Annotated in this window: 56 protein-coding genes (2 of these 56 running past the window's edge); 20 read left to right on the top strand and 36 right to left on the bottom strand. The window is 58.2% G+C overall.

Annotated features, from left to right (window positions below):
- On the top strand, positions 1-183 hold the final stretch of the coding sequence (locus I5192_RS15395; RefSeq protein ID WP_170408534.1) for a phospholipid-binding protein MlaC. The gene continues 426 nt to the left of window position 1, outside the view; 183 of the gene's 609 nt are visible here — the last part of the coding sequence; its start codon lies beyond the left edge, outside the window; the stop codon is at positions 181-183.
- A gap of 59 nt (positions 184-242) precedes the next feature.
- Here the strand turns inward: I5192_RS15395 and I5192_RS15400 are convergent, their stop codons facing one another.
- From I5192_RS15400 to I5192_RS15420, 5 genes are all read right to left on the bottom strand, one after another.
- Positions 243-1,052 carry a methyltransferase domain-containing protein gene (locus I5192_RS15400; protein WP_223117221.1) on the bottom strand — a complete coding sequence of 270 codons (810 nt, stop codon included), beginning with the start codon at positions 1,050-1,052 and terminating at the stop codon, positions 243-245.
- Between the two features lie 108 nt (positions 1,053-1,160).
- Positions 1,161-2,258, bottom strand: a complete 1,098-nt coding sequence (locus tag I5192_RS15405) for an ABC transporter ATP-binding protein (RefSeq protein WP_170408536.1) — start codon at positions 2,256-2,258, stop codon at positions 1,161-1,163.
- A gap of 5 nt (positions 2,259-2,263) precedes the next feature.
- Entirely contained in the window at positions 2,264-3,163 is a 900-nt protein-coding gene (locus I5192_RS15410; protein WP_170426095.1) for a carbohydrate ABC transporter permease, read from the bottom strand.
- Positions 3,156-4,028 carry a carbohydrate ABC transporter permease gene (locus tag I5192_RS15415; RefSeq protein WP_039543053.1) on the bottom strand — a complete coding sequence of 291 codons (873 nt, stop codon included), beginning with the start codon at positions 4,026-4,028 and terminating at the stop codon, positions 3,156-3,158. The genes I5192_RS15410 and I5192_RS15415 overlap by 8 nt, the downstream gene beginning before the upstream one ends.
- Positions 4,029-4,085: 57 nt before the next feature.
- Positions 4,086-5,330 (bottom strand): ABC transporter substrate-binding protein, encoded by a 1,245-nt coding sequence (locus I5192_RS15420; protein ID WP_170514081.1) that lies wholly within the window; start codon positions 5,328-5,330, stop codon positions 4,086-4,088.
- A 217-nt stretch (positions 5,331-5,547) separates the two neighbouring features.
- On the opposite strand from I5192_RS15420, the gene I5192_RS15425 reads away from it, so the two are divergent.
- Together I5192_RS15425 and I5192_RS15430 are read left to right on the top strand one after the other, a co-directional pair.
- A complete protein-coding gene (locus tag I5192_RS15425; protein ID WP_170408540.1) occupies positions 5,548-6,285 on the top strand; it encodes a response regulator transcription factor in 738 nt (245 codons plus the stop codon).
- Positions 6,282-7,724 (top strand): HAMP domain-containing sensor histidine kinase, encoded by a 1,443-nt coding sequence (locus I5192_RS15430; RefSeq protein ID WP_223117222.1) that lies wholly within the window; start codon positions 6,282-6,284, stop codon positions 7,722-7,724. Before I5192_RS15425 ends, I5192_RS15430 begins: the two co-directional genes overlap by 4 nt.
- Here the strand turns inward: I5192_RS15430 and fliP are convergent, their stop codons facing one another.
- The 4 genes from fliP to fliF are packed head-to-tail and all read right to left on the bottom strand — an operon-like array spanning position 7,725 to position 10,915.
- Positions 7,725-8,453 carry a flagellar type III secretion system pore protein FliP gene (gene fliP, locus I5192_RS15435; protein ID WP_223117223.1) on the bottom strand — a complete coding sequence of 243 codons (729 nt, stop codon included), beginning with the start codon at positions 8,451-8,453 and terminating at the stop codon, positions 7,725-7,727. It abuts the gene before it with no gap.
- Positions 8,450-8,737, bottom strand: a complete 288-nt coding sequence (locus I5192_RS15440) for a FliM/FliN family flagellar motor C-terminal domain-containing protein (RefSeq protein WP_170394848.1) — start codon at positions 8,735-8,737, stop codon at positions 8,450-8,452. The genes fliP and I5192_RS15440 overlap by 4 nt, the downstream gene beginning before the upstream one ends.
- Positions 8,730-9,326, bottom strand: a complete 597-nt coding sequence (locus I5192_RS15445) for an ABC transporter ATP-binding protein (RefSeq protein ID WP_170802617.1) — start codon at positions 9,324-9,326, stop codon at positions 8,730-8,732. Before I5192_RS15445 ends, I5192_RS15440 begins: the two co-directional genes overlap by 8 nt.
- Positions 9,326-10,915 carry a flagellar basal-body MS-ring/collar protein FliF gene (gene fliF / locus I5192_RS15450; protein WP_223117224.1) on the bottom strand — a complete coding sequence of 530 codons (1,590 nt, stop codon included), beginning with the start codon at positions 10,913-10,915 and terminating at the stop codon, positions 9,326-9,328. Before fliF ends, I5192_RS15445 begins: the two co-directional genes overlap by 1 nt.
- Positions 10,916-11,034: 119 nt before the next feature.
- Between fliF and fliL the strand changes: the two genes are divergently transcribed.
- Genes fliL through I5192_RS15475 form a run of 5 tightly spaced genes read left to right on the top strand, consistent with a single transcriptional unit; the run spans position 11,035 to position 15,704 of the window.
- Positions 11,035-11,532, top strand: a complete 498-nt coding sequence (gene fliL / locus I5192_RS15455; protein ID WP_170408545.1) for a flagellar basal body-associated protein FliL — start codon at positions 11,035-11,037, stop codon at positions 11,530-11,532.
- Positions 11,533-11,541: 9 nt separating this feature from the next.
- A complete protein-coding gene (locus I5192_RS15460; RefSeq protein ID WP_223117225.1) occupies positions 11,542-12,054 on the top strand; it encodes a DUF6468 domain-containing protein in 513 nt (170 codons plus the stop codon).
- The gene (locus tag I5192_RS15465) at positions 12,051-12,644 is read left to right on the top strand and encodes a MotE family protein (protein ID WP_170408547.1); all 594 of its coding nucleotides are present in this window, start codon (positions 12,051-12,053) and stop codon (positions 12,642-12,644) included. The genes I5192_RS15460 and I5192_RS15465 overlap by 4 nt, the downstream gene beginning before the upstream one ends.
- Before the next feature lie 46 nt (positions 12,645-12,690).
- Positions 12,691-13,560, top strand: coding sequence for a flagellar motor stator protein MotA (motA, locus tag I5192_RS15470; RefSeq protein WP_170408548.1), 870 nt, complete (start codon positions 12,691-12,693; stop codon positions 13,558-13,560).
- Positions 13,557-15,704, top strand: coding sequence for a hypothetical protein (locus I5192_RS15475; RefSeq protein WP_223117226.1), 2,148 nt, complete (start codon positions 13,557-13,559; stop codon positions 15,702-15,704). Before motA ends, I5192_RS15475 begins: the two co-directional genes overlap by 4 nt.
- Before the next feature lie 681 nt (positions 15,705-16,385).
- Here I5192_RS15475 and betB read toward each other — a convergent pair.
- Positions 16,386-17,840 (bottom strand): betaine-aldehyde dehydrogenase, encoded by a 1,455-nt coding sequence (betB, locus tag I5192_RS15480; RefSeq protein ID WP_223117227.1) that lies wholly within the window; start codon positions 17,838-17,840, stop codon positions 16,386-16,388.
- Between the two features lie 203 nt (positions 17,841-18,043).
- Between betB and I5192_RS15485 the strand changes: the two genes are divergently transcribed.
- A complete protein-coding gene (locus tag I5192_RS15485; RefSeq protein ID WP_370644326.1) occupies positions 18,044-18,361 on the top strand; it encodes a hypothetical protein in 318 nt (105 codons plus the stop codon).
- A 6-nt stretch (positions 18,362-18,367) separates the two neighbouring features.
- Here the strand turns inward: I5192_RS15485 and I5192_RS15490 are convergent, their stop codons facing one another.
- On the bottom strand, positions 18,368-18,868 hold the full coding sequence (locus I5192_RS15490; protein WP_170636577.1) for a potassium channel family protein: 501 nt from the start codon (positions 18,866-18,868) through the stop codon (positions 18,368-18,370).
- A gap of 64 nt (positions 18,869-18,932) precedes the next feature.
- Positions 18,933-19,838 carry a rhodanese-related sulfurtransferase gene (locus tag I5192_RS15495; RefSeq protein WP_170426068.1) on the bottom strand — a complete coding sequence of 302 codons (906 nt, stop codon included), beginning with the start codon at positions 19,836-19,838 and terminating at the stop codon, positions 18,933-18,935.
- A gap of 96 nt (positions 19,839-19,934) precedes the next feature.
- Here I5192_RS15495 and pncA point away from each other — a divergent pair, with 96 nt between their 5' ends.
- Positions 19,935-20,528 carry a bifunctional nicotinamidase/pyrazinamidase gene (gene pncA / locus I5192_RS15500; protein WP_170408552.1) on the top strand — a complete coding sequence of 198 codons (594 nt, stop codon included), beginning with the start codon at positions 19,935-19,937 and terminating at the stop codon, positions 20,526-20,528.
- A gap of 3 nt (positions 20,529-20,531) precedes the next feature.
- Here pncA and I5192_RS15505 read toward each other — a convergent pair whose 3' ends face one another.
- Positions 20,532-21,062, bottom strand: coding sequence for a hypothetical protein (locus I5192_RS15505; protein WP_170737168.1), 531 nt, complete (start codon positions 21,060-21,062; stop codon positions 20,532-20,534).
- Positions 21,063-21,226: 164 nt separating this feature from the next.
- Here I5192_RS15505 and pncB point away from each other — a divergent pair, with 164 nt between their 5' ends.
- Positions 21,227-22,519, top strand: a complete 1,293-nt coding sequence (gene pncB, locus I5192_RS15510) for a nicotinate phosphoribosyltransferase (RefSeq protein ID WP_170394888.1) — start codon at positions 21,227-21,229, stop codon at positions 22,517-22,519.
- Here the strand turns inward: pncB and I5192_RS15515 are convergent.
- The 5 genes from I5192_RS15515 to I5192_RS15535 all read right to left on the bottom strand — a co-directional run bounded on the left by I5192_RS15515 (position 22,516) and on the right by I5192_RS15535 (position 29,000).
- Complete coding sequence (locus tag I5192_RS15515) at positions 22,516-23,967, bottom strand: aldehyde dehydrogenase family protein (protein WP_170394891.1); 1,452 nt, start codon at positions 23,965-23,967, stop codon at positions 22,516-22,518. The genes pncB and I5192_RS15515 overlap by 4 nt on opposite strands.
- Before the next feature lie 35 nt (positions 23,968-24,002).
- Positions 24,003-25,601, bottom strand: a complete 1,599-nt coding sequence (locus I5192_RS15520; protein ID WP_223117228.1) for an ABC transporter ATP-binding protein — start codon at positions 25,599-25,601, stop codon at positions 24,003-24,005.
- On the bottom strand, positions 25,598-26,413 hold the full coding sequence (locus I5192_RS15525) for an ABC transporter permease (protein WP_223117229.1): 816 nt from the start codon (positions 26,411-26,413) through the stop codon (positions 25,598-25,600). The genes I5192_RS15520 and I5192_RS15525 overlap by 4 nt, the downstream gene beginning before the upstream one ends.
- Entirely contained in the window at positions 26,410-27,357 is a 948-nt protein-coding gene (locus I5192_RS15530; protein ID WP_223117230.1) for an ABC transporter permease, read from the bottom strand. Before I5192_RS15530 ends, I5192_RS15525 begins: the two co-directional genes overlap by 4 nt.
- Before the next feature lie 155 nt (positions 27,358-27,512).
- Positions 27,513-29,000, bottom strand: coding sequence for an ABC transporter substrate-binding protein (locus tag I5192_RS15535; protein WP_170408558.1), 1,488 nt, complete (start codon positions 28,998-29,000; stop codon positions 27,513-27,515).
- Between the two features lie 171 nt (positions 29,001-29,171).
- Here I5192_RS15535 and panB point away from each other — a divergent pair, with 171 nt between their 5' ends.
- The 3 genes from panB (at position 29,172) to glpK (ending at position 32,408) form a co-directional block, all read left to right on the top strand.
- On the top strand, positions 29,172-30,011 hold the full coding sequence (gene panB / locus I5192_RS15540) for a 3-methyl-2-oxobutanoate hydroxymethyltransferase (protein WP_223117231.1): 840 nt from the start codon (positions 29,172-29,174) through the stop codon (positions 30,009-30,011).
- Positions 30,008-30,859: a pantoate--beta-alanine ligase gene (panC, locus tag I5192_RS15545; protein WP_223117232.1), complete on the top strand. Its 852-nt coding sequence runs from the start codon at positions 30,008-30,010 to the stop codon at positions 30,857-30,859. Before panB ends, panC begins: the two co-directional genes overlap by 4 nt.
- Positions 30,860-30,929: 70 nt before the next feature.
- A complete protein-coding gene (gene glpK, locus I5192_RS15550; protein ID WP_170626739.1) occupies positions 30,930-32,408 on the top strand; it encodes a glycerol kinase GlpK in 1,479 nt (492 codons plus the stop codon).
- Here glpK and smpB read toward each other — a convergent pair.
- The 10 genes from smpB to I5192_RS15600 all read right to left on the bottom strand — a co-directional run bounded on the left by smpB (position 32,405) and on the right by I5192_RS15600 (position 40,554).
- Positions 32,405-32,887, bottom strand: coding sequence for an SsrA-binding protein SmpB (smpB, locus tag I5192_RS15555; RefSeq protein ID WP_170394914.1), 483 nt, complete (start codon positions 32,885-32,887; stop codon positions 32,405-32,407). The genes glpK and smpB overlap by 4 nt on opposite strands.
- A 44-nt stretch (positions 32,888-32,931) precedes the next feature.
- Positions 32,932-33,474 carry an isopentenyl-diphosphate Delta-isomerase gene (idi, locus tag I5192_RS15560; RefSeq protein ID WP_170394917.1) on the bottom strand — a complete coding sequence of 181 codons (543 nt, stop codon included), beginning with the start codon at positions 33,472-33,474 and terminating at the stop codon, positions 32,932-32,934.
- A 144-nt stretch (positions 33,475-33,618) separates the two neighbouring features.
- A complete protein-coding gene (locus I5192_RS15565; protein WP_170394920.1) occupies positions 33,619-34,032 on the bottom strand; it encodes a cytochrome c family protein in 414 nt (137 codons plus the stop codon).
- 112 nt (positions 34,033-34,144) lie between these two features.
- The gene (locus I5192_RS15570) at positions 34,145-35,158 is read right to left on the bottom strand and encodes a P1 family peptidase (protein WP_223117233.1); all 1,014 of its coding nucleotides are present in this window, start codon (positions 35,156-35,158) and stop codon (positions 34,145-34,147) included.
- Positions 35,159-35,240: 82 nt separating this feature from the next.
- Complete coding sequence (locus I5192_RS15575; protein WP_170608920.1) at positions 35,241-35,987, bottom strand: SDR family oxidoreductase; 747 nt, start codon at positions 35,985-35,987, stop codon at positions 35,241-35,243.
- 60 nt (positions 35,988-36,047) lie between these two features.
- Entirely contained in the window at positions 36,048-36,467 is a 420-nt protein-coding gene (gene arfB / locus I5192_RS15580) for an alternative ribosome rescue aminoacyl-tRNA hydrolase ArfB (protein ID WP_170394928.1), read from the bottom strand.
- Between the two features lie 263 nt (positions 36,468-36,730).
- Positions 36,731-37,378, bottom strand: a complete 648-nt coding sequence (locus I5192_RS15585; protein WP_170394930.1) for a queuosine precursor transporter — start codon at positions 37,376-37,378, stop codon at positions 36,731-36,733.
- Positions 37,379-37,469: 91 nt separating this feature from the next.
- The gene (locus tag I5192_RS15590) at positions 37,470-38,354 is read right to left on the bottom strand and encodes an esterase-like activity of phytase family protein (protein ID WP_170394933.1); all 885 of its coding nucleotides are present in this window, start codon (positions 38,352-38,354) and stop codon (positions 37,470-37,472) included.
- Positions 38,327-39,190: a penicillin-insensitive murein endopeptidase gene (gene mepA, locus I5192_RS15595; protein WP_170394937.1), complete on the bottom strand. Its 864-nt coding sequence runs from the start codon at positions 39,188-39,190 to the stop codon at positions 38,327-38,329. Before mepA ends, I5192_RS15590 begins: the two co-directional genes overlap by 28 nt.
- A complete protein-coding gene (locus tag I5192_RS15600) occupies positions 39,187-40,554 on the bottom strand; it encodes an MFS transporter (RefSeq protein ID WP_170394940.1) in 1,368 nt (455 codons plus the stop codon). The genes mepA and I5192_RS15600 overlap by 4 nt, the downstream gene beginning before the upstream one ends.
- A 133-nt stretch (positions 40,555-40,687) precedes the next feature.
- On the opposite strand from I5192_RS15600, the gene I5192_RS15605 reads away from it, so the two are divergent.
- The 3 genes from I5192_RS15605 (at position 40,688) to yaaA (ending at position 43,897) form a co-directional block, all read left to right on the top strand.
- On the top strand, positions 40,688-40,975 hold the full coding sequence (locus I5192_RS15605; protein WP_170394943.1) for a YggT family protein: 288 nt from the start codon (positions 40,688-40,690) through the stop codon (positions 40,973-40,975).
- Between the two features lie 78 nt (positions 40,976-41,053).
- On the top strand, positions 41,054-43,093 hold the full coding sequence (recQ, locus tag I5192_RS15610) for a DNA helicase RecQ (protein WP_223117234.1): 2,040 nt from the start codon (positions 41,054-41,056) through the stop codon (positions 43,091-43,093).
- A 33-nt stretch (positions 43,094-43,126) separates the two neighbouring features.
- On the top strand, positions 43,127-43,897 hold the full coding sequence (gene yaaA / locus I5192_RS15615; protein WP_223117235.1) for a peroxide stress protein YaaA: 771 nt from the start codon (positions 43,127-43,129) through the stop codon (positions 43,895-43,897).
- Here yaaA and I5192_RS15620 read toward each other — a convergent pair.
- From I5192_RS15620 to I5192_RS15645, 6 genes are all read right to left on the bottom strand, one after another.
- On the bottom strand, positions 43,888-44,349 hold the full coding sequence (locus tag I5192_RS15620) for a VOC family protein (RefSeq protein ID WP_170394950.1): 462 nt from the start codon (positions 44,347-44,349) through the stop codon (positions 43,888-43,890). The genes yaaA and I5192_RS15620 overlap by 10 nt on opposite strands.
- A gap of 9 nt (positions 44,350-44,358) precedes the next feature.
- Positions 44,359-46,572: a response regulator gene (locus I5192_RS15625; protein ID WP_223117236.1), complete on the bottom strand. Its 2,214-nt coding sequence runs from the start codon at positions 46,570-46,572 to the stop codon at positions 44,359-44,361.
- Positions 46,573-46,639: 67 nt separating this feature from the next.
- Positions 46,640-48,682: a hypothetical protein gene (locus I5192_RS15630; RefSeq protein ID WP_223117237.1), complete on the bottom strand. Its 2,043-nt coding sequence runs from the start codon at positions 48,680-48,682 to the stop codon at positions 46,640-46,642.
- Entirely contained in the window at positions 48,679-51,441 is a 2,763-nt protein-coding gene (locus I5192_RS15635) for a DUF4159 domain-containing protein (protein ID WP_223117238.1), read from the bottom strand. The genes I5192_RS15630 and I5192_RS15635 overlap by 4 nt, the downstream gene beginning before the upstream one ends.
- Positions 51,438-52,313: a DUF58 domain-containing protein gene (locus I5192_RS15640; RefSeq protein ID WP_170515220.1), complete on the bottom strand. Its 876-nt coding sequence runs from the start codon at positions 52,311-52,313 to the stop codon at positions 51,438-51,440. The genes I5192_RS15635 and I5192_RS15640 overlap by 4 nt, the downstream gene beginning before the upstream one ends.
- Positions 52,310-53,317: a MoxR family ATPase gene (locus tag I5192_RS15645; RefSeq protein ID WP_170394959.1), complete on the bottom strand. Its 1,008-nt coding sequence runs from the start codon at positions 53,315-53,317 to the stop codon at positions 52,310-52,312. The genes I5192_RS15640 and I5192_RS15645 overlap by 4 nt, the downstream gene beginning before the upstream one ends.
- 64 nt (positions 53,318-53,381) lie before the next feature.
- Here I5192_RS15645 and I5192_RS15650 point away from each other — a divergent pair, with 64 nt between their 5' ends.
- Positions 53,382-53,960 carry a DUF1285 domain-containing protein gene (locus tag I5192_RS15650; RefSeq protein WP_255611964.1) on the top strand — a complete coding sequence of 193 codons (579 nt, stop codon included), beginning with the start codon at positions 53,382-53,384 and terminating at the stop codon, positions 53,958-53,960.
- On the opposite strand, the gene I5192_RS15655 is transcribed toward I5192_RS15650, so the two are convergent.
- Positions 53,885-54,892, bottom strand: a complete 1,008-nt coding sequence (locus I5192_RS15655) for a DMT family transporter (protein ID WP_255611966.1) — start codon at positions 54,890-54,892, stop codon at positions 53,885-53,887. The genes I5192_RS15650 and I5192_RS15655 overlap by 76 nt on opposite strands.
- A 179-nt stretch (positions 54,893-55,071) precedes the next feature.
- On the opposite strand from I5192_RS15655, the gene I5192_RS15660 reads away from it, so the two are divergent.
- Both I5192_RS15660 and I5192_RS15665 read left to right on the top strand, forming a co-directional pair.
- Positions 55,072-55,827, top strand: coding sequence for a hydroxypyruvate isomerase family protein (locus I5192_RS15660; protein ID WP_223117239.1), 756 nt, complete (start codon positions 55,072-55,074; stop codon positions 55,825-55,827).
- A 73-nt stretch (positions 55,828-55,900) separates the two neighbouring features.
- Positions 55,901-56,131: a DUF2798 domain-containing protein gene (locus tag I5192_RS15665; RefSeq protein ID WP_170408576.1), complete on the top strand. Its 231-nt coding sequence runs from the start codon at positions 55,901-55,903 to the stop codon at positions 56,129-56,131.
- A gap of 45 nt (positions 56,132-56,176) precedes the next feature.
- Here the strand turns inward: I5192_RS15665 and polA are convergent, their stop codons facing one another.
- On the bottom strand, positions 56,177-57,050 hold the 3' portion of the coding sequence (gene polA / locus I5192_RS15670; protein WP_223117240.1) for a DNA polymerase I. The gene runs 1,928 nt beyond the window's last position; the window shows 874 of its 2,802 coding nt (coding positions 1,929-2,802); its start codon lies beyond the right edge, outside the window; the stop codon is at positions 56,177-56,179.

Below are 57,050 nucleotides of genomic sequence, written 5' to 3' on the forward strand. Positions count from 1 at the left end.
GGCTCATCCCCGTTCGAAGTGACATTCCTGGTGTCCGACAAATCGGGCCGTGGCAAGTTCTACAACATGTTCATCGAAGGTGTGAATTTGTTGCTGACCGAGCGCACAGAGATTGGCGCAATGCTGGATGCGCGCGGCGGCGACCTGAATCGCCTGATCAAGGATCTGAAAAAGACTGGCTGATCAGAGGTATTACCTTACGCCGGCCACCGCTCGACCCGTTCGCGCGGTGGCTTTTTTGTTCAGGTTGCAGGCTTGCGCGCGATCTGGCTGACATAAGACATGTAGCCAAAAAACGTGTTTGCAGACACACGCGCCCGGGCCTCGGATTTCAGCGCCTGTGCCGTTTCAGGCGCCAACAACCCGGTCTCAGCCATTCGATCCGCACCACGGTCGATAACGGTCAGAAAGTAAGTCGCCTCTCCTTCGGCTACATAACCGTGTCCCCGGCGACGGCCCAGCTCAAAACCTGCCTGAGAGAGTACACCGCCAATCTGGCGCATGATCCAAAGGTTTGTGACGTTCTGATTGATCATGAACCGAATGAGTTGATCCAGAGGATCAAAATCGGCAATCTGCGCTGTGGCGGTATCGTAGTCCCCATCGCAGATCGCGAATATCCCGCCCGGTTTCAGTATCCGAAAGGCCTCGGAAACCACATCGTCGGGGCCGGGTACATGGCACAACAGTGTATGCGCCAGAACAAGGTCTGCTGAGCTATCTTCAAGCCTGGTTGCCTTTGCATCGCCGGTTTCAAAAACAAGATTGCTCTCGCTGGCGAAGCTGTTTCTCGCACGTTCGACCATAACCGGTGAGGGCTCAATGCCGAGCGCGCGCTCCACCCCGCCGACAGAAAGCAGCTCTTGCGTGATGTGCCCGGTGCCTGAACCCAGCTCAACCGCGAACCCGCCCTCAGGGACAATCAAATCACTTAGATAGCTATCCCTGATCTCTTTCTGCGCCGGCTCCAGACACCGCGCTTCCATAGCTTCGGCGATACGCTCTTGGACCGAGATATCCTGCCCGGCCAGATCGGAATACGGATCGGACATAGCGCGCCTCCCTTCGCTACGTCCCAAGATAGCATATTTCAAATTAACCGGCCAAAACCGACCGTGATTGCTATGGCCCACCCCGGGTTGGTGCGGGCCAACGGCAACTTAATTCAGCCGTTCACCCGTTTCCTTGGCAAAGTAGGACACCTTGCTCATGTCGAACGCCAAGTTCAGCAATTGACCGGCCTGCGCGCTGGTTTCAGCATGCAGCCGCGCCGTGACCTGCTTGCCACCCAATTCCGACACCACATAGGTATCTGCCCCTGCGGGTTCGACCATATCGACCATGCAGGCGGCTTCCTGCACGCCTGCGCCAGCGCGGAACCCCGCCTCGGCGATATCTTCAGGGCGTAGACCAAGGATGACATCCTGCGGCAGAGACAAGTCGCGTGCATCGTTCAGAACCAGCGTTTCACCGGATTCGCGTGCAATAGAGATTTGCGTTCCCGAGCCATTGTTCGATGCCTGTGCCGGGATCAGGTTCATCGCAGGTGAGCCCATGAAATCCGCCACAAACAGGTTGGCCGGGTTGTTGTAGATCTCGGCCGGAGTACCGATCTGCTGCACGACCCCGCCTTTCAGGACCACGATCTTGGTGGCCAGCGTCATCGCTTCGATCTGGTCGTGGGTGACATAAACAATGGAGGCGTCCAGTGTCTGGTGCAGCTTCTTGATCTCGGTCCGCATCTCGACCCGCAGCTTGGCGTCAAGGTTCGACAGCGGTTCATCGAACAGGAACAGCTTGGGGTCGCGCACCAACGCCCGGCCCATCGCGACCCGCTGACGCTGACCACCCGACAGTTGGCTGGGGCGGCGGTTCAGCAATGGCTCGATCTGCAGCAAGGAGGCGACGTCTTTCAGCTTAGCTTCCTGCGTGGCCTGATCGACGCCGCGCACTTTCATGCCGAAGGTGATGTTCTTGGCCACCGACATGGTCGGGTACAAAGCGTAAGACTGGAACACCATCGCGATGTCGCGATCCTTGGGGCTGACATGGGTCATGTCGTTGCCGCCGATGGACAATGTGCCACCGGTGATCTCTTCCAGTCCCGCAATGCAGTTCAGCAGCGTAGACTTACCGCAGCCCGAGGGGCCGACAAGCACCAGGAAATCGCCCGGTTCAATCGAGATGTTGATGTCTTTCAGAATCTCGGTCGCGCCGTAATTCTTGTAGAGTTTGTTGATATCAAGGATGGGAGCCATGGGTCTTATCCCTTCACTGAGCCAGCGGTCAGGCCGCGGATGAAATACTTACCGGCAACGACATAGACGAGCAGCGTTGGCAGCCCCGCGATGATCGCGGCAGCCATGTCGACGTTGTATTCTTTGACGCCGGTGGTGGAGTTTACGATGTTGTTGAGCGCAACAGTCACGGGCTGTGTCCCCGCCTGGCTGAACGACACGCCAAACAGGAAGTCGTTCCAGATCTGCGTGAACTGCCAGATCACAGTCACCACGATGATGGGCAGCGACAGCGGCAGGAAGATCGACCAGAAAATCCGCATGAACCCAGCCCCATCAACCCGCGCCGCCTTGGTCAGCTCGGCCGGAATGGTGACATAGTAGTTGCGGAAGAACAGCGTGGTGAAGCCCAGCCCGTAGATCACATGGACAAAGATCAGGCCCGGAATGGTTCCGGCAATCCCCATCATACCCAGCAGACGTGCCATTGGCAGCAGAACAACTTGGAACGGGATGAAGCAACCGAACAGCATCAGCGAGAAGATGATATTGGCCCCTTTGAACCGCCATTGCGCCACGACATAGCCGTTCAGCGCACCCAGCAGGGTCGACAAAAATACCGCAGGCACCGCGATCAGAACCGAGTTCCAGAAATAGGGTCGCAAACCTTCACACTGGATACCGGTACAAGCGCCGGACCATGCGGTTTTCCAAGCGTCAAAGCTGACCTCTCGCGGCAGCGAAATCAGGCTGCCGGTGCGGATCTCCTCAAGGCTTTTCAATGATGTCGTCAACATCACGAAGAGCGGCATCAGATAATACAGTGCAAACAGGCCAAGCAGGACATAAAGCAACCAACGCAGGGCAATCTTGCCCGTAGTGCTTTGGGTGCGGGTTTGTGTTTGGGGCATCGACAGATCAGTCATTTTTCGCCCTCAGCTCTGAGTAAAGATAGGGAACCACGATGGCAAAGACGACCAGCATCATGATCATCGCGGACGAGGCTGCTTGACCAATATCGCCGCGCGAAAACGCCATGGCGTACATGTAAGTAGCGGGCAGATCGGTTGCGTAGCCCGGACCGCCACCAGTCAGGGCGATGACAAGGTCGAAGCTTTTGATTGCGAGGTGCGCCAGCACGATGAAAGCAGACAGGAAAATCGGGGCCATCGAAGGGATGATGATCGCCGTATAGATGCGCCACGTGGGGATACCATCGACCTGTGCGGCCTTGATGATCTCGCCATCGACCGAACGCAAACCGGCCAAAAACAACGCCATGACGAAGCCGGAACTCTGCCAGATCGCGGCGATCACGATAGTGTAGATCGCATAGTCAGGGTTCACCAGCCAGTCGAATTCGAAATTCGGAAAGCCCCAGCCCTGCACCATGGATTCGATGCCCAGGCCCGGGTTCAAAATCCACTTCCACGCCGTACCTGTCACAATCATCGACAACGCCATCGGGTACAAGTAGATCGTCCGGATCGCGCCTTCGACGCGGATCTTCTGATCCAGCAGGATGGCCAGCAACAGGCCCAGTACCATCGCGATCACGATGAACAGCGCACCAAAGATATAAAGGTTGTTGATCGCCGTATCCCAGCGGGGAGAGTCGAACAGGCGTTCATACTGAATGAAGCCTTTGATCTCGTATTTCGGCAGTAGTTTCGATCGGGTTAGCGACACCCATGCGGTCCATCCGATAAATCCGTAGACAAAGATCAATACGGCGATGAACGACGGTGCCAGCACCACCTTGGGCAGGTGGTTTTCCAGCCATTCGGACATTTTAGCCTCCGGGGAAAGATGCTCTGCCCCTCACTATAGGGGGCAGAGCGTATTGGATCAGTAGCTGTTTGCTACCGCGTCCGCCAGTTGCTGAACCGCGTCAGCCGAGGACATATCCGAGTTGAAATGTGCAGTTACAACATCCGTAATCGCACCGGCCTGCGACCCGCGCAGCGCCATGCCATGGGCATAAGACGGCAGCAGCGAACCGCCTGCCGAGGTCGAACCCATATCTTCGGCCGAGATTTGCGCGCAGATGTCGAACGCATCCAGCGCCACATCAGTCCGCGCAGGGATCGAGCCCTTGTTCAGGTTGAACACTTCCTGGAATTTCGGCGCGACTATCAGCTTGGCCAGCAATTCCTGACCAGCGCGGTTGTCGTCACCTTCCACTTCGAACATGGCGAAGCTGTCGACGTTGTACAGATATCCGTCGCCGGGGGTCGAGGCACACAGGAAGTCTTCGCCGGGCTTCTTGCCAGCCGCCAGGAATTCGCCCTTGGCCCAGTCACCCATGATTTGGAAGGCTGCTTCGCCATTCATCACCATGGCGGTGGCAAGGTTCCAGTCGCGGCCTGAGAAGTTTTCGTCCACATAACCGCGCAGGGTGCGCATCTGATCAAAGACCTGAACCATGGTGTCCGAGGTCAGCGCCTCGGGGTCGAGATCGACAAAGGCTTTCTGATAGAACTCGGGGCCACCCAGACCCAGCGCAACCGCTTCGAACACTGTGGCGTCTTGCCACGCCTGGCCACCATGGGCCAACGGGATCACTCCGGCAGCCTGCAGTTTTTCGGCAGCGGCGTTGAACTCTTCCCAAGTTGTGGGCATTTCAATGTCGTTGGCGGCCAGAACGTCAGCATTGGCCCAGATCCAGTCGATGCGGTGCACGTTCACAGGTGCTGCGCACCACGTACCTTCGCACATCATGTGGCCCGCAATCGATGCTGGCAGCACATCGGCCCAGCCTTCGGCTTCTGCCACGGATGAAATGTCTGCCAAAACGCCCTCTTCATACCATTCCTGAATGGCAGGTCCTTTCAGCTGAACAGCAGTCGGCGCGTTACCCGCAAGAACCCGGGCCCGCAGCGCAGTCATGGCCGCATCGCCGCCGCCACCTGCGACCGGCATATCGGTCCATGTGCCGCCGTTCGAGGCGAACTCTTCCTGCAGAACCGCGACCGATTTCGCCTCACCACCGGATGTCCACCAGTGCAGAACTTCGGCCTTTGGTTCAGCCACAACAGCCGACCCGGCCACTACGGCCAAGGTCGACACGGTGGCAAATGCAAAACGCTTCATTTTTTGTTCTCCTCCCTGAGAATTCGGTGCCACCCCAAGGGCGGCCATAGGTGATATAGCGCTAACGGATTGCCGCATGGCAACGCAGAATGCGATGCAATATCCTGACAAGGTGGAAATTTTCACCGCTTTTGTTACCCCGTGTTACGTTGGTCTTGAATCCGTTTCCATTCGTTACAATTGGCGGCGATGGAGAACCCTGAGGAGGAGAAACAGAGTGGGCATTCCCCGGCTCCTGGTGGTGGACGACGATTCGGAGATGCGGTCGATGATGACCCAGTTCTTTCAGCAGAACGGGTATATTGCTCTGCCTGCCAGTTCCGAAAGTGAAATACGCACGCATCTAACCTCGGGGCGGATCGACCTGATCCTGTTGGACGTGATGCTGGGCGATGAAAACGGCGTCGAGATCTGTGCCCGGTTGCGGGCCGAACAGGATGTACCGATCATTCTGGTATCGGCCCTGTCGGCGGATCATCAGCGCATGGCAGGATATGAGGTTGGAGCAGACGATTACATCGCCAAACCATTCAACCCGCAACTGTTGCTGGCCCGCGTCCGTGCGGTGATGCAACGCGCCCGACGCACGCCTTCGCTGGCATACCGCCGCCGCACGCGCACCTTTCACTTTGACGGCTGGGTCTTTGACGGCAAACGGGACGAGGTGCATTCGCCCGAAGGCTATCTGGTTTCCCTGTCCCAACGGGAGACCGCCCTGCTGAAGGTTTTGCTGGCGAACCCGCATATTCCGCTGACCCGTGATGAGATCGCCGCCGCACTGGATGTAACCGGTGAGGCCGACAAGCCCGAGGCGCAAGGCCGTGCCATAGATATGCTGGTGGGGCGGTTGCGGTCGAAAATCGAGGCCAATCCAAAAGACCCCCAGATGCTGCGCACCGAGCGCGGTGTTGGCTATCTGTTTACCGCGGACGTTATGGTGGATGAGGACGCATGACCCTGCGCCTGCGCAGTTTTGGCTGGCTCTGGACCCTGTCCGCCTTTGTCGCGGGGCTGGTCGCTGCCGGGATGTGGTTCACCTCGGCACAGGCGTGGAACCGGTACCAGACCGCAGCATTTGTTGCTGGTTTCACCATATACGAAGACTTGCGAACGGGGATGGCGCCGCCACCCGGCCTATTGATCAACCCATTGCCAACCGAGGCAGCCGCGCTTGCTGATAGTGGAGCGTTCCAGCAAATGCCCGGCTTTGCGGATCGCCGCTTTGTCACCAATCTGTCGATCCTGACCGACAGTTCAGCCCCCCTGAGTGGCCGCGAATTGACGCTTGCGGTGTTATCGGATCGACTGGTCTATCCGGTTTCAGACATCGTATCTGGCAGCGATCAGACCGGCCCCGAGAAGATGGGGAACCTGACCCGCCTGTTGGCCACATATTGCAGCGAACCTATCCTGATCGCGCAATTCGGGCGCGGGGTCTGGCAGCAAGTCGACGGCACCGCAATCTGGGGCTGTAAGGCTGCGCCGGTTGATCTGCGTTTGCCCGCAATATTGCTGGGCATTGTGTCCTTGGCGGTGCTTCTGACCTCGGTCGGGAATGTTTCTGACAGTTTCGCACGCTTTGCTCAGGCACTTGGTGACCGCCGACGTCGCGGCGGGCCGCAAAGCTATGACGCGGACGGGCCTGAAGAGCTGCGCGATATCGTGACTGCGGTGAATGATCACCTCGATGCCGAACGTGCGCAGCTTGAGAAACGCGCCATTGTACTGTCGGGTGTCAGCCACGATCTGGGGACCCCTGCAACCCGCGTCCGGCTGCGTGCGGCGCTGATTCCCGATGGCGAGTTGCGCGAAAAGCTCGAGGCCGACGTGGACCAGATGACCGGCATGATAGAAAGCGTGCTTACTTACACGCGATCGGAACTCAGCGTCGAGGAACCGCGCCAGATATCGTTGACCTCGCTGGTTGAATCGCTTGTGGCCGATTATCAGGATATGGACCGGCCTGTGTCGTTGAAAGCCGTTGATCCGGTTGTCGTCGAAAGCGCGTCGTCTGTTTTCATGTCACGCCGTGGGCATGCGTCGCTACCGGAAACGCGGCGCATCCTGGTGACGGGTCAACCGATCGCATTGAAACGAGCGTTGTCCAATCTGATCGATAATGCCCTGAAATACGGTCGTCACGCCGAGGTTGAACTGGAAACTGATGCTCAGACCGCCACGATCGTCGTCGAGGACAAGGGCACCGACCTATCGGTCGCGGATATCGAGGCGCTACTGGCACCGTTCCAGCGCGGATCAAACATCGGATCTTCGGACGGGTTCGGATTGGGCCTGACAATTGTCAGCACCGTTGCCGAACAACATGGCGGAACGCTGAGTTTCGAGGCCGGAGATCAGGGTCTGCGCGCCCGACTACAGATCACACGGCAATAGTCATGGCGCATAGCTGCGCACCAAGGCGCTGGCGATCAAGGCCCAGCCATCAGCGATGACGAAAAACGCCAATTTGAACGGCAGCGAGACTGTAGCCGGGGGCACCATCATCATTCCCATCGACATCAAAACCGCTGCGACAACGAGATCGATTATCAGGAAAGGCAGGAAAATCAGGAACCCGATCTGAAAGGCCCGCGCGATTTCCGACAACATGAAGGACGGCATCAGCACGGATAACGGGGCTTCGGGCGATAGTTGGATCGCAGCACCATCCGGGCGCAGGTCTGCCATGGCCTGAAACGTGTCTGCATCAATACGCGCTGCCATAAAACTGCGAAACGGCACCAGCGCGCGTTCCAGCGCAGGCTCTACGTCAAGCGTTTCCTCGACCATCGGCTGAATCCCTGTCTCCCACGCCTCGGTAAAAACCGGCTCCATGACGAAATAGGTCAGAAACAGCGCCAAACTGACGATCAACATGTTTGGTGGTGACTGCTGCAAGCCGATTCCTTGCCGCAGGATCGCCAAAACCGTGATCAAAAACGGGAAACAGGTGATCATGATCGCCAGTCCCGGTGCCAGGCTGAGCACCGTGATCAGCAAAATCAACTGGATGGTCCGGGCCGAGATCGACCCGCCCTCGCCCAGGGACAGCGACAGTTCTTGCGCCGCGCCACCGGAGGGTATGACCAGCAAAAATGCCAGCCAAAACAGGTGGCGCATCATCCGATCCCGTTCTGCAGATCCGAGATTTCGGTCAGCCGTACCGCCAGTTGCCCGGACTGATCGCCCTCCATCTCTTCCAACAGACCGCGCGCGACCAATTGATCCCCGACATAGAGGTCAACCGGATCCTCGATCCGCTTGTCCAGTGTCAGTACGGCATTTTCACCCATGCTCAACAGGTCACGGATCAAAGGCCGCGCACGCCCGACCGAGACGGTGACTTCGATCGGAACAGTCTCGAACGGGTTGGGTTTTTCGGGTTTCGGTGGTTGAGGATCACTCATTTGACAAAGCCTCTTTTGCTTCAAACAGATATGCGTCGAACGCTGCAGCAATGGATGAGAGCAAGGCAGCGCAGTCCACCTCGCGTTGGGCGATCCCCACCTGCAATCGCGCCTGTCCCGGCTGGAGCGAGACATCCTCGATAACCTGGGGACGCGGCGAGATATCCTGCGGCAGCATCGCCTCGACCTGATCCGAAGTGCCCGCCGGAACAGTCAGCTGCAGTGGCTGGCCGACCTGCTCACGCGCCATGTCGCAAAGCTGCTCGGTCAATCGCTTCGCAAAGCCATGCTCGATCGTCTCAGGCAGAATAGTCTGAACCAGGCTGTGGAACATCGGTTCCAGCGACAGGGTCATGCGGGTCAATGCTTCTTGATAGGTAAAGGACAGGTCGGATAACGTCGCCGACAGATCGGAGCTTAGCTGTGTGCCAGTCTGTTCCTGCGCCTGAACCGCATCTTCCCAGCCCGCCCCATAGCCTTGTTCAAATGCAGCAAGCCGCTGTTCTTCCAGTGCGTCTTCATCCAGTAGATGTACGGCCACCCCAGCCGCAGGGGCGGTGAAGTCTTCAAGAAGATGAGCGATCGACATCACACCTTCTCCTCGCCTTCTTCAAGCCAGCTGCGCAGGATCTCTACCGTCTCTTCCTGCTTGTCGCCGATCATGGCGCGCAAACGGTCGACAGGATCTTCCCCTCGCGCAGCGGCAATCGCCGGAACATTCGGCTGCGCCGCATCCGCGAGCGGTGCAAAGTCCGGCGCATCTGCGGTCGCAATTTCCCCGGTCAGGGAAGGCGCTGGGGCGACCTCAACCGGTGCACCTGCTGGCAGCAGCGCCGATGCCGCAGATTTCGTCAGAATTGGCCGTATCACAAACAGACCCAAAACAAGGGAAACCAGCGCCAAAACCACCATCTGGATTAGCGACATAGCGTCGATATGCATGTTCTGCCAGATCGACCCGGACACCAACTCGCCCTGGGGTTCAACCATGGGCAAGTCGAGCGATTTCAGTGTGATGACGTCGCCGCGTTCAGCATCAAACCCGACAGCTGAGGCCACAAGCTCTTGCAGCGCATCAAGCTCAGGCTGCGGCATGGGTTCGAAATTCTCGACCCCATCTGCACCCACCGTCCGCACGCCGTTTACCAGCACGGCAACGGTCAGGCGTTTGATGGCGCCCGGCGCGCGATGAACTTCCAACTCGGTCTCTGACACCTCATAATTCACCCGTTCGCGGGTCTGAGTGGCATTCGAATTGGATTCATCGCCTCCGGCCCCGTCGCCATCCGGCAGATTCGACGCCACTGTCACATCCGCCGACTGATTACGCGCACTGTCCGACCGTTCTTCAACATCCGTGCTGATTGCAACACGGCCTTTGGGGTCAAAGCGACGTTCCCGGATAGACTCGGTTTCGGTCACCGTATCTACGCTGACCTCAACCACCGCGTTGCCGGCCCCGACCCGGGCTTCGACCAGACGTAGAACTTTCTCACGCAATTGGCGCGCCTTATCATCTGCAGTATCGGCTGCCACCGCCGTGTCCTGCGCGCCAATCACGGCCCCATTCGAATCAATCACAGTGACGTTTTCCGATGCCAGCCCGCTAACCGCCGACGCCACTAAAAACCGGATCGCCTTTGCCTGATCTCCGTTAATCGGTGCACCCGACGGGACCAGATAAACCGAAGCGGTTGGTGCTATGCTGCGCTGAAACGGGTTGGAGGAGCTGTTGGCGATGTGCACCCGGGCCTTGCTGACATGCGGGCTGCCCACAATCGTGCGCGCCAGCTCTCCTTCTTTTGCGCGCCAATAGGCGGCATCAAACATCTGCGACGTAGTGCCAAAGCCGCTGAGCGAATCCAGCAGTTCGTAACCGCGATTGCCGTTCGCAGGCAGGCCCTCGCTAGCCAAAGTCATCCGCAACTCATCCCGCTGAACGCCGGGGACGTAGATCGAGCCACCCCTTATTTCATAGTTCACACCACGCTGGTCCAGCGCCCGCACGATATCCCCGGCTGCACCGCTTTCGAGCCCCGCATAAAGCAGCGTCATCGACGGCGCTGTCACAATCCGTGACATCGCAAGCACACCCAGAAACACCAGTGCCACGGCACCGGCCACGATAATTTGTTTGCGCCTGTCCAAACTTGCCCAGACAGTTCCGATCTGCTGCACGCTTACCTCCGACTCACCGACATTCTGTGCGGCTCTGCCCTTGTTTGGACGATTGCCCTTAACAATCGGTTAGTCCCTGAGGGGTTATGACGGTTGCCGAACAGATTCATGAGGACCGCATGACCGACGCAACTGCAGATGAGGCGGAAGCCCCTAAAAAATCAGGGAAAAAGGGCCTTCTGCTTGGACTGATTCTGGCTATCGCGGGCGGTGTTGGTGGCTATTTCATAACTGCATCCGGCCTGCTTCCCATAGGTGGTTCCGAGATGGTGAAAGAGGCCAAAAAGAAAGGCGAAGACGCTTCCGTAAAGGCACTTCCCGATGTGAAATTTGTCGATCTTCCGCCGGTGATCATCTCGGTCAAGTCAGATGATTCGCGACATTTGAAATTTCACGCGCAGCTTGAAGTGAACGCGGGCTACGCCGCCGAGGTTGAAAAGATGCAGCCGCGAATCATGGACGTTCTGAACAGCTATTTGCGCGCCCTTGAGTTAACCGATCTGGAAGATTCTCTGGCTTTGATGAGGATCCGCGGACACCTGCTACGACGCATTGGGATCGTCGTGGGCGAAGGCCGCGTGCGTGACGTTCTGGTCATGGAATTTGTACTGAATTAGGAGGCGATGGTGGAGTTGATTGCCGATATTCTTCTGGTTGCGGGCGCTCTTGGGGCTGGTCTGTATTGTTTCGTTCTGTCGCGACGCCTGAAGCGGTTTACCGATCTTGAGAAGGGTGTGGGTGGCGCCGTTTCCGTGCTGTCCTCGCAAGCAGAAGAGTTGCGAAAATCGCTGGATAGCGCGCGTCAGGCTTCGGATGATTCCGGCACCGCGTTGCAGACGCTGACCGAACGGGCGGAAACCGTCGCACAACGGTTGGAGCTTATGATGGCCTCGATGCACGACGTCGTTCAGGAAGAGCCCTCTGAGCCGGAAGTTCCCATGGATCAGCCAGATGACGCACCTGCTGAGGGCAGGTCTGAGCAGCCCGGCGAAGCACAAGAAACTGTATCCGATCCGTCTGGTGAACCAACTGAGGTCTCGACTGAGCCATCGGAAGCACCACCAGAGCCGCCCGCAAAGAAACCAGAAGGCCTGATGTTCTTTCGGCACGCCGCACCATCTGACGGAGCAGCGAAATGAGTCGCAACCGGGCAAAAGCGCCTGATCGCCGAGCGCGCGGCGGTGTTCTGACCGTCATTTCCTTGCTGATGGTCGGCTCTGCGATTATTCGCATCGGGCTTGAGGCCGGGCCTGCACTTGCCCGCGGCGCGGAACCAAACATGGCCTCGCCCGTCGGTGGTGAACGCAAAGAGGCGAATGCGGCAGATCTACAATTGCTGCTTACGGAACTATTGCGCCGTGAAAAGACTCTAAACCAGCGTGAAAGCACGATTTTGGACCGGGAACGGGCGCTCGACATTGCCGATCAGGCCATCGAAACCCGGCTCACCATGCTGGAGGACGCCGAGAACGCTCTGCGTGAAACGGTGGCGATTGCCGAAAAGGCCGCCGAAAACGACCTGACACAACTGACTGACGTGTATCAGAGCATGAAGCCCAAAGATGCCGCCGCGTTGTTCGAAACGATGGACGCGGTATTCGCCGCTGGCTTCCTGTCTCGAATGCCACCTGAAGCTGCCGCTGAAGTTATGGCCGGTCTCAGCCCCGAGGCTGCTTACACCATCAGCGTGATCATGGCCGGACGCAATGCACGTGCCCCACAGGAATGACCCTCATGGCCATATCTATCTGCACCCTCAACGCTGGAGACCTTTCATGATCGGGCTCATCGGAATTGCCGTCATCTTTGTCATGGTATTCGGCGGCTACCTTGCCGCAGGCGGCAAGATGGCCATCATTATGAAATCACTGCCCTTCGAGATGATGATGATCGGAGGGGCCGCAGTCGGCGCATTTCTGATCAGCAATGATATCGGCGGCGTAAAACACACTGCCAAGGATATCGCGAAAGTTTTTAAAGGACCCAAATGGAAGCCCGAGGATTATCGCGATCTGTTATGCTTGTTATTCTCTCTGATCCGGATCGCACGCGCGAACCCGGTCGAGGTAGAGCAGCACATTGAAGAGCCAGGAAGCTCATCGCTATTTTCCGCATATCCCAAGATTCAAGCCGACAAAGAAGCGGTGGACCTGATCTGTGACACCATGCGCTCGGCGGCGATGAACTATGACGACCCGCACCAGGTTGAGGAGGTGCTGGAGAAGCGGATGGAGGCGAACTTCCACCATGCCATGCATTCAAGCCACGCGCTGCAAACCGTTGCTGACGGGTTGCCCGCCTTGGGGATCGTGGCCGCCGTTCTGGGTGTGATCAAGACGATGGGATCAATCGACCAACCACCGGAAGTCCTAGGTAAGCTGATCGGCGGCGCGTTGGTTGGGACGTTTCTGGGGGTTTTTCTGGCTTATGGATTGGTGGGCCCTTTTGCGGGCAAGCTGAAATCTGTTGTCGAAGAAGACAACCACTTTTACCAACTCATCAAAGAGGTTCTGGTGGCTAATCTTCACAACCACAACGCGGCCATGTGTATAGAGGTCGGCCGCCAGAACACACCGACCCACAACCGGCCCGGTTTCTCGGAACTTGAAGACGCGCTTAAGGAACTCAAGCAGGCTGCAGCATGATCCGCGCATTGTCTTTGGTCTTGCTCACATGGGGCACAAGCGCGTCAGCACAGGCTTTGACCGTGCGATCGGGCGAGCATGAGGGATACACGCGTCTGGTGGTACAGGTCCCCTCTGGCACCGGTTGGATGTTGGATCCGGTCGAGAACGGCGCGCGGCTGAGCATTGGCATCGATAATGCGACATTCAACACTGCAGCTGTCTTCGACCGCCTGTCGGGGAACCGTCTGCAATCGCTTCAACAGGCCGGGCCAGGTGCAGCGTTGGAGATGACATTTGGGTGCGACTGCGTGGCAACGGCATTTCTGCATCGCCAAACTATGGTTGTCATAGATATCGCACCCGGCCAGGGTACACCTGCAAGTGACCCGGTAGAGCCAGAGGCGCTTCCCAGGACTGCGAGTATCCCGGCCCAAAAACCCTTACCTACTGATATTCCAGCCACCGAACTGGCCTTGCCTTTGCTGCAATTAAATCAACGAAATTTTGAGGAGCAGTTAGCATCACGTATATTGCAAAGCGCTGATCGAGAGGTTGTTGATCTTGAACTGGCAGGTGTCGGAAGCAGGGAATCGTCCAGTTTTGGGCCGCTGCGATCTTCGGAAAAGTTGGTGCCAAATCTGCGACTGTCTTCGGTGCTCGATGAGGTTTCGGGGCTGGGCAATCTGGCAGTTCCTCAGATTGATAGCAAACCGGAATGTATCACGGACAGCGAACTGGGTTTTGGGACATGGTCGGGCGCTCGATCATTTTCCGAGGATGTGGCCGAATTGCGGGTCGGGTTATTTCAGGAATTCGATCGTGTCGACCAGGCGTATGCAATGGATTTGGCGAAGCTCTATACGTATTTCGGGTTCGGTGTAGAAGCGCACCAAGCCCTGTCTTTGTTGTCGGAGACCTCGGTTGAGCAGCGCAGATTAGCGGCCATCGCATCAGTGATGGACGGGTTGCCTGCACCGACGCCGAACCCTTTGGCAGGGCAGCAAAGATGTGATGGTGCCGCCGCACTCTGGGCGCTTTTGAGTGAGGGTAAACTTCAATCCGATGCGCATGTGAAAGCGATCGAACGCAGTTTTGGTCGGCTGCCGTGGCATCTCAGGCAACATCTCGGCCCGGATATCGCCGAGATGTTTGTCTCGGCAGGCCGGCTTGAAGCATCGCGCCGGATCTTGCGTGCGGTCGAACGGATCTTAGAGGACGAACCCGCTGATGTAACCTTTGCCCAAGCCAAAATCGCGGATGCTGCAGGGGATAGCGATACCGCGGAAACGCTGTTGACCGAGGTCATATCGGCGCCCGATGCCGCGACCGATGCGCCGTTGGCACTTGCGCGGTTGATCGAAAAGCGGTGGTCGGACCGGGGTACGGTCTCGCCCCGCGACCTCGATTTAGCTGCAAGTTATGCGCGCGAGCTTCGGAAGTCCGAACTTGGCCCGATGTTGGCGCGTGCTCACGCTTTGGCGATGGCTTTGTCCCAGGATTTTACCGGAGCTCTTGCCGGTTTTGAGGATGTCTCAGATTCCGACGAATGGCAGAGGACACGAGATCAGGTGTTCCAATTGCTGGCGGAGCGGGCGGACGACATTACTTTCCTGCGCCATGTGATGGAATTGAAGGACAGGCGACGCAACGCGCTGGCGGTCGAAACTGCCGTGTCCATGGCAGAGCGATTGGCTGACCTTGGGTTTTCAGCGCAGGCTTACGCGCTGGCAAACCGACCGCAAGATCGGGAACGCAGCCGTGATCGTGCTCGGCTTCGGGCAAAGGCGGCTCTGATGGACAACCGTCCCCGTCAGGCGCTGCTGGAAATCGCGGACGATTCCTCGGACACCGCGCAAGAGTTGCGCGCCCAGGCCATGATGCAAACACAGGATTTCGATGCCGTCGCGCGCGCATTGCAGGCAGGCGGGAAGCACGAGATGGCCGATCGATACAACTGGTTGGCGGGCTCCGGCGGTGCGGATGAAGAGAGGTCAAACACCTTCACCGATTTGTCCCGCATCCGAACATCCCTGATCAAGCCGGTTGCGCGACAGCCGGACAAGCCATTGTCGGACGCCGCAATGCTAATACAGGACAGCACCATCGCACGCGCGCAGATCACTGAAATGCTTGAGACAGTGCGCGCAATCGACCCGAACTGAACCTTGGAAGTCTGTTCTTGCAGAGACAAGTGTAACTGCTTTGGCCTGTAGGCTGATAGACGCCAAAATCAGCCTCTAACAAAGGTGTTGAATTCATTTTGGACTTCCTATGCATCAATCCATGATGCCCATAGGACAGTGGCGGTAAACTCCGTGAACGTGTCGAAGATCTACAGTTGGCTCAATGATCATTCAGGACCACCGCACGCGTTCAAGTGTGCTAGTTCTTGGACAACTCTATCTGAAATTACGATCACCACATCTGCCCTTGGTAAACCAGGCCGAGTGACTCAGACTTTCTGAAACCGTATTCCAGGGCATTACGGTTGCCACATCGGGATCCTGCAGACCCGCCCCAGAGATTTGTTCAGCCCAGATGTGAACATGCACCGCCAAAACAGCCGCTACAATTGGCATTGCGTATTGTGCCGGGGACATGGTCTGGAGTTGGCCCCAAGATAGCTCGCCCTTTCCAGCATCGCTACGTCAATCCAACCAAACTTGGCCAGTTGATGAAGGATCAAACTGCTCCGATCACAAAAGCTCGGGTGTGAATTTTCACAGGCTGATCTCCGGTTTGCGGACGAGTCGTCTTGAGGAATTTAGCCATATGTACGAACCGGCATGTGCTCTGCCCCCGACGTGAACTGTCAAGAACAGAGACTATTTAACCGGATTTATTCAGTATGGGGCCTCCACATCATTCATCGAGACGTAGACTGTCTTCATCTCGCTGAAGTGGTTGATTGCCAGTTTCGAGTTCTCGCGACCGACACCCGACATCTTAGATCCGCCGAACGGTGCCTCTACCGGGGCCAGGTTATAAGTGTTGATATAGCAAGTTCCCGCCTCAAAACCTGCCACGATGCGGTGGGCGCGGGTCAGGTCGTTGGTGAAGACGCCGGCGGCCAGACCGAATTCGGTGTCATTGGCACGGGCCAGAACCTCTTCTTCGGTGTCGAAGTCCAGCACCGACATCACCGGGCCGAAAATCTCTTCGCGCGCGATTGTCATATCGTCCTTAACATCGGCAAAAACCGTGGGCTGCATGTAGAAACCATCGCCTTGGACCCGTTCGCCGCCATAGATCAGCCGCGCGCCTTCGGCCCTCCCCTTTTCGACATAGCCAAGCGCGATATTCATTTGGTTTTCGCTGACCATCGGGCCAAAGTTGACCTCTTCATCCATCGGGTCGCCGATTTTCGCCGTAGCAAGGCGTTCAGACAGGCGCTTAAGGAACGCTTCCTTGATTCCCTTTTGCACAAAAACTCGAGTGCCGTTGGAACAGACCTGTCCCGAGGAGTAGAAATTTCCCAGAATGGCGCCTGACACGGCATTTTCGATGTCGGCGTCGTCGAACACGATCATCGGGGACTTGCCACCCAATTCCATGGTGACATGTTTCATGCTATCGGCGGCAGCAGCGTACACCTTGCGGCCCGTTGGAACCGACCCTGTTAGCGAGACCTTGGCCACTCGGGGGTCGGTCACCAGGCTGGCGCCTACATCACCGTAGCCCTGAACAACGTTATAGACGCCTTTGGGTGCACCTGCCTCGATCAAAATCTCGGCTACTTGCAATGCCGACAGCGGAGTAGTCTCGGAAGGCTTGAAGATCATTGTGTTTCCGCACGCCAACGCCGGGGCACCCTTCCAGCAAGCGATCTGCGTCGGGTAGTTCCATGCCCCAATGCCCACACAAACGCCCAGCGCCTCGCGGACGGTATAGACAAAATCCCCGACTGCCAGAGGGATATGTTCGCCGGTCAGCGAGGCCGCCAGACCGCCAAAATACTCCAGCGCATCCGCGCCGCTGGTAGCGTCGGCCACCAGCGTTTCCTGCAGAGGTTTGCCGGTATCATGGGTTTCGATAATCGATAAGTCACGATTGCGATCCCGCATGATGTCGGCCGCGCGTCGCAGCACACGGCCTCGCTCGGTGCCCGATAGGGCAGCCCAAGCCGCTTGGGCCGATTTTGCACTGTTTAGAACCTTTTCAACAATCTCAGGCGTGGCGGAATGCAGCCGTGCGATGACCTCTCCGGTGGCGGGGTAGATAACGTCGATGGGCGCGCCATTGGTGTCCTCGACATACTCGCCATCGATGAAATGGCTGGCCTTAGGTTGAAACTTCATGCCGGTTCCCTCTGTGTTCAGAAATCTCTTTAGGCAAAGAGATCGCGTACGTTGAGGATCGAACTATCGATTATTGACTGATCAGTCAATCAAGCCGCAAATTGGCAGGTTCTCGCCTAACCCAAAGGATCTTCCCTTGAAACGAAAGGTTAATGTTCTATTTATGTTCTACATAGTCAGAGGATTACCCGATGGCCCAGAACATGCGAAATTCCGCCCTGAGCGGCCCGACAAACGACTATCACCTGCTGCCAGTTACAGATCGGCAGATGCGCTTTGCCCGCGCCATCGCGCAACAATCAGCGCTTGAGATTCCGGTCGAGGCGCAGCGTGACCGCAAATCCCTGTCGGACTGGATTTCAGCCCATAAGCCGCATGATCCGTCGCCCTTTGCAAACTACCCAACAGGTAAGCAGGTTGCTTTTGCCGAACGTATCTCGCGCAGCAAGCGCCGCCCGATCCCGTCCGAGTGTTTCCGCGACAAACAAATGATGTCGCGCTGGATCGATCATAATAAATAGATCGCTCTATTTGCCGTGGTTGCGCGCGTATAGCGCGACGGCGGCGGCCACAAACATGCCCAACAGGATGTAACCCGTCACAGCCTCGGCCACAGCCAGCCCACGGCAAAAGCCGGTTGGGGACATGTCCCCATATCCGACCGTTGTGAAGGTGACGTATGAGAAATACAGAATATCGGCTGGCCCTTCGGCGCCGATCACACAATGGTCGTTATATCCAAACGCGCCGTAGACGGCTGCGAACAGGAATGGCACGACCTGGATGAAGGACACCCCCATCAGGAACAACAACCTCCGGGGGGATTTCACCTGGGTCATGTAGTACCAGGACTGCGAGGCGATCCAGATTAGAAGGCCTACCGAGGAAAGCGTGCCAATGGTGTCGCCTGCAGTGGCTTCGTTCAGGCGCGACAGACCGTACCACGCAAGAAAGCTTGCCAAGACCAGTCCAAGCGCCGCCAGAAAAGTTGATTTCCATTCTTCCAGGGTTCTGGGTTCGTGGGTCATGAGCGCTCCGTCGGTTGGGTTTGCGCACAATCATCCGATTTCAAACGTGGCCTGCAAGCTGATTTCAGTCAGAACCCAGATGTTCCTCGCCCCGCGCGCGGGCCAGCTGTATCTGCTTTTGCCGCTCGCGAAACCGCGCCTTGTCCTGTTCTGAAGTCTCATTGATACACCGATGGCAGGATACGCCATGCTCGTATGCAGGGCGTTTCACATCTTCGGGCAGGATCGGGCGACGGCAACCATGGCACAGCTTGTGTGGGCCTTCGACCAGACCATGACCAACTGAGACGCGGTTGTCGAAGACAAAACACTCACCCTGCCAAGTGCTGTCTTCGGGTGGCGTTTCTTCCAGATACCGCAGGATGCCACCTTTCAGGTGATAGACATCCTCGACCCCTTGCCCCAGCAGATAATTGGTGGATTTTTCGCACCGGATGCCACCGGTGCAGAACATGGCAACGCGTTTGTTGTGAAAGCGCTCCTTGTTCTGTTCCCACCACGCCGGGAAATCGCGAAAACTGGCTGTATTAGGGTCTATTGCACCCTCGAATGTGCCAATCGCCACCTCGTAATCGTTGCGGGTATCGATCACCACCACATCATCTGAACGGATCAGCGCGTTCCAGTCCTCAGGCTCGACGTAATGCCCGACATTTGCGCGGGGATCGACATCGGGCTGGCCCATCGTCACGATCTCTTTCTTCAACCGCACCTTCATCTTGCCGAAGGGCGGGTGGTCCGAAGTCGCCTCTTTCCACTCAAGATCACTGCATCCTGGCAACGCACGGATATGCGCCAGAACCGCATCGATACCTGCGCGGGGTCCGGCGATGGTGCCATTGATCCCTTCTTGCGCCAGCAGCAGGGTGCCTTTCACCGACTGCGCGCGGCAAAGCTCGTGCAAAGCTGGGCGCAGCGCATCTGGGTCGGGAAAACGCGTGAAATGATATAGGGCAGCGATTGTGTACATGTGGGCGATCTAATGCCCTTGGCAAAAACACACAAGAGACCGGATTGACGATACCCGCTGCGCACCATACCGATAACACGACTTTAGGAGGCCAGCATGTCCCACGCCCTGCTCGTTATCGATGTTCAGAATGACTTCTGCCCCGGCGGCGCGCTTGCCGTAGCCGGAGGGGACGAGATCGTCGCACCGATCAATGCGATCATGGATACCTTCGATACGGTGATCCTGACACAGGATTGGCACCCGGCGGGGCATTCTTCATTCGCCAGTTCTCATACTGGCAAAGCGCCGTTCGAGATGATCGACATGCCTTATGGCCCTCAGGTCTTGTGGCCCGATCACTGTGTTCAGAGCAGCGCAGGCGCGAACTTCCATCCGGATTTGCGAACAGATGGCGATCTGATCATCCGCAAGGGATTTCGCAGCGCTATCGATAGCTATAGCGCGTTCTTCGAAAACGACCATTCCACGCCCACTGGTCTAAAAGGCTATCTTGAGACGCGCGGGATCACGCAGCTGACCATGGTCGGTTTGGCAACAGATTTCTGCGTGCATTATTCGGCGGTAGATGCGGCACAGCTGGGGTTTGATGTCACTGTCTTAAGCAACTTGTGCCGCGCCATTGATATGGACGGATCTTTGGCTGTCGCAGAGCAGGCAATGCGCGCAGCAGGTGTGACACTGGCCTGAGGATCAAAGCGCGGCACCATGCTCGGCCAGCAGTTTCAGAAACACAAACAGGATCACGGCAAGACCTAACGCGAAACCGATACGCCCAGAAACCGTGCGACGCTTTGGACGCACTGTTCTTGGGCGTGGCGCTTGCAATGGTCGCTCGGGCATTTTCCGGTTCACGGTCCCGGGCTTTGCGGTCCTGATATGGCCCAAGAAGTGATGGAAATCGAACTCACCACTATACTCTCCCTGGACACCCATATTCCGGATATTCGCAAAAAGCCGCTTTAGGATCAGGAGGCGATCTTCAGCCTCTTCTGGCCGAAAATAACCTCGGGCAAGATGCCCATCCGACTCGTCCAGGCTAAATCCTGATTCCAGAAATATTCTGCGAATCTTGGGCGATGCAGCGCGCAAAGCGTCTGCCGTCTTGATATCCCTGAACCGCGCCCGCACCGGGGGCCGCCCAGTTATCGATGTTTGCCCATGCTCAGGATCAACCTCATCCGGAGCTATTGCAACAATGTCAAAATCGTACTCGAGACTCATTCACTAACTTCAACCTTCAGTTCCATCCCCACCCCTCACTAAAGCGTGAAGGAAACCCACAATAAGCCCGTAATGTGTTCTGTCGTGGGCATTGTTCCCAATTCCGCGACTCTTGCCATTTCGTGCTCCGATTGATCTAACAACGGAAATTGCAGGAGGTCCCCATGGTCGATATCGCGACGCGGGTCTACAATCATAAATGGAAGATTGACCCGATTATCCGGTCATTGATCGACACAGATTTCTACAAACTGCTGATGTGCCAGTCAGTGTTTCGAAATAAGCCCCAAACCGATGTGGTGTTTTCGCTGATCAACCGGTCGAATCACGTGCCATTGGCCCGTTTGATCGATGAAGGCGAGCTGCGCGAGCAGTTGGATCACATCCGCTCGCTAAGTCTGAGTCGTGGGGAAAGCACGTGGTTGCGGGGCAATACATTCTACGGCAAGCGTCAGATGTTCCGCCCGGATTTCATGGAATGGTTCGAGAACCTGCGCCTGCCCCCTTACCACCTGGAGCGTAAGGGTGATCAGTATGAGCTGACCTTTGAGGGTAAGTGGCACGAGGTCATGCTATGGGAGATCCCGGCGCTGGCCGTACTGATGGAATTACGCTCACGCGCGGTTCTGAACGATATGCGCCGGTTCGAACTACAGGTGCTCTATGCCCGTGCAATGACACGCGTATGGGAAAAGATAGCCCAGCTTCGCACTATTGAGGGGCTTGGGATCGCGGATTTCGGCACGCGGCGGCGGCATTCCTTCCTTTGGCAGGACTGGTGTGTGCAGGCCATGATTGAAGGTTTGGGCTCGTCCTTTACCGGAACGTCCAACTGTCTGATCGCAATGCGACGCGAAGTTGAGGCTATTGGCACCAACGCACATGAACTACCTATGGTGTATTCTGCGCTCGCCGAAGACGACGCCGCGCTTGCGCAGGCGCCCTATGACGTCCTTAGCGACTGGCACGAGGAACATGATGGAAATCTGCGCATCATTCTGCCCGACACGTATGGCACCAAAGGGTTTCTGGACCGCGCGCCTGACTGGCTGGCAGGCTGGACCGGCATTCGCGTTGACAGCGGCGACCCCGCTACCGGCGCAAAAATCGCAATAGACTGGTGGAAATCACGCGGCGAAGACCCGACGCAGAAGCGGGTTATTTTCTCGGACGGGTTAGATGTGGACAAGATACGCGAATTGCACGCTCAGTTCGCGGATCAAACCAATGTCTCGTTCGGCTGGGGTACGTTGCTGACCAATGACTTCCGCGAACTTGTACCGAATGACGCATTGGCTCCCTTTTCGCTAGTCTGCAAGGCGGTCTCGGCCAATGGCTACCCGACGGTCAAACTATCTGACAACCCAGAAAAGGCGATGGGACCCGCCGAGCAGATTGAGCGGTACAAGCGCGTCTTTGGCGTTGGAGCGCAGGAGCCGATCGAAGTGATCGTTTAGCCGTGGTAGGCCGCAACCGTTTTCAGTTGTGAGAAACCATAAAGTGCCTCGAACCCTTTTTCGCGGCCGTGGCCGGATTTTCCAACGCCGCCAAAAGGCAGCTCGACACCTCCGCCCGCGCCGTAGTTGTTAATGAACACCTGCCCCGAACGCAAACCCTTGGCCAGCCGCATCTGCCGCCCACCATCTCGGGTCCAGACGCTGGCAACAAGGCCATATTCGGTGCTATTTGCTATGGTTAGAGCCTGTTCCTCGGTGTCAAACGGGATCAGAACCTGTACGGGGCCAAAGATCTCATCCCGCGCCAAGGCATGATCGGGCGGCACATCCGAGAACAATGTGGGCCTGACATATGCGCCGGATTCGGGTGCGCCAGCCGCAATCTGGCCCTCGGCGGCAATCGCCAAGTCCGAGCCTTGGTGAAGGAAACCGGTCACGATTTCTTTTTGCCGTGTTGAGATCAGCGGACCAACGCGCAAATCCCGGATCGCCGGACCGACGGTAAGCTCTTGGTATGCCAAGGCCATACGGGATTTCACCGCATCATAAACACCGCGCTGCACCAGAATGCGCGACGAGGCCGAGCAGGTCTGGCCCGCATTCTGTATACCCGCATTCACCAGATACGGCAGCGCGGCATCCAGATCGGCGTCATCGAAAACCAGTTGCGGCGACTTGCCGCCCAGTTCCAGTGTCACCGGAACAACGTTTCGACCCGCCGCCTGCTGAACCAACGCGCCTGTCGCGACCGAACCGGTGAATGAAATGTGATCCACACCCGGGTGTGCCGACAGGGCCGCGCCCGCCTCAGCCCCCAGGCCGGGCACCACATTCAGGGCACCAAGCGGAAGGCCCGCCTGTATCGCCAGATGCGCGAAGGCCAGTGCGGTCAGGCAGGCCTCTTCCGCCGGTTTCAGAACACAGGCGTTACCCATTGCCAGCGCCGCCCCGACAGAACGGCCAATGATCTGCATCGGATAATTCCACGGCACGATGTGGCCGGTCACACCGTGCGGCTCGCGCAACGTGTAGACGGTATAGCCATCCAGATAGGGAATGGTCTCGCCCATCACTTTATCCGCAGCACCACCATAAAATTCGCAATACCGCGCCAATGCTACCGCATCTGCCCGCGCTTGGGTCAACGGTTTGCCGACATCCATCGCCTCTAGCTGTGCCAGATCATCCACTCGGTCCAGAACCAGTTGCCCCAGTCGGGTGAGGATACGCCCTCGCTCCAGGGCCGTCATGCGACCCCAATCGCCATCGCACGCGGATCGGGCGGCCCGCACTGCAGCGTCGATATCGGTTTCGCCACCTCGAGCGATCTGGCAAATTTCGGAACCGTCCGAGGGATTCACCAGCGGCAAGGTTTGACCTGACGCGGGCATTTTCCATTCTCCGCCGATCAGGCAAAGGTTGGGATCGAACCAGAGGGGGTTAGTCATCGGAAGCTCCAATATCAGGCTCTATACAAGGTTTTTCATGCAGCGCCTCGTCCAGTCTCCGGCAATTTCGGTGCCGCATTGATCAGAGTTCTTGTGTAAGGATGCTGAGGCTCTGTGAAGACTTGCTCGGTTTCACCCTGTTCCACAATCTTGCCGGCCTGCATCACCAACACACGGTCGGTGATGGTTCGAACCACGCTCAGGTCATGGCTGATGAACAGGTAAGTCAGATCGTAAGCCGCACAAAGCTCGGCCAGCAGGTCGAGAACTTGGGCGCGGACCGAGACATCCAGCGCCGAGACAGCCTCATCAAACAAGATCAACTCGGGTCGAATAATCAGAGCGCGCGCAATAGCGATACGTTGCCGCTGCCCACCCGAGAATTCGTGAATGTAGCGGCCCGCATCATCGGGGCTTAGGCCAACGGCGGTAAGCATCTCAGCGACGCGATCCTGCCGTTCAGAACCGGTTGGCGGGGTGTCCAGCAAATGAAATGGCTCGGTGATCAGGCGCGCGACCCGATGGCGGGGATTGAAGCTGCCATAAGGGTCCTGAAACACCACCTGCATCTTGCGTCGCACTGCCAGATTGGGTTTGTGGCCGGTGAAAACAGGCTGACCATCAAGGGAAATTCGGCCTTGCTGCACCTCCTCCAAGCCCAAAATAGCTCGTGTTAGGGTCGATTTTCCACAACCGGACTCTCCAACCAGCCCTAAACGCTCCCCCCGATTCAGGGTAAAGCTGACCTGATCGACGGCCCGATGATGACCGGGCGTGGCAAACAGGCGCGTTCGGGGCAGACGGTAGTCCCGCACCACGTTCTCGATCTCAAGCAACGCTCGCGGTGCAGGAGAGGTCGGCAGGTTGACTTGATGCCCCGAAGCTTCGAACAGCATACGGGTGTAAGGGTGCTGCATATGGCGCAGGAGATGATCTGTTGCGCCCGTTTCAACAACCTCCCCATGCCGCATGACCACAATCTGATCCGCCATGTCTGCAACCACCGCCAAATCATGCGTGATCATCAGCAGACCCATGCCATACTCCGACACGAGCCCTTTAAGCAGATCAAGGATTTGCGCCTGCGTGGTCACATCAAGCGCCGTTGTTGGCTCGTCCGCGATCAGCAGCCGGGGGCGGAGCGCAATCGCCATGGCGATCACCACACGCTGACGCTGTCCACCCGACAGCTCGTGCGGAAAGCGTGTCATAGGGAACCGGTCGGTGGGCAATCCGACACGAGCCAGAACCTCTTCGGCCCGTGCGCGCGCTTGGGCGGGGGGCATGGCTTTGTGGATCAGGATCGTCTCCATCACCTGATCGCCGATGGTTTTCACCGGATTCAGGGCGGTCATCGGCTCTTGGAACACCATTCCGATCGCAGCGCCTCGCAGAACGCACATCTCAGCTTCGGGCTGGCTCAGCAGGTTTTGACCTTCAAGCTGCAACACCCCATCTGCTTTGGCCCCGTTCGGCAGCAACTGCATTACGGCAAGGGCGGTCATGGATTTGCCCGATCCACTTTCGCCCGTAACGGCCACGATCTGCCCCGGCGCTATCGACAGGTTAATCTGTTTCAGGATCGGCGTGCCATGAATGCTTAGCGAAAGGTCCTTGATCTGTAGCAGGCTCATGCGCGAGCCACCCGTATCCGAGGGTCCAACCAATCGCGCAAGCCATCCCCAAGCAGGTTCAAACCCAGCACGGTCACGATAATCGCCAGACCCGGAATCAGAGCCAAATGCGGGGCAAAACTAACCATCGTCTGCGCATCGGCCAGCATTCTGCCCCAGCTTGGCGTAGGGGGTTGCGCACCAAGACCGACATAGGACAGCCCAGCCTCGGCCAGAATGCCAAGTGAGAACTGGATTGTTCCCTGAACAATCAGCAGATTGGCGACATTGGGCAGGATATGTTCAGCCGATATCCGTGCCGCGCCTTTGCCTGACACGCGGGCGGCAAGGATAAACTCGCGCTCCCAAAGAGACAAAGCCGCGCCGCGGGTGATGCGGGCAAAAACGGGGATGTTGAAGATACCGATGGCGATGATTGCGTTAATGGCCCCGGCACCAAAGACGGCAGTGATCAGAATGGCGATGACGAGAGAGGGGAATGCAAAGACCAGATCATTGCCGCGCATGATGAATTCATCTATCCACGATCCACTGCGCGCAGCGGCTGCCAGACCCAAGGGAACGCCCAGCGCCATACCAATCCCGACCGCGACCAGCGCCACCGCAATCGAGGTGCGCGCACCAACCATGATCATCGAGAACATGTCGCGTCCGAAATGATCGGTACCGAACCAGTGCTGCGCGCTGGGTGGCTGCAGCTTGGCCGGAATGCTCAGCGCGGCGTGGTCGTATGGGGTCCAGACAAAGGACACCAGCGCTGCCAGCACAACCAGTGAGGACAGCGTCGCGCCAAGGATCAGGTTGCGGCTCATGTCCTGCTCCTCAGCCTTGGATCGACTGCGGCATAGGCCAGATCGACAAAAAAGTTCACCATGATGACGGCAAAGACCAGCAGCATAACGACCGATTCCACGACGATCAGATCGCGCGCCGATATGGCCTGAAAAACCAGCCGCCCGAGGCCGGGTAGATAAAACACCTGTTCGATGATGATCGAACCCGCCAGCAGGAAGGAAAATTGGAGTCCAATGATCGTCAGTACCGGGATCAAGGCATTCCGCACTCCGTGTCGCCAAAGCGCCTGCCGACGCGAAAGGCCCTTGGCGCGTGCAGTGCGCATAAAATCCTCGGCCAGAATATCCAACAGAGCCGAGCGCATGACCCGCGCAAGGATCGCCGCTTGCGGCAGGGCCAGGGCGATGGCTGGAAGGGTCAACGAATGTAGACCGGTCCAAATGCCGTTCTCCCAACCCGCGAAACCGCCGGCATTGAACCAGCGCAAATTGATGGCAAAGACCAACACCAGCATCATCGCGAACCAGAAATTCGGCACCGCGATACCAAGCTGAGTCGCACCCATCACGGTCAGATCACCCGGTTTGCCGCGCCGTGAGGCTGCGTAGATACCGGCGGGGAAAGCAATCAGCGTGGAAAGGGTCAGCGCGTACAAAGCCAGCGGCAATGACACCCACAATCGATCTGCGATCATCTGCGACACGGGTGTGCGATAGGTGTAGGACGTACCAAAATCCCCAACCAGCATCCCGCCGACCCAGTTGAAGTACCGCTCGATCTTCGAGACATCGAGGCCCAGTTCAGCTCTCAGCGCAGTCAATGTATCGGCCTGCGCGTTCACGCCCAGCATGAACAACGCCGGATCACCGGGCGCGACCTCGATCACTGCAAAGATGACAACCGAGGCGACGGCCAGGCTCAGGATCAGCGACAGCAGACGTTTGAGGGCGTAGCGGAGCATTTGGAAACGTTAGGGTCACATCTCGTGTGGGTCCAGCGCCTAAGGCACGAGAAGATAGACAAAAAGAAACCCGCCAAGCCAGAATCCTTGTGGGTTTCATGGTGCAACAGTTCGCGCCGGGGCGCTGGCCATCGCCCCGGTCCAACTCTGTTCATCTATTCGGACCAACTGATCCCGGTCAGATCGATCGCTGCCGTGGGTGCGTTTTCCCATAGCCCCTCAACACCGGCCTTGGCCACGCCAAGCTTGGCAAGTTGAAACAGGTACCCGTTGACGTAATCGGTCGAAATCAAGCGTTGTGCCTCACCCAGCAAACGTGTGCGCTCATCAGGGTCCGTGGTCGAATTCAGCGTGTCCATCAATGCCTGAAAGTCGGTGCTGTCATATTGGAAGTAATAGTCGGGCCGGGCATAAATACCGATATCCATCGGCTCGGTATGGCTGACGATGGTCAGGCCAAACTCCTTGCCCTTGAACACGCTTTCCAGCCACTGCGCCCATTCCACATTGATGATCTCGGCGGTGATGCCAATATCGGCCAGTTGCGCAGCGATGATTTCACCCCCGCGTCGGGCGTAGGAAGGCGGCGGCAAGTGCAGCGTGGTCTCGAACCCATCGGGATACCCGGCCTCGGCCAGCAGCGCCTTGGCTTTTTCCGGGTCATAGGCCGAATTGCCGGTCAAATCGACGTAAGCCGGGTTATGCGGAGCAAAATGCGTACCGATGGGTGTGCCATAGCCGAACATAGCCCCATCAATGATGGCCTGCCTGTCAATCGCGTGGGCCAATGCCTGTCGGACCAATATGTCATCAAACGGGGCTTGTTTGTTGTTGGTCGACAGAATGGTTTCCCCCTCGGTCGAGCCGACAAGAACCTGAAAGCGCGGATCAGCCTCGAACTGCGGCAGATTCTCGGGTGCGGGGAAGTTGTCGAACACGTCCACATCCTCGGCCATCATGGCGGCGAAGGCGGCGGTCGGATCCGAGATAAACTTAAACGTTGCGGTCTCTAACGCGGGCTGTTCGCCCCAATAGTCGGGGTTGCGATTCAGGATGATGCTGTCACCCTGCAGCCAGTCAGAGAAGGTGAAGGCCCCCGTGCCAACCGGATTGGTCTTGATATTCTCGATGCTTTCGGGCGCAACGATCACCGCGTCACCCCAGGCGAGATTGAAAAGGAAGTTCCCGTTCGGCTCATTCAACGTCACCTGAACGGTCAGGGGGTCCACCACCTCGACACTTTTAATGCCCGCAAACAAAGCCTTCTGCGCATTGGCGCTGTCTTCTGCCGTGGCGCGATCAAGGGTGAACTTGACGTCCTCGGCATCCATCGTTGTGCCATCGTGAAATGTCACACCGTCGCGCAGCTTGAATGTGTAAACGGTACCGTCATCCGAGATTTCCCAGCTTTCGGCCAGCCCCGGCACCACCGAGCCATCCCCCATGAACCGGGTCAGGCCTTCGAAGATATTGGTGTAGACAACCGAATCGATAGCCTGCGCCGCAGCGCTGGTCGGGTCCAGATGCGGTGGCTCAAGCTGCATGGCGATGGTGATGTCAGATTTGGCCATGGCCTGCGTGGCAAACAGGCCCGCGCCAAGGACCAGGGCCGACGCGAACGAGCGAAAGCGCTGCTTTGTCATGAAAATCTCTCCCCACTGAAATTGGCTAGCCCTGCTTTTTTCGGGCCGATCTGCGACCAATGTCCTCGCAAACCCGGGGTCAATCAAGGAATTGTTGGCGCAACCGGGGTTTCTTTGCGCCTGCCGCATCTGCTATGCCGCGCTGCAACATGAACCCTGCGAGGAGCGAGCATGAGCGCCACCGCCCGCAAGAAAGCCCCGAACGCCGAGGATATCCGCGCCCGGAAAGGTACTGATCCACTGGTCTCGTTGACCGCCTACACAACACCGATGGCGCAGTTGATGGATGCGCATTGTGACTTCGTTCTGGTCGGTGACAGCGTCGGCATGGTGTTGCACGGGTTGACGTCGACCCTTGGTGTGACGATGGAGATGATGATCATGCACGGCCAGGCCGTTGCCCGTGGTCTGGACAAGGCAATGATGGTGATCGACATGCCTTTCGCCAGCTACGAGCATGACCCGGCTCAGGCATTCCGCAACGCAGCCCGGCTGATGTCGGAAACAGGAGCTGGGGCGGTTAAGCTGGAAGGTGGCGTCGAGATGGCTGAAACCATCCGGTTTCTGGTCAAACGCGGGATCCCGGTGATGGCACATATTGGCCTGACACCGCAGTCGATAAACACTTTGGGTGGCTATAAGGTACAAGGGCGCGACGAACAGGCCGATGCCGTATTGACCGACGCCCGGGCAGTCGCCGAAGCAGGCGCGTTTTCGGTCGTGTTAGAGAAAGTTCCGCAGGGTTTGGCCAACCGGATTACCGCTGAGATTGCGATCCCCACAATCGGAATTGGTGCCTCGGCCGGGTGCGACGGGCAAATTCTGGTGGTGGACGATATGCTTGGATTTTTCACCGCCTTCAAACCGAAATTCGTCAAACGCTATGCTGATCTTGGCCCGCTGGCCGAAGCCGCCATTGCTGAATACGCAGCCGAGGTTCGTGCGCGAAGCTTCCCGGCACACGAACATGTCTTTGCCGATGCCGTACCCGTCAAAGGACCCAAGTCATGACCGCGCCAATTCTGCGTCGATTGGCAGACTTGCGCGCTCTGACCCGTGATTGGCATCTGAATGGTGAGGTGATCGGAGTTGTCCCCACCATGGGTGCGCTGCACCAGGGGCATCTGTCGCTGGCCGAAGCCGCGAAGACGGCTTGCGACCGGGTGATCGTGACGATCTTTGTAAACCCCAAGCAGTTCAACAACCCCGAAGACCTCGCCAACTATCCGCGCACCGAACAAGAAGACGCGAAAAAGCTCGCGCCTTACAACGTCGATGCGATATACGTGCCCGACCCGGATGAGATTTACCCTGATGGCTTCGCCACCACAGTCTCGGTCTCGGGTCTGACCGACGCGATGGAGGGAGAATTCCGCCCGGGTCATTTCGATGGTGTGGCAACAGTTGTCGCCAAGCTGTTCCTGCAAACGCAAGCGGATCGAGCCTATTTCGGGGAAAAAGACTATCAGCAGCTTATGATCGTCCGCCGGATGGCCCGCGACCTCGATATACCGATCGAGGTGATTGGTTGCCCCACGGTGCGTGAACCTTCGGGCCTCGCAATGTCTTCGCGCAATCAAAGGCTATCCGAGGATGGTCTGGCCATCGCAGCCGAAAAACATCGTATCATGCGTGCAGTTGTTCAGGCGCTGGAAAGCGGCGAAGAATTCGAAGCTTTGGCTTCTCAGGCACAGGCCGATCTTTTGGCCGCCGGCTTCAACGAAGTGGAGTATCTGCAACTACGCTGCGCTGAAAAGCTGGAGCCTATGACCCATGCCAAACGACCCGCACGACTGTTTGCGGCAGCCTTGGTCGACGGCGTGCGGCTGATCGACAATCTACCGGTGTCTCCGGTCTGATTTCCCCTCTGGCACGTTTGGTTGTGTTTGCGCTAAAGTCCTGCAAAACCAAAGCGGGAGGGGCGCAGGAATGACCTATATTCTGGCAATCGATCAGGGCACCACATCGTCTCGTGCAATCCTGTTCGACGCGCAAATGCAGCGCGTCGGCACTGCGCAGCACGAGTTTACACAGCATTTCCCACAGGAAGGCTGGGTTGAGCATGATGCCGAGGAGATATGGGACAGCGTTCTGACGGTTTGCCGTGAAGTGATGCAAACGACAGGTGTATCCGCGGCACAGATCGCTGGTATCGGGATTACCAACCAACGCGAAACCACTGTCATCTGGGATCGCGCCACTGGGGCCCCCATTCACAACGCAATCGTCTGGCAGGACCGTCGCACCGCTGAGATTTGCGAGCGTCTTCGCAAAGCGGGATGCGAGGATGACGTAACTGCCCAGACCGGTCTGCTGCTAGATCCTTATTTTTCGGGCACCAAGGTTAAATGGTTGCTGGATACCGTCCCCGGCGCACGCGACCGTGCTGCCGCCGGAGAGCTGCTGTTCGGCACAATCGATACCTTCCTGATCTGGCGACTGACAGAAGGGCGCGTGCACGCCACCGACGCCACCAATGCGGCCCGCACATTGCTATTCGATATTCACAAAGGGGAATGGAGTACCGAGATCTGCGACTTGCTGGACATCCCCCAAGCTTTGTTGCCCGACGTGCGCGATTGCGCCGCAGACTTCGGATCGACCTCGCTGTTTAGCGGTAATATTCCAATTCTCGGCGTGGCGGGGGATCAGCAAGCTGCCACCATCGGACAGGCCTGTTTCCAGCCGGGCATGATGAAATCCACCTATGGCACGGGCTGTTTCGCACTACTCAACACCGGTACGCAGCCAGTTGAGTCGAAAAACCGGCTGCTAACGACAATTGCCTATCAGTTGGACGGGCAGAAAACCTATGCGCTTGAAGGCTCGATTTTCATTGCCGGTGCGGCGGTGCAATGGCTGCGCGATGCGTTGCAAATCATCGAAACCGCACCGCAAAGCGGTGAACTGGCCGCCAAAGCGGATCCAAACCAGCACGTTGTTCTCGTCCCTGCCTTTACTGGGCTGGGCGCGCCTTATTGGAAACCCGATTGCCGGGGCGCAATCTTTGGCCTGACTCGCAATTCAGGCCGCGCCGAAATCACGCGCGCCACGCTGGAAAGCATCGCGTTCCAGACCCGCGACCTGTGGCACGCCATGCAGGGCGATTGGGGCGCAGAGACTGACGTGATCCTGCGCGTCGACGGCGGAATGAGCGCCTCGGACTGGGCCATGCAGGGGCTTTCCGACATTCTGGGCGCCCCGGTCGACCGCCCGGTGATGCAGGAAACCACCGCGCTTGGTGCCGCATGGCTGGCGGGCATGAAAGCGGGTGTCTACCCGGATCAGGCCGGATTCGCCGAAACCTGGGATCTGGACCGGCGGTTTGAGCCTGCAAAACCCGTAGCTGACCGAGACGCGGCCTATGCACGCTGGCAACGCGCGGTTCAGGCGGCCATGGCGTTCTAACTGTGGTCCTTCATCAAGCGCTGTTTCTGCCGTGACCAGTCGCGCTTGGCCTGCGTTTCGCGCTTGTCGTGCAGCTTCTTACCTTTGGCGATGCCGATCTTCAGCTTCGCCCGACCCTTGTGATTAAAATAAAGCACCAGCGGCACCAGCGTCATGCCTTTGCGTTGGGTCGCGTTCCACAGGTTCGACAGTTCCTTGCGTGACACCAGCAGTTTACGGCGGCGGCGTTCTTCATGTTTGAAGACCTTGGCCTGCTCATAGGGCGCGATATAGCTGTTGATCAGCCATAGCTCTCCGTCATCAACCGACGCATAGCTTTCAGCAATGTTCGACCCACCGGCACGCAGGGATTTGACCTCGGACCCTTCCAGGACAATACCGCATTCGAGATCGTCTTCGATCGCATAATCGAAGCGCGCACGCCGGTTTTCGGCGATCACTTTGTAATTCGGGTCAGTGTTCTGCTTCTGCTTGGCCATGGCGCGTTGATGTATGCCGCTTGCGTCCGCCTTGCAAGGCAGGGTTATGAATTGGCCGAGATTATCAGGTCAGGTCCAAATATCGTGTCAGCGTGATTGTGCAGATAAATCTTGAGCCACGGGGTAAAACGGTCGGGATGCCGTTTCACCTCGGCCAGCAGATCGTGGTAATCGACCCAGCGGATATCCATCACTTCTTCCGGGTTAGGCTCGATTTTCAAGGCTCCACGCACATGGGCCAGAAAGACATCGACCACCTCGTTCTCGACCATTCCGTTGCCGACATCGGCATGATACTCTAATCGATGCCGGTATTCGGGATAGAGCCCGGTGATGCCCAATTCTTCGCGTAGGCGCCGGACGGCACAATGCGAAGCGCTTTCGTCCCAATCCGGATGCGTACAACAGGTATTCGCCCATAGACCCGGCGTGTGGTATTTGCCCATCGCCCGGCGTTGCAGCAATATCTCGGTCCCGCGCACGGCAAACACGGACACAGCCTTGTGTCGCAGCCCCTTTTCATGCGCCTCCAGCTTGTCGACGGGTGTCAGTTCGCCCTCAACCCAAGCCGGGATCAAGATTCCCATCTGTCGTCTCCTGTTGGCGATCTCCGGTGCACATGGCCTTACCGGTTTTCCCCAAAGTGGCGCTGATTACAATGTCAATCAATCGCACGAAAGGCCGCAGGGGCTGCGGCATTTCGAAGTTCGTCTGTAAACCTGTTGGCGGAGTTACTCTCCCGAAACGCTCACGATATAGGCGTAAACGTCTTCGGCGCCTTTCTTCAGCTTGAAGGTCATTTTCGACTTTGCCGAGGTTTCCCCCAAATAGTCTTTCAAGAATGCTTTGGGGTCTTGGGCGTAGGCCACGAAAGTCTCTTCATCCCAGACCAGCCCATTTTCGCCCGCGGCCACGATGCTGTCGCCGTATCTGAAGCCTTCTTCAGTGCCGGCGGTGCGGCCTGCGATTCCGTACAGGTTCGGACCCGTCTTACCGCCCTTAACGATAACTTCACCCGCAGGGTCAGCAATCATGTGACAGGATTTACATTTATTGAAGGTCTTCTTACCCGCTTCGGCATCACCTTCTGCATAGACAGGAAGGGCCAGCAGACCGGCAATTGCGGTGGCAAGGATACGATTCATAGCTTTTGCTCCGATATGAATTGGCTGCACCGAATGGATCGCTGGCACAGCAGAGAGTCAACGCGCAGATTGCCGCGCGACGGCACTGTGTCACAGGCGATCGGTGTCGTACTTAACCGAAGTCATGTAACTGCGACCAGCAGGGCAGCAGGTCGCCAGTGCGGGGGGAAGCCAGATAGATAGCCCGTGCAATCGCGCGCGCAAGACAGATCGAGGCCGCATGGCCGATCATCGCCATAGCCTCGGGGCCAACCGTGCGCGCGCAGGTGCTGAGACCGAATACCAGATCCCCATCGCCAGGCGTGTGCGCAGGCACGATGGCGCGGGCGATGCCATCATGGGCTGCTACCGCCAGACGCTGGCATTGCGGTTTGGTCAGCGCTGCATCAGTTGCAACTATAGCAATCGTGGTGTTTGCGCGATCTGGCGGAGCAGAATGCATCATTTGCGCCTTGCGGCTGACAAGAGAGGAACCAAGGCCCGAGGCCGGGTCTGGCCCCAATCCACCGAACTCGTCATCGATCTCAAACGGCGCAGCCCAAAAATGCCGATCACCCGGTGTGGTTACGCTGCCAAGCGGATTGGCCGCCACCAGCGCGCCGACGGTTACGCCACCCTCAAGCTTTAACGAAGCCGAGCCTAAGCCACCCTTGTGCATCGCGGCCAATGCGCCGGTACCAGCCCCCACCGAGCCCAGTTCAAATTCTGGTGAGGCGGTCAAATACGCAGACTTCCCCAGATCGCGATAAGGATTTTCGGTCCAGTTCTTATCTCCACCATTGAGTAGATCGAACAGAATCGCGCCCGGCACGATGGGCACGACGGCCGAACCGACCTGAAATCCGCGCCCCTGAGCGCGCAATGCGTCTGAAACGCCCGAGCACGCATCCAGTCCAAAGGCCGAGCCGCCGGACAAAGCAATCGCGTCGACCCGATCAACAGTTTTGTCGACCGCCAGTAGGTCGGTCTCACGCGTGCCGGGGGCGCCGCCCATCACATGAACCGAAGCTGTGAACGGGTCGTCCGCCGTCAGGACAGTTGTGCCTGATTTAAGCGTCTCATCCTGCGCGTGACCGACTTTCAGGCCAGGGACATCAGTGATCAGGTTTCTGGGTCCAGGGTTCATCTTCGTCTCGAATGTTGAGCCGGAAAGTGCGCTGGCGCGCGCTGTCTCCGGCGGAGATATTTATGACCAGATGAAGGGCGGATCAGATGCATCGGCCTCCGTCCACTTCGAGGGCTGTGCCGGTGATCATGCTGGCCTCGTCCGAGCAGAGGAAACAGGCGGCGTTTGCCATGTCTTCGGGCGTTGAGAAGCGACCAAGCGGGATCGTTGACAGGAATTTGGCGCGGATTTCCGGAGTGTCTTCGCCCATGAAGGATTTCAGCAGCGGTGTTTCGCCCGCCACCGGGCAGATCGCGTTGACGCGCACGCCCGAGGGGGCGAGTTCAACGGCCATCGTCTTGGTCGCGGTGATCATCCAGCCTTTGGAGGCGTTGTACCAGTTCAGATTGGGGCGCGGTGACAGACCCGCGGTCGAGGCCACGTTCAGGATCGCCCCCGCGCCGTGTGTCTTCATCTGCGGAACAAAGGCGCGCGCGGTCAGGTAGACGGATTTCATGTTCACGGCGAAAACGCGGTCGAAATCATCTTCGCTGACGTCCTCCAATGGGGTCGGCAGGTGCGTTACGCCCGCATTATTCACCAGAATATCCAGTCGTCCAAATTCTTCCGACACCGCATGTGCCATGGCCTGAACCGATGCCGCATCCGAGACGTCAACGTGCTGTGCGATGGCATTCGTGCCGACCGCAGACGCCATGTCGGAAGCCGCTTCGCCATTGATATCTGCGATCATCACGCGGGCGCCTTCGGTCAGGAACTTTTGCGCAATCCCAGCGCCGAACCCGGATGCGCCGCCGGTTACGATGGCGGTTTTTCCCTCAAGCCTCATGGCTTTACCTCCCCTGCGTCTTGCACCGGCAGAGTAGCAACGTGCAGCGAAACTGCCAGATCAATCTTCGGACACTTTGCCTCGCAGGGCTTTGACATCCGCGCGGGCTTTCTTAGCAGCAAGCCTTCGCTTGACCGAACCATAAGTGGGTTTGGTCGCGATCCTGCGCTTGGGATTGACCAAAGCCCGCGTGATCAGTTCAGCCAACCGGGCGCGCGCGATGTCGCGGTTGCGGGCCTGAGACCGTGTTTCTTCACATTGAATGATGATGGCGCCGTCCTTGGTCCAGCGACGTCCGGCCAGCCGTTTCAAACGTGTCTTGACCGGATCAGGCAAGGAGGGTGAGCGCGCGGCCTCGAACCGCAGCTCAACGGCGGTGGAGACCTTGTTGACGTTCTGCCCACCCGGACCAGAGGACCGCACGAAGCTTTCGGTCATTTCCCAGTCTTGCAGGGCGATATCGTCGGTGATGCGCAACATGGATCGGACCTTACAGGGCGCAGTTGAAAACAAAAAGGGCCGCCCCGGCGGGACGGCCCTTCGAAAGTTCAGGAGGTTGGGTCGGTTAGATCAATCGACCAGCCGGAGCGAGCGCTCCGCCAAGGGCTGCCTTAACAGGCGATCCCCCCGGTTGTTCCAACACCTCTCTCCAATCTCTTTCTCGACACTGGATCACCTCCTTTTCTATCTGTTGCGGTTAACAAGGAGCGTGACACAAGTTGTGCCAATCTCAAAGAACTTTTTTACGCAGGCTGTGCAGCGGTCAGACGGGCGACGATCACCTTGAACGGAATCAGGGCGATTAGTGCCAGCGACAGTTTCACCAGCCAGTCAGCGAAGGCCAGCGTCACCCACAGCGGGGCCATCGGGCCGGACAGCATGAAGGGCACAGGCTCCCACGCCCAGTTGATCGCAGCGTCTGCATTGGCACCAAAGACGGTAACCGAGGCCGAGAACGCCAGCGTAAAGAAGATCGCGGTGTCCAGCGCTGAACCGACCAGTGTCGACACCAGCGGCGCGCGCCACCAGCGGCCACCACGCAGTGAGTTGAACACAGTGACGTCGGTCAATTGCGCGATCAGGAAGGCGGTGCCCGAAGCGACTGCGATGCGCAGCGGCACGGCGGCATAGGTGAAGCCGTCACCCTGCAGCATGATCTGGCTGCCGATCAGCGAGCAGATGATACCGGTGACAAATCCGGCGAATACGACCTTGCGGGCCGGACCCACGCCGTAGACGCGGTTCATGATGTCGGTGACCAGAAAGGCCAACGGATAGGTGAAGGCACCCCAGGTCAACAGGCCGTCAAGGATCAGGAACTGGACCAGGATGTTTGAGGCCACGACGATCGAGGCCATGGCAAGGATGCCGGGAATAAAGCTGCGTTGCATTTTCAGATGCCCGTTTTGACAAGGTAGCGGCGACTTGGCCCCAGGCTCATCCCGAGGCAGGCCGTGCGTTTAGACCTTTGTCTGCCGCCTGTCAATCAGGCAGCAAGTATTCGACCAATTCAGTGCGTTGCAGAAAGAAGAAGTTGTCGTCGGAAATCATCGTTGCGCGCAGCCGCCCCTGCACATCGCGCCAGACAGAAAGGCCCTCGAGATTGTCATGCGTCCCGGTGCTGGTTTCGAACAGAATCTCTTGTGACACGGGTGCATCATCTGCGATCACCCAGCGCCGCAGTCGCGAGCGGAAGCCGAAAAATGACACCGCGCGCTCTAACACATACAAACGCCCATCGGGCCCAAAATCTGCCGCAACCGGCAGGAACCTTCCACTCGGCGGCAAAACAAACGGCCTTGTCCAGTGGTGGCCATCCCACCGATAGACGAGGATTTTACCGTCTGCGGTGCGGGATTTCTCGGTCAGGGTGTAAAGCCTGCCCCGATCATCGATCGCCAATGCTTCGAACGAGCCATTGCGCTCTAAATCATGAAAAGCCTCCGGGCGGGGCAATACCTTGGCTTTGGCCCCCGGTGTGGAATAATGGACCACTCGGTGCACACCTTCGAACGAGATATATAGGCTCCCATCCGGAGCGACAGCGATCCCTTCGGAATCCCCTGCCCGACCGCTCAGGCTGCGCCCTTTGCTCGAGAAGATGGGTCCGTATCTCAGTATCTGGATATTCCTGATTTGGTCTCCATCCCGGTTGATCCGCGCGGTCACAAGCCTCGACCGGTCGCCGAGCACGATCATTTGCCGGCCGTTTTCCGACAAATGAAGGGCCGAGAACCCGCCAAACCAACCGGCACTGTTGTTCCAGTCAAATCGGGCTAGAAGCGTTGCCGGGCTGGTACCAACTGCCGAAACGGCACTGGCCAACAGCGTTGCAACAATCAGTTGGATTGCAAGACTGCGGCGCATTGCTGGGGAAGGTCCGCCATTCGATATTCACGACGTTTCTTGGGCGGCGGCGCATTTGGATCAGGTGGCGGTGGGTTCAGAATATTGCGCACCCATTGCTGCGCCTCGGCGCAACCATCACCCTTGGGTGGCGGGTCCTGATTTACACAGCCTTTCGATCCTTTCGGGCATTTCAGCCGCACGTGGAAATGATAGTGATGTCCCCACCATGGCCGGATCTTGCGCAGATAGGCTTTGTTGCCCTTCTCGTCATTGCACATCTGCACCTTTGCACCCGGGAATACGAAGATCCGGGCAACGCGCTTGTCCTTGGCGGCTTCGCGCAATACCGCATGGTGCTGCTTGGTCCAGTTGCCGTTTACATACGCGCCGTTCGCGCGGCGCAAGGATATAGACGAGATATTCTCGCGTGCTTTGCGGCTTAGGCGCATGTTATCGCCCGGCAGCATCCAGATATCGATATCCAAACCCAACTGGTGCGAACGATGGCCCGAGGTCATCGGCCCACCCCGCGGTTGGCTGATATCCCCGATATAGAGACCATTCCACCCCGGTTGTTTCGCGGCAAACCGGCTGAGATCCTGCACATAGTCGATCGCCTGAGGATGCCCCCAATTGCGATTGCGCGACAGGCGCATGGCTTGCCAAGTTGGCCCGGTTTCAGGGAGTTGCACCGACCCGGCGGCGCACCCGCGCGAATAACTGCCGAATGCGGCAGATTTTTGCTGCGACCCAACCTTCTGGGCTCCGAATAACTGTTTGGCCAAGGGCTGTGCGGTAGCCACGCCTGCCAGTGCTATTGCGGCCAGAACGGCCAAAAAACGTAGTAAAATCATCTGCTCTGATCCCCTTCCGGTTTCACCCAGCGCATCAGGACTAGGCCCAGAATAAACAACAGAATGATCGGTGACACCCCCAGTCTTGCACTACCGGTTGCTGCTGTTGCTATTCCGATCAATAGCGGCGCTGCAAAGGCGGTCGCCCGACCCGAAAGCCCGTACAGCCCAAAACTCTCGACCGGGGTGGCGGGATCAGTATGGCGTACCATCATTGAACGGCTGGCGGATTGCAGAATACCTCCCATGCCGCCGATCAGAACTCCGCACCCGAAGAACGCCATGTCCGGCAGGCCCGAGCCTACGGGTAATGAAATTCCGTAGATCTGTGTTCGATCCATCGACACAACCGTTACGCAGACAAAGATCAGAACCCAAATCGCAACCAATATCACCGGTTTAGGGCCGTACTTGCGATCCATCTTGCCCCCGATCCACGCAAAGATGGCCGAGGCCAGAACGCTGACGATTCCAAATACGCCGATTTTTATCAGGTCCCATTCAAGCACCAACCGCGCGTAGACGCCTCCGAAACTGTATAGCCCGTTCAACGCGTCGCGATAGAACATCGACGACCCCAGATAGGTCGCCAGACTGACCCGGTGACGCAAAGCCGCCACGGACTTGCCCAGCAAGCGCAGCGCCTCACCCACGCTACCCTGTTTGTTGGTCTCAGGATCATCCCGAACCCACAGGAAATACGGCACCATGAACAACACGAACCATCCAGCGGTGAAGGGGCCGACAAACCGCGTCCCTTCACGCGTTGCCGCATCCAGCCCGAACAACGGATCCATACCAATCAAGGTCTTGCCGTTGGGCTGTTCAACAAACAGCGCCAGCATGATGGCCAGCGACAGCAGGCCTCCGAAATAGCCGAAGGCGAAGCCCGAACCTGAAATCTCGCCCACTTCTCTATCGTCACCCAGATCGGGCAGCTGAGAGTTGATGAAGATCAGTGCATATTCTGCGCCCACAAAGCCCAGACCAAAAGCCGACAGCATCAACCACATGTTCGAGCCATCGGGCATCGTGTACCACAACGCGGCAGACCCCACCGCGTACATCACCGAAAACCCGAGAATCCACGGGATGCGCCGACCCGAAACATCCGCCATCGCGCCCAACAGGGGCGCTCCGAACGCGATGATCAGCCCAGTTATGGTCAGGCAATTCGCCCAGACGGTCTGCGCCTGCGCCGCCGCAGCATCGGTGTCTAATCCGGTATTCGCATAGTATTGAGCCGCCACCCCGGCGAAATAGGGGCCAAAGACAAAGGTCACCAGCAGTGTATGGAACGGCTGGCTGGCCCAGTCGAAAAACCACCAGCCCCAGATGCGCTTACGCTTGGAAATCTCCGCCATCTCTGCCCCATATTATTATTGTTGCGATCATAAGACGGGGCTTTGGGTCAATTCGCAAGCGTTCTGTTGGGGCGCACTTGCTCTTTGCGGCTGTGACGCTTAGGTCTCAGGACAATTGACGAACGGAGTGCCCATGCTGTCGCTGATCCAAATCCTTCTGCTGATCCTGGACATTGTCTGGTTCATCATCCTTGCCCATGTGATCATGAGCTGGCTGATCAACTTCCAGGTGCTGAACCTGCACCAGCAACTGGTGGCGCAAATCTGGTACGGACTGAACCGTTTGTTAGAGCCGATCTACGGCCCCATTCGCCGCATTCTGCCCGCCATGGGCGGTCTGGATCTGACCCCTCTGGTGGTGCTGATCGGAGTCTATGCGTTGCGGATCATCCTGATCAACAACGCGGTCTATTTCTACTGACCTCTTGTTCACCGAATCTTAGTATGTGATGGTCCTGTCTTAAGAGCAGATAAACCATAAAACAGGACCCTCCGTCGCATGTTCGACTCCGCACCCTTGTTGCGAGACGTTTTCGGATTCGACGACTTCCGCCCCGGTCAGGAAGAGATCGTCGACGCCGTGACCGCAGGTGAAAACGTGCTGGCGATCATGCCCACTGGTGGGGGCAAGTCCTTATGTTTCCAATTACCTGCGTTGCTGCGAGACGGCGTGACTGTTGTGATCTCTCCGCTGATCGCCTTGATGCGCGATCAGGTGCGTGGGCTGCAGGAAGCCGGTGTCGAGGCGGGCGCGCTCACCTCGGGCAACACCCCCGAAGAAACTGATGCGGTGTGGGACGCATTAGAGGCTGGGCGGCTCAAGCTTCTGTATATGGCGCCCGAGCGTCTGGCCGCCGGGTCGGCGCTGGGGATGCTGCGCAGGATCAACGTCAATCTGATCGCGGTGGATGAGGCCCATTGTGTCAGCCAATGGGGCCACGATTTCCGCCCTGATTATCTGCGGATCGGAAAGCTGCGGCGCGCTTTGAATGTTCCCCTCGCCGCGTTCACCGCGACAGCGGATGCGGAAACGCAGGACGAGATCGTCGAAAAACTGTTCGACGGTGTTGAGCCGCGCAAGTTCCTGCGGGGGTTCGACAGGCCCAATATCCATCTGGCTTTTGCCGCCAAGGATGGACCGCGCAAACAGATCCTCGATTTCGCTGCCGCGCGTAAAACCCAATCCGGCATCGTCTATTGCGGGACCCGCAACAAGACCGAGGTGCTGGCGCAAGCCCTGCGCGCCGAAGGTCACACGGCCTGCCACTATCACGGCGGGATGGAGGCCGAGGATCGCCGCATCGTGGAAGCTCGCTTTGCGCGCGAGGACGGGCTGATTGTCGTCGCTACGGTCGCCTTTGGCATGGGTATCGACAAGCCGGACATCCGCTGGGTCGCCCATGCGGATTTGCCGAAATCGATCGAGGCCTATTATCAAGAAATCGGTCGCGCCGGACGCGATGGTGGACCAGCCGAGACCCTGACCCTGTTCGGGCCTGACGATATCCGACTACGACGCTCACAGATCGACGAAGGACTGGCCCCACCTGAACGGCGCATGGCGGATCATGCGCGTCTTAACGCGCTGCTGGGATTGGCCGAAGCACTGAAATGCCGCCGCCAGACCTTGCTGGGGTATTTTGGGGAACAGGCTGAACCCTGCGGCAAGTGCGATCTCTGCGACAACCCGCCCGAAGTCTTCGACGGCACAACGCCCGTCCGCATGGCTCTGTCCGCCATGCTACGCACCGAGGAATGGTTCGGCGCAGGTCATCTGATCGACATTCTGCTTGCCAACGAGACCGATAAAATTCGCGCACGGCGACACGACAATCTGTCCACCTACGGCATCGGCAAGGACTGGTCGCGCCCGCAATGGCAAGCGATCTTCAGGCAGATGATGGGCCATGATTTGGTGCGCCCCGACCCTGAACGCCACGGCGCGCTGCGTATGACAGAAACCGCCAAACCCATCCTGAAAGGTGAGGCGTTGATCGATCTGCGCAAGGATACCATCCGCAAAGCCACCCGACGACCCGCTGTCAAAGCGATGGTGTCCGAGGAAGACGCGCCGCTGCTCTCGGCGCTCAAGGCCAAGCGGCGCGCACTGGCCGAGGCCGCTCGGGTCCCGGCTTATGTTATTTTTCCTGATCGCACCCTAATTGAGATGGCAGAAACCCGACCTGCAAATCTGGACGACATGGCGCGGATCAGCGGTATTGGGTCAAAGAAACTGGAGCGCTATGGTTCCACTTTCCTTGAGGTGCTGACCGGCGCGGTAGAAGAATTGCACCCGGCGCGGCGCAAGCTTGCCGGCCGCAATCAGGGCGACATTTACGATCAGTTGCTTGAGGTTCAATCGCAATTGTCGCGTGGCCCCGACGGGATCGACAAACCGCTAAGCTGCACGGCCTCGCAATTGGCGAAAGTGGCACAACTGCACCCGGATGATCCACGAGCGATGGAGCAGGTTCTGGGTGACCGTCGTCACGAAAGGTTTGGCGCGGCGTTTCTGGACGTGCTGCAACAGGCGGGCTAGATACGCCTGAGCAGGCGAGAAACGAGGGCGGATATGCTGGTAGTGATTTCCCCGGCCAAGCGGCTGGATTGGGCAGAACGAAACGTCGAATTAACCCAACCCGATTTTCAGGATGACGCGATCCGCTTGTCGAAGACAGCACGCAATCTGACATTGGGCAATCTGAAAAAACTGATGGACCTGAGCGACGACTTGGCCCGCCTGAACCGCGACCGGTATCGTATGTTCTCGGACGCGCCCGATGCGGAGACGACGCGCCCTGCCGCACTGGCGTTTGCGGGCGATACCTATCAAGGGCTTGAAGCCGCATCGCTGGATGCCGACGAAATGGCCTGGGCACAGGATCACCTGCGCATTCTGTCCGGGCTTTATGGCGTATTGCGCCCGCTGGATGCCATACAGGCCTACCGGCTTGAGATGGGTAGTAAACTGAAAACCAGACGCGGAAAAAACCTGTACGAATATTGGCGCGATCAGCTAAGCAAGGTGCTGAACGCGCAGGCCGCCGAAACTGACAGCAAGGTTCTGGTGAACTGCGCCAGTCAGGAATACTTCGGCGCGGTCGACCTGAAGGCACTGAAGCTGCCCGTTGTGACCCCGATCTTCATGGAGGACAAGGGCGGCACCCCCAAGATCGTCAGCTTCTTCGCCAAGAAAGCGCGCGGTGCGATGGCACGCTACATCATCCAGCACCGCCTGACCGATCCCATTGGCCTGTTGGATTTCGACAGCGGTGGTTATGAATACAGGGCAGATCTGTCTGACGACTACAAACCTGTGTTTGTTCGCCCCTATCAGGCCTGATCGAGCAGTGAAGAGTCGTAGGCTACAAGCTCAACGGTGTTCCCTTCGGGGTCTTGGGTGAAGATACCGCGCCAGCCGATCCAGCCAAAATGCTCGACCCGATAAGGCTGGTCGATCTGGTCGTACCAGCGCATGACAGCATCCTGTTCGACAAAGGGCAGCGACAGCGCGATATGGTGCAGGGCCGAGGCGCCCCCTGTTACTGGCACTGCCGCGCCAGTCTGGCCCGATCCACGCTCAGAGCCAACAGACTGGTGAAACAGGGCCAGCACCTGTGTATGTCCACCAAACCCTTCGGCAATCCGAAAAAAGGTGATGGCGCTGTTATGGTCGCCTTGCAATCGCTGCAACCCTATCACCTTCTCATAGAAATACACCATTGCCGCCATATCGGCGCAGCGAATTGCAATCTCACCCAATCCCCGGGGGCGAAAACCGCGCTCATCTGACATAAATCGATCCTATTCCGTACTTTCACCTTCTGCACCGACCAATTGGGCATCGGCTGGACGATGTTCCAGTATCATCTTGTGGATCAGTTTCTTGTGCAACGGTTTGGTCAGATAATGATCAAGCCCGGCTGCCAGTATGCCCTCATCATCCCCTGTCATGGCATGGGCCGTCAGGGCCACTATGGGAACATGTCGATCCGTTCCGATCTCGCGCCGCCGGATTTCACCCGTCGCCTCTTTCCCATCCATCTTGGGCATCGAGATATCCATGAAAATCAGGTCCGGGTCGAAACTGGCGAAGGTTTCGATCGCCTCCAACCCATTGGAGACGAATTTCAAATCGATCTTCAGATCTTTGGTCATCTTTTGAAGGATCAGTTGATTGGTTCGATTGTCCTCGGCTGCCAGAACCCGCATCAGCCTCTGATTCTGCGGAACTTGCGCATGAGTCTCGGGATCAGCGACGCAGTCGTCACTGCGATCCGACTTGAATACAGGAGCACCCAGCGCCATCAGCCGTGAATACAGCTCGGCGCGAGGAATGGGCTTTTGCAACACGCCGTCAATCAGGCGATGGGCCGGGTCGGCATGAATCACACCCGGATTGGCCGACATCACCACAATTGGCAGATCACCCCATCCTTTGTCGCGCAGTGTTGTGGCGAGTTCCAGACCGTCCATGTCCGGCAGATCGTGATCGCACAGCACCAGATCAATAGTTTTGTCCATTGCAGAAAGCGCTTCAGCCCCTGTTGAACGGGTGAGCGCCTGAGACCCAAGGCGGCTCAGTTGTTTGGTCAGAATGGCGCGGTTGACGGCCATATCCTCGACCACCAGAACCTGGCCCAACTGCCCCGCCAGATCGGGCGGAACGGGCTGCGGACCTTCGGCCGTGGGCAGTGTGATACGGAAACCAAAGCAAGATCCTTTGCCCGCGTCGCTTTCGACCCAGACGGCACCGCCCATCATCGAGATCAGCCGCTTGGTGATTGCCAGCCCCAAACCCGTGCCTTCGAATTGGCGGTTCTGGGCATCCTCAACCTGATTGAATTCACCAAAGATGTGCGGGACCTTGTCGGCTTTGATTCCGATACCCGTATCCTCGATGGCCACGTGGATGTCGCAGGTTTCAGTTGTCGCGTCAGGAACACCGGTCACCCGGATAAGGACATGGCCCTGCGCGGTAAACTTCACTGCATTGCCGACAAGGTTGGTCAGAATCTGCCGAATCCGCCCCGGATCACCCACAAAAAGCGTCGGCAGGAACAGGTCATAGTCCACCAGCAAGGTCAGGCCCTTGTCGCGTACGCTGGGTTGCAACAGCATCGCGACCTCAAGGATACAGCGCTCCAAATCGAACTGTTCGGGGTGCAGCGTCAACTTGTCGGCCTCGATCTTGGAATAGTCGAGAACATCGTTGATGATGACCAGCAAAGCCTCGCCCGAATTGCGAATTGTGCTTACATAGAGCCTTTGTTCTTCGTTCATCGGGGTTTCGGTCAGCAGTTCGGTCATACCGACGATCCCGTTCATCGGCGTGCGAATCTCATGGCTCATATTGGCCAGAAAGGCGGATTTGGCGCGGTTTGCGGCCTCGGCCCGTTCACGTGCAGCGTTTAGCTCGGCCTCATGCCGGACCGAGGCTGTGATGTTCAACGCCAGGCTCAGCACGTCACCGCCGTGGCCCCGCTGATCAATCAGCCGGATATATTGGCTGTTCCACAACTGGATCACCTCGGGTTCGGGGTGCGGTTGCGCCCAGCGTGCAAGCATACGCGCCTGCCAGTCCGCGATATTTTCCGCGCCGATGTCCACGATCCCTTCATGGGTCAGAATTTCGAGAATACGCGTGTAGCTGATCCCCGGCGCGACCTCTTCCAGCCCATCGAAAACGCTTAGGTAAGCGGCGTTGGCACCGATCAGTGTGTTGTTGCCGTCGAAAAAGGCAAACCCGTCAGGGATGGTCTGGATCGAATGCCACAGGCGGCGTTCAGCCACTTCGATCTTGGCATTGGCTACGGTCAGATCGGATTTGACCTTTTCGTTTTCATCGCGAACCGTCGCAACCTCGGCCTGAGTCTCATCGATCTGACGTGTCAATGCGATAGCATGGCGTCCCAATTTGCGGTTGGCAGCAGACAACTCGGCCTGTTTCAGATGCAACAACCGCTCGGCCGCCAGTCGTGCGCGCCGTTCCTGCGCCAGTTTCTCAGCAAGACTCATGTAAAGTTTTCCCGCGATAATCTGCTCAGAGCATCGCGGTAGAGCATGAAAAAGTGCTTAAGCAGCGTTAGCGGCGTCCCTCACGCAACCAACCGGCCAAGAGGAACCCACCGGCAAGCAACAGCACCAGCCAGGGTGGAAGCAACCCGGCCTGTGTAACATCGCGGGTTTCATAGGCGTCGCGCGGGGTCAGACCGATCCAGCCCCGACCTGCTGCCGGTCGGCCCGCACGGACATTCCGGATTGAGGGCAGACCCTCTTCCAACCGGATCGTTCCCCCGCGCAGGCTGGCCAGAACGGGGCTTAGAATCTCATCGGTCGCGATCGTGCGCTCGAATTCCTTTGGTGCAGCAGGACCAAGACCGATCACGGCAGAATGCGCACCCTCTTCCAGACGGTACAGGCCAATTTCAGGGCCGAAGTACTGCGCCTCGAACCGACCGGGCGAGACTTCGTTTAGCGTAATCTCCAAGGTGTCGCCGTTGGGGAGGGTGACGGTGACTGGGCCAACTTCATCCTCCAGCGTTTGACGGATAATGCGCATGGACTGGCCGTTCGCCTCGGCCCACAGCGCCTCTTCCTCAAGCTCGGGTTCTTTCATCATCCAATGGGCCAGCCTGCGGAGTAGTTCCAACTGCGGGCCACCGCCCTCAAAGCCGCGGCTCCATAGCCAGGCGTGGTCTGATGCCATCAGCGCTACACGGCCTTCACCCACGCGATCCAACAGCAGCAACGGACGATCATCCACGCCGGTCATGAGCATATTGCCGGATAGCTGGCTGACATCGATCTGGCGCAGCCAAGCACCCCAAGTCTCAGCATCGCCCAGATCAGCAGTAACCGGATGACGCTGGCCCAGATCGGTGACCATGGGCACGTACCGTTCCTCGTAAACCCGCGCACTGGGTTTTGCGGGCAGGACCGGCCCAAGAGGGGATCGGTACAGGCTGTCCGCCGTGGCAAAATCAGGGCCAGCAGCGACCAGCACCGCGCCACCATTGACGATATAGTCGCCAACATTATCCAGATAGATCGCAGGCAGGATGCCGCGCCGTTTGTAGCGGTCAAAGATGATCAGGTCGAAATCATTGATCTTCTCCAGAAACAACTCTCGCGTTGGGAAGGCAATCAGTGAGAGCTCATCCACCGGTACGCCATCCTGTTTTTCCGGCGGCCGGAGGATGGTAAAATGGACCAAATCAACCGAGCTGTCAGATTTCAGCAGGTTGCGCCAAGTACGCCCGCCCGGATGCGGCTCGCCCGATACCAGCAGAACACGCAGGCGATCCCGCACACCGTTCATCTGGATCAGAGCCGTGTTGTTGCGGTCGGTCAGTTCGCCCTCGGCCTGCGGGACCGTGAACTGGATGACGTTCCTACCACCATGCGGCAGCGTGATCGGGAGCTCGACGTCCAGACCGATTGGAATGGTGAACTGCTCGGGTTCACCTCCATCGACGGAAATCTCAAGCGGAGCGTTTGCAACTCCGGCAGGCGCAGCCCCAGTGTCTTCGACGCGCAGGGTCAGGGTCACGGGTTCACCGATAATGGCGAAGGCTGGGGCGTTACGCACGATCAGGCGCCGATCCCAATCGCCTTCGCGCCCAGTCTGTAACAGATGCATTGGAGCAGGCAGGTCGGGTGCCAGGTCTGCATCATGAACGATGCCGTCTGACACCACGATAATGCCCGCAATCCGCGCACGGGGTTCTTCGGCCAGTGCCGCGTTCAGCGCAGCCATGACCTGCGTGCCCTCGTCACCATCGCCGTCACCAACCTGGATGCGGCGCAGCTCGGTATTGTCTCGCGCTTCGATCTCGGTCACGAGGTCGTTGGCAGCCTGAGCAGTCTGTTCGGCACGATCCGATAGGGTTTGACTGGCGCTTTCATCTTCGATCATCAACACGATGTCGGTAAGCGGCGCGCGATCTTCGACCTGATAAACAGGACCGCTAAGCGCCCCGAGGATGACCAGGGCCGCCAAGCCGCGCAGGGCCCAGCCCGACAGACCGCGCCAATGCGCCAGAACCACACCTGACATGGCAATCAATGCCACGGCTGCCAGAAACGGCAACGGGATTAGCGGGTCAAAGATGACGGTTCCGGTCATTGTCCCAACCTGTCTAAAAGCGCGGGCACGTGAACCTGATCGGATTTGTAATTCCCGGTCAGCACATGCATTACCAGATTAACCCCAAACCGATTGGCCAACTCGCGCTGTCGTTCTCCGGCATAACCGCGACCCACGGGCAATAGGGACTGACCGTTGCGATCCACCGCCCAGGCCCCGGCCCAGTCATTACCGCCGATCACCACCGGGGTCACGTTATCGTTGAGGTTTCGGAAGGGCATTCCTTCGATCTGCTCGGCATCGGGTGGCGCGGCCTCGACCCAGACCTCGGTGCCAGAATATCGTCCGGGGAAATCCTGCAGCAGATAAAAGGCGCGGGTCAGGACATGATCACGCGGGACAGGCTCTAATGAGGGGATATTCAACGGGGCGGCCAGTTGTTGCAGCTTGCGCCCATTGGGGCTGGACGCCCCGAAACCGGCGATATCGGCGTCGCGCGTATCAAATAAAATCATCCCGCCCGAACGCAGATAGGCGTTCAGCTTTGCATAGGCTTCAACCGAGGGCTGTGGCTGGTCCGGAGTAACAGGCCAATAGAGCAGCGGAAAGAATGCAAGCTCATCACGTTCAAGGTCGATGCCAATCGGATCGGCGGGTTCGACCGAAGTGCGAAAATGCAGCGTCTGCACCAACCCGCGCAGCCCGGCCAGCGCGATATCGTCGACCTGAGCATTCCCGGTAAGTACATGCGCCAGCACAAGCTCATGCGTCGCGTTCAATGCAAAATCGGTGTCTTCAGGGGTCTGTGCCCGCACCTCAGGGGCAAGGAACAGGGCAGCAAGCGCAAATGCAACAGGGGTTGCCTTGGCCAAGCGCCCCGACAACGCCAAAGACGCAATCACATCGATTGTCAGCAACAACAGTGCAAGGCCAAGCAACAGCCCTTCCAACGGAGTCTCATTGCTGATCTCCTGACCCCGGATTGGGACGTCAGACGGCCAGATCACCGGGGATAGTACAGCATCCTCGGCAAGAACATTCCGCGCCAGTTTCTGCTTGCCGTTTTCATAAAGCCCCGGGCGCAGGTCCGGCCCGATTTGCCCAGAAACCAGTTCGACTCCATCGACACCGGGCAGCGTTCCTGCGTCAGTCAAAACACCGAAGCCATCCATTATTTGAATCGGCTCCCATACGGTGCCCTGCATCTGAGCCTCTTGACGCGATTTGGCAGCAGAAGCAACGGCAAGCCGGTCGAGCATTTCGACAAACAGCCCGGACAGCGGAAGGCTGGACCATTCCGCATCAGCCGTGACATGGAACAGAACCACCTGCCCCAGCCCCAGCGGTTTTCGGGTCACCAATGGTGTGCCATCCGACAGTGATGCAATGACCCGGTCCGCCAAATTAGGATCTGGTTGTGCCATGACCTGAGTGGTCACAGAGACGTCCGCAGGAATCTCCAACCCATAGAACGGCGAGTTTTCAGTGAACGGAGCAAGCCCCTTCGCTTCACCCCAGCTCATGGCGCCGCCGACCGAGCGGCCACCGCTACGAAGTCGAACCGGCAACAGTGCATCCTCAGTATCGCGCCCCAGATCGCTGGCGGCCATGCGTGGGCCGGCAAAGCGCAGCAGCAGGCCGCCCTGTTCAACCCATTCGACGACTTCAGCCTGTTCCGACTCGGACAGCTTGGCCACATCCGCCAATACGATCACATCCGGGTTCGCGGGGAGAACCTCGGCCAGGCCGCCTTCGACAAAATCAGCGGTCGGAATCAGTACCTGTGTCAGGTAGTGAAGCGGCGACAGTAACTCTAACCCTTCGCGGTTCAGGGTACCTGCGATCAATGCCACTTCGCGCCGACGCAGGCTGTCATCTGTCAGTGTAATGGCACCGGCAGAGCGCTGGCCTTGAATCTCGAACCGTGTAATGCGTGCGCGCAGTTCCGATGGAAGCGCAAGATCAATTTCCGCCTGCGTAGAGCCGTTTTCGAACTCAAGATTGGTCGATTGCAGCACCCGCATTGCTCCTGCCGGGTCGCGCCCTTGCGCCAGAACGGTGACTCTTTCCTCTGGTCCTGGATTAGCGCGCTGTACGCTGAGTCGGATTGCGCCGTCCTGATAGGTGGCGGGCAAGATCGCGGTAACGGGTGCAGTGGATTGGTAGACAATCACGTCCCCACGCGCCTGAAGGGCAGAAGTCAAACGATCATGGCCGACATAGGACAGACGGTCGCTGAACCAATGGGTGTCGAAGCCACCTTCAACCTGTCCCAACGCGATCAGAGTTTGGTCAATCTGCGCTTGGGTTGGTTGCCACGGCATCGGTGTAAGGCCCGGCAGACGCCCACGCCACGCCTCGGCGGCCTGAAACACAGGTGCCTCAGGCTCAGTCAGACGCAAGATCGACACAGGACGACCCGCCCGCCCGGCTTCCGTCAATTGCGCATCAATCTGATCAAGTGTCGAGGACCAACGTGTCGCGCCCCCCCAGCTTGCATCCAGCACCAGCAGAAGCGGCCCGGATCCGGTCTCATCGCGTGAGGGGTTCAACACCGGCCCTGCCAGCCCGATGATGATCGCTGCGGCTGCCAGCATCCGCAGTAGCAGCAACCACCATGGTGTACGGTCCGAAACGCTTTCATCATCCTTAAGGCCCAGCAACAAGGTAACCGCAGGGAACAGTCGGCGGATCGGCGCAGGCGGAACAGCGCGCAGGATCAGCCACAGGATCGGCAGGGTCAAAAGGCCCAGCAGCACCCATGGCGCGGTAAAGCCGATGCCTGCAAGAACCGTCATTGCGCACCCCCATCTAAGGCGCGATAAAGCCACAACAGAGCCGATTGAGCACTGTCACCGGTGTGATGGAGCCCCATCTGCCATCCGGTCGCACGACAAAGCTGCGTCAGCGCGTCCTTACGCTGCGCAAGGCGATCCAGATAACGATCACGCAGGTCTGCGGCCTTCAAGGTTTCATGTCGAGCGGTGCCACCAACACTTTCAAAAATGGTACGTCCCGAATAGGGAAAGGACTCCTCGCTGGGGTCCAGAACCTGCAGCAACACGCCGCGCACGCCCCGGTCAGCGGCTTTGGTAAGGGCCAGCTCGACCTCGTCCAGCGGCCCAAGAAAATCCGAGATAAACACCGCACGCGCATGCGGGATCATGGCGCGGTGTTCGGGTGGCGCGTAATCGGTTTGCGCATCTTCAGACCAGGCTTGGGCCAGCCGAATGATCTGAGCATTCCCCCTGCGCGGGGGCAGCGTCGTGCCAGTCAGACCAACGCGCTCGCCACCACGCACAAGCAGGATAGCGGTCGACAGCCCCAGCAGGCGCGCACGATCGGCCTTGGTCGGCAAGTTCTTGTCCGAAGCAAACCGCATCGACGCGCCCTGATCGACCCAAAGCATGATCGACTGTGCAATCTGCCATTCGCGCTCACGTACAAACTGCTGATCACCACGGGCCGAACGGCGATGGTCGATCAACCGGCGACTGTCGCCAATCTGCGCAGGGCGGTACTGCCAGAAATCATCCCCCAGACCCGAGCGTCTCCGCCCGTGATCGCCCAATAACACGGTTCCGGCCAGATGCTCGGCACGCGCCAATAACGGCGGCAACCGGGACGCTTCGGCCTCGGAGCGTTCGCGAAGGGTCTGGGCGGCGCTCACGCCGCGGCCTCTGTTCGGACCAGCCCAGTAGCGGTGGACTCAATCAGGTCAGAGAGGCTGTCACCACGTGCCCGCGCCGCGAAGTTCAACGCCATACGGTGGCTGAGAACCGGACGGGCCATGGTCAGAACATCCTCGGCATTGGGGGCCAAACGGCCTTCCAGCATCGCATTTGCGCGCACGGTCATCATCAGAGCCTGCGCAGCGCGCGGTCCGGGACCCCAGGCAACAGTTTCCTTCACTCGCTCTGACACACCTGCCTCATCCGGGCGGAAGGCGCGGACCAGATCGAGGATCAGTTCGACAACCGACTCTCCTACAGGCATCCGGCGCAACAGAACCTGTGCGGCCAGCAATTCCTCTTTGGTGAAAATCTGATGCGCCTCGGCTTCCTCGACCCCCGTGGTAGCCAGCAGAATATCTCGCTCGGTCTGGCGATCCGGATATTCCACGTCGACCTGCACTAGAAACCGGTCCAGTTGAGCTTCGGGCAATGGATAGGTCCCTTCCTGCTCAATCGGGTTCTGCGTTGCCAGCACATGGAACGGTACGCCCAATTCGCGGTCTTCGCCCGCGACTGTCACCGTACGCTCTTGCATCGCCTGCAACAGCGCCGATTGGGTCCGGGGACTGGCACGGTTGATCTCATCCGCCATCAGCAACTCACAGAAAATCGGGCCGGAGATGAACCGGAAATGGCGGCTGCCATCTTCGGCAGTATCCAGCACTTCCGAGCCCAGAATATCAGCAGGCATCAGGTCCGGCGTGAACTGGATGCGGTTGCCATGCAGGCCCATCACGGTCGAAAGCGTCTCGACCAACCGCGTCTTGCCCAGCCCCGGCAGACCGATCAGCAGCGCGTGACCGCCGCACAAAAGCGCGGTCAGGGTCAGGTCCACGACCTTCTCCTGCCCGATAAAGCGGCGGGTGATCGAGGATTTGGCCTCTTGCAGCTTGTTTTCCAGCGCTTCGATCTCGGACACGAGGTCGGCAGGTTCGGACATGAGGTTCCCTTCCGTGGACTGTTATGATTGAAGTGTATCGCGCTGAGAGGAAATGGCAAAAGCAATGAGCGGACAAAAACCCGTGACCCCTTCACCTGACGGTCTGGCGGCTTCGGTCAAAGCGGCCAAAACGCGGGGTTTGCCGCCCGTTCACCTATGGAATCCTCCGTTTTGTGGCGATCTGGACATTCGGATCGCCAAAGATGGCACTTGGAGTTATCTAGGGTCACCGATCAACAGGGTCGAGCTTGTTAAGCTATTTTCCTCAATTCTTAAGAAAGAAGAGGGTAGGTACTTTCTCGTCACTCCCGCTGAAAAGGTGGGAATCACCGTCGAGGATGCGCCGTTTGTTGCCGTTGATTTTGAGCATGAGGGACAAGGCGAAGCCCAACGTCTGACTTTTACGACGCAAGTGGGCGATACAGCCATCGCCGGGCCCGATCACCCGATCCGCATTGTCCTAAATACGGAAACTGATGAGCCCTCACCCTACATATTGGTGCGCGCGAATCTTGAGGCGCGCATTGATCGCAAGAGCTTTTACCGGTTGGTCGAGATCGCCAGACATCACGACGGTTGGTTTGGTGTCTGGTCGGACGGCCAGTTTTTCCCACTGATCGCATCTGATGTGCTAGAGGATTGAACCGGTCGCGGTTTGCGGTCCTGCGCCAGCACGACCGCAAGCGCCACCAGCGACGCGCCCAGCGCGCGGGTCCAGTTCCAGTCCTCGCCCAGCGCCATCATGATCACCATCACATAAAATGGCGCGATATTGATGTGGAATGACGCCAGGGCGACCCCCAGTTTTCCCACTGATGCTATGAAGAAAAATTGGCTCAGGCCCAGTGAGAACAGTGCGTAGAACACCAACATACCCATCTGCGCCACATCTACGGGGCGTGTAGGCATGACCTCTAGCCCCAGCAATCCGGCTAACGGTACTAGAATGGCTGCGGTCGACAATCCTCCGACCAATGTAATGGTGCTACGGCCCAACTGGCTAAGCTCGGGGAAGTCGCGCGCAGTGGCCATGCTGGCCCAACAGAACAGCGCGGTAGACACCACTGCGCACATCGCGCCCAGTCCTAATTGTGCCGGTGCCACCGCGCTGGTGGCAATCAGGCCGCCAATGATTGAAATCACCAATCCCAGCGCAAAGCTCCAGCGCAATCGCCGCGTTCCCGCCACAAGCTCCATGATCGTAGCAATCAAAGGCGCACACGAGGCGATAATGGCAACGGTAACTGGGTCGGTCAGCTTCTGCGCCACAAGGATCAGGAACATCCCCGACCCTAGCCCCAAACCGCCGACCATGAGGGCATGGCCCCAACGGGCGCGCAATACCTGAGCCGGTCCGTCCAGAATCAGCCAGATTGGTACCATGACCAACACCGCAAGAGACATCCGTGCTGCGAACAGGGCGATAGGTGGCCAGCTTTGCAATAGGATCTCAGCCGCCGGGAAACCCGCCGCCCACGTCAGCATCGAAGCCACCGCCAGCGTATTTCCGGTGAACGCGGTCTGTCGACCGTCAGATACAGCTATAGCGGTCCCGCGCGCGGGTTCAGGGCTCATGGCCATCGTGATCAGACCTTATTGTTGGCGCGGCCCTCGCAACGGGATACCGCTCGAGCCTGATGGTCCCTGATTCGAAAGCCTTTATCTGGCCGATTTTCGACAATCTGTCGTTTTCAGTCTCTTTCACGTGGCCGTCGTGATCGCTAGGCTCTGCAAAGTTCGACACCGGATGCCCGATGCCCAGATTTGCCGCCAATCTTTCACTGCTGTTTGCAGAACTGCCCTATCTCGACCGGTTTCAAGCCGCCGCGCAGGCCGGGTTTACGGCTGTTGAAATTCTCTTCCCCTACGACCTCGCGGCCAAAGAGACCCGCCGCGCGCTGCTGTCCAGCGGGCTTGATCTGGTGCTGATCAACGCCCCGCCCCCGAATTATACCGGCGGTGAACCGGGTTACGCCGCCATGCCCGGCAGCTCTGACAGGTTTAAGTCCGATATCCGGCGCGTTCTGCGCTACGCGGATGTGCTGCGGCCAGAGATGATTCACGTTATGGCCGGATACGCTTCCGGCCCCGAGGCCCTGCGTTGTTTTGTCGAGAACCTGCAATGGGCGGCAGATCTTGCGCCGGCACAGCGGTTTACAATCGAACCGCTCAACCCCGTATCGCAACCCGGTTACTTCCTGAACAATTATGATCTGGCCGCCGAAGTGCTGGACCGCGTCGACCGCGCAAATGTCGGCCTACAATATGACAGTTTTCATGCGCAGATGATCCACGGCGACGCGCTGGCGATTTGGCACCGTTTTCAGCCCCGTATTGTCCATGCACAGATCGGGGCTGCGCCGGATCGCTCGGAACCCGGGCTGGGTACAATGGACTTTGCCGCGTTGTTTGCTGCGATGGACCAGTCGGATTACAGCGGCTGGGTCAGCGCCGAATACAACTCCTCAACTCGGCGGACTGAGGACTCACTGGCTTGGCTACAGTATTAAACCCTGCATGAACGCTGGATTTTCAGACTGAAATGGCGCAATTGAGGGCATCGACACGCCAAGGATGCCTCGCATGATATCTGCCCGCTATGCCAATGCCCTGTTCGCCTTGATCATGTCCGGCCTGATGTCCTGCGTCGTCACCGGCATAGCCACGCTCAAAGCTATCGGCTTCAGCCCTTCAACACTCGGAGACTGGATGGCCTCTTGGGCCTTTTGCTGGCCTATCGCCTTTACCGTCATCCTGACGCTGGGCCCTTTCGTAAAACGCCTGATCGCCCGCCTGGTCAGGCCAGAAGCCTGACCCGCTGCAAAGAGGGCCCGCAGGGCTTGATGAGCAGCGCCGCCCCTAATGGGCCTCGGCCCAGTTCGCGCCTTGTCCGGCATCCGCGACCAGCTTAATATCCAGCTTCACTGCCGGATCTGCTGCCCCTTCCATCACCGCGCGCGCGACCGAAATGGTTTGATCCACAGCCTCTTCAGCCACTTCGAACAGCAACTCGTCATGCACCTGCAACAGCATCTTGGCGGGCAAGCCGTTGATCGCATCCGGCATCCTCACCATCGCGCGCCGGATCACATCTGCTGCCGTCCCTTGGATCGGAGCATTGATCGCAGCACGACGCGAGAACCCGGCATGCGGCCCCTTGGCATTGATCTCGGGTGTATGGATTTTCCGGCCGAACAGGGTCTGGACATAGCCATTCTCTTTGGCAAACGCGATCGTGTCGTCCATATAGCGCCGGATGCCGGGGAAACGTTCGAAATAGCGATCGATGAAACCCTGCGCATCCGCCCGGGGAATGCGCAGATTGCGCGCCAGCCCAAAGCCCGAAATGCCGTAGATCACACCAAAGTTGATCGCCTTGGCCTGACGACGGATATCCGGCGTCATCTCGTCCAACGGTACATCAAACATCTCGGACGCCGTCATTGCGTGAATGTCCAAACCATCCGCAAACGCCTGTTTCAGGGTCGGAATATCGGCGATATGGGCCAGAATCCGTAGCTCAATCTGGCTGTAATCAAGGCTGACCAGCACATTGCCCGGCTCGGCAATGAACGCCTCACGTATGCGCCGACCTTCCTCAGTCCGCACCGGAATGTTTTGCAGGTTCGGATCGGTCGAGGCCAAACGGCCCGTATTCGCCCCCGTAATCGAATATGACGTATGCACCCGGCCCGTATCAGGATTGATATGGGTCTGCAGCGCGTCCGTATAG

It is taken from the genome of Ruegeria sp. SCSIO 43209 (genome assembly GCF_019904295.1).
GTDB lineage: Bacteria > Pseudomonadota > Alphaproteobacteria > Rhodobacterales > Rhodobacteraceae > Ruegeria.

Excerpts from the sequence above, each read along its gene's own strand:
- I5192_RS15650 (WP_255611964.1), top strand. The coding sequence starts at position 53,382 with ATGAGCGGACAAAAACCCGTGACCCCTTCACCTGACGGTCTGGCGGCT.
- I5192_RS15415 (WP_039543053.1), bottom strand. The coding sequence starts at position 4,028 with ATGTCCGAATGGCTGGAAAACCACCTGCCCAAGGTGGTGCTGGCACCG.
- I5192_RS15600 (WP_170394940.1), bottom strand. The coding sequence starts at position 40,554 with ATGGCGGAGATTTCCAAGCGTAAGCGCATCTGGGGCTGGTGGTTTTTC.
- pncA (WP_170408552.1), top strand. The coding sequence starts at position 19,935 with ATGTCCCACGCCCTGCTCGTTATCGATGTTCAGAATGACTTCTGCCCC.
- I5192_RS15400 (WP_223117221.1), bottom strand. The coding sequence starts at position 1,052 with ATGTCCGATCCGTATTCCGATCTGGCCGGGCAGGATATCTCGGTCCAA.
- I5192_RS15530 (WP_223117230.1), bottom strand. The coding sequence starts at position 27,357 with ATGCTCCGCTACGCCCTCAAACGTCTGCTGTCGCTGATCCTGAGCCTG.
- I5192_RS15590 (WP_170394933.1), bottom strand. The coding sequence starts at position 38,354 with ATGCGCCGCAGTCTTGCAATCCAACTGATTGTTGCAACGCTGTTGGCC.
- I5192_RS15565 (WP_170394920.1), bottom strand. The coding sequence starts at position 34,032 with ATGAATCGTATCCTTGCCACCGCAATTGCCGGTCTGCTGGCCCTTCCT.
- fliL (WP_170408545.1), top strand. The coding sequence starts at position 11,035 with ATGACCGACGCAACTGCAGATGAGGCGGAAGCCCCTAAAAAATCAGGG.
- motA (WP_170408548.1), top strand. The coding sequence starts at position 12,691 with ATGATCGGGCTCATCGGAATTGCCGTCATCTTTGTCATGGTATTCGGC.
- I5192_RS15405 (WP_170408536.1), bottom strand. The coding sequence starts at position 2,258 with ATGGCTCCCATCCTTGATATCAACAAACTCTACAAGAATTACGGCGCG.
- I5192_RS15410 (WP_170426095.1), bottom strand. The coding sequence starts at position 3,163 with ATGACTGATCTGTCGATGCCCCAAACACAAACCCGCACCCAAAGCACT.
- I5192_RS15660 (WP_223117239.1), top strand. The coding sequence starts at position 55,072 with ATGCCCAGATTTGCCGCCAATCTTTCACTGCTGTTTGCAGAACTGCCC.
- I5192_RS15445 (WP_170802617.1), bottom strand. The coding sequence starts at position 9,326 with ATGTCGATCGCTCATCTTCTTGAAGACTTCACCGCCCCTGCGGCTGGG.
- I5192_RS15630 (WP_223117237.1), bottom strand. The coding sequence starts at position 48,682 with ATGACCGGAACCGTCATCTTTGACCCGCTAATCCCGTTGCCGTTTCTG.
- I5192_RS15585 (WP_170394930.1), bottom strand. The coding sequence starts at position 37,378 with ATGCAACGCAGCTTTATTCCCGGCATCCTTGCCATGGCCTCGATCGTC.
- I5192_RS15645 (WP_170394959.1), bottom strand. The coding sequence starts at position 53,317 with ATGTCCGAACCTGCCGACCTCGTGTCCGAGATCGAAGCGCTGGAAAAC.
- I5192_RS15420 (WP_170514081.1), bottom strand. The coding sequence starts at position 5,330 with ATGAAGCGTTTTGCATTTGCCACCGTGTCGACCTTGGCCGTAGTGGCC.
- I5192_RS15620 (WP_170394950.1), bottom strand. The coding sequence starts at position 44,349 with ATGTCAGATGAGCGCGGTTTTCGCCCCCGGGGATTGGGTGAGATTGCA.
- fliP (WP_223117223.1), bottom strand. The coding sequence starts at position 8,453 with ATGATGCGCCACCTGTTTTGGCTGGCATTTTTGCTGGTCATACCCTCC.
- panB (WP_223117231.1), top strand. The coding sequence starts at position 29,172 with ATGAGCGCCACCGCCCGCAAGAAAGCCCCGAACGCCGAGGATATCCGC.
- I5192_RS15485 (WP_370644326.1), top strand. The coding sequence starts at position 18,044 with ATGCGAAATTCCGCCCTGAGCGGCCCGACAAACGACTATCACCTGCTG.
- recQ (WP_223117234.1), top strand. The coding sequence starts at position 41,054 with ATGTTCGACTCCGCACCCTTGTTGCGAGACGTTTTCGGATTCGACGAC.
- I5192_RS15520 (WP_223117228.1), bottom strand. The coding sequence starts at position 25,601 with ATGAGCCTGCTACAGATCAAGGACCTTTCGCTAAGCATTCATGGCACG.
- I5192_RS15525 (WP_223117229.1), bottom strand. The coding sequence starts at position 26,413 with ATGAGCCGCAACCTGATCCTTGGCGCGACGCTGTCCTCACTGGTTGTG.
- panC (WP_223117232.1), top strand. The coding sequence starts at position 30,008 with ATGACCGCGCCAATTCTGCGTCGATTGGCAGACTTGCGCGCTCTGACC.
- I5192_RS15495 (WP_170426068.1), bottom strand. The coding sequence starts at position 19,838 with ATGTACACAATCGCTGCCCTATATCATTTCACGCGTTTTCCCGACCCA.
- I5192_RS15535 (WP_170408558.1), bottom strand. The coding sequence starts at position 29,000 with ATGACAAAGCAGCGCTTTCGCTCGTTCGCGTCGGCCCTGGTCCTTGGC.
- I5192_RS15430 (WP_223117222.1), top strand. The coding sequence starts at position 6,282 with ATGACCCTGCGCCTGCGCAGTTTTGGCTGGCTCTGGACCCTGTCCGCC.
- I5192_RS15655 (WP_255611966.1), bottom strand. The coding sequence starts at position 54,892 with ATGAGCCCTGAACCCGCGCGCGGGACCGCTATAGCTGTATCTGACGGT.
- pncB (WP_170394888.1), top strand. The coding sequence starts at position 21,227 with ATGGTCGATATCGCGACGCGGGTCTACAATCATAAATGGAAGATTGAC.
- smpB (WP_170394914.1), bottom strand. The coding sequence starts at position 32,887 with ATGGCCAAGCAGAAGCAGAACACTGACCCGAATTACAAAGTGATCGCC.
- I5192_RS15605 (WP_170394943.1), top strand. The coding sequence starts at position 40,688 with ATGCTGTCGCTGATCCAAATCCTTCTGCTGATCCTGGACATTGTCTGG.
- yaaA (WP_223117235.1), top strand. The coding sequence starts at position 43,127 with ATGCTGGTAGTGATTTCCCCGGCCAAGCGGCTGGATTGGGCAGAACGA.
- I5192_RS15575 (WP_170608920.1), bottom strand. The coding sequence starts at position 35,987 with ATGAGGCTTGAGGGAAAAACCGCCATCGTAACCGGCGGCGCATCCGGG.
- I5192_RS15625 (WP_223117236.1), bottom strand. The coding sequence starts at position 46,572 with ATGAGTCTTGCTGAGAAACTGGCGCAGGAACGGCGCGCACGACTGGCG.
- glpK (WP_170626739.1), top strand. The coding sequence starts at position 30,930 with ATGACCTATATTCTGGCAATCGATCAGGGCACCACATCGTCTCGTGCA.
- I5192_RS15635 (WP_223117238.1), bottom strand. The coding sequence starts at position 51,441 with ATGACGGTTCTTGCAGGCATCGGCTTTACCGCGCCATGGGTGCTGCTG.
- I5192_RS15490 (WP_170636577.1), bottom strand. The coding sequence starts at position 18,868 with ATGACCCACGAACCCAGAACCCTGGAAGAATGGAAATCAACTTTTCTG.
- I5192_RS15505 (WP_170737168.1), bottom strand. The coding sequence starts at position 21,062 with ATGAGTCTCGAGTACGATTTTGACATTGTTGCAATAGCTCCGGATGAG.
- I5192_RS15440 (WP_170394848.1), bottom strand. The coding sequence starts at position 8,737 with ATGAGTGATCCTCAACCACCGAAACCCGAAAAACCCAACCCGTTCGAG.
- I5192_RS15515 (WP_170394891.1), bottom strand. The coding sequence starts at position 23,967 with ATGACTAACCCCCTCTGGTTCGATCCCAACCTTTGCCTGATCGGCGGA.
- I5192_RS15465 (WP_170408547.1), top strand. The coding sequence starts at position 12,051 with ATGAGTCGCAACCGGGCAAAAGCGCCTGATCGCCGAGCGCGCGGCGGT.
- I5192_RS15475 (WP_223117226.1), top strand. The coding sequence starts at position 13,557 with ATGATCCGCGCATTGTCTTTGGTCTTGCTCACATGGGGCACAAGCGCG.
- I5192_RS15570 (WP_223117233.1), bottom strand. The coding sequence starts at position 35,158 with ATGAACCCTGGACCCAGAAACCTGATCACTGATGTCCCTGGCCTGAAA.
- idi (WP_170394917.1), bottom strand. The coding sequence starts at position 33,474 with ATGGGAATCTTGATCCCGGCTTGGGTTGAGGGCGAACTGACACCCGTC.
- arfB (WP_170394928.1), bottom strand. The coding sequence starts at position 36,467 with ATGTTGCGCATCACCGACGATATCGCCCTGCAAGACTGGGAAATGACC.
- I5192_RS15665 (WP_170408576.1), top strand. The coding sequence starts at position 55,901 with ATGATATCTGCCCGCTATGCCAATGCCCTGTTCGCCTTGATCATGTCC.
- mepA (WP_170394937.1), bottom strand. The coding sequence starts at position 39,190 with ATGATTTTACTACGTTTTTTGGCCGTTCTGGCCGCAATAGCACTGGCA.
- betB (WP_223117227.1), bottom strand. The coding sequence starts at position 17,840 with ATGAAGTTTCAACCTAAGGCCAGCCATTTCATCGATGGCGAGTATGTC.